This window comes from Lysobacter sp. P5_B9, from assembly GCF_054049835.1.
The window spans coordinates 333,538-384,130 of record NZ_JBFULP010000003.1 but is presented as its reverse complement, the minus strand read 5'-3'; the positions used below and the strand labels follow the sequence as shown (position 1 = coordinate 384,130).

The window sequence follows — 50,593 nt, the reverse complement described above, 5'->3', positions numbered from 1 at the left end:
GCACAAGTCACCTGCGCACACTGTCAAAGATCCTGGACTTCGGCCTCAGCGCCTCGTCCGTTCCCCGCTGCACCAAAGTGCCCGAGGGAGCCGCACATCATACAGCGAATTTCAGGGCCGTCAACACCTCACCGCGCCCTTTTTTACCGCCGTCCCCGCCCTCCGTTCTGTCCCTCAGGACGTCCCGATCAGCGGGGCGCGCATTGTGCACAGCCACACTCCGATTGGGAAGAGGGTTTTGCAAAAAAATTCCAGCGCGCTTGACGATGTGTCCGCCGTACCGGATGTTCGCCCTGTTTTTTCTAGGGGAATGCCGATGCGTTTGATCAAGACTGCTGTGCTGTTTTCCGGGCTGATGCTGGGTGGATGCGCGACCGGCAGCAATACGTGGGTGGAGCTGGGCGGACAGCGCTACCAGGTGGAAATCGCCGACGACGATGCCGAGCGCGCGCGTGGGCTGATGTTCCGCGACGAAATGGCCGCCGATCACGGCATGCTGTTCATCCACGACGCCGAGGAGCCGCAGGCGTACTGGATGAAAAACACCCATATCCCGCTCGACATCCTCTATTTCGACAATGCGCGGCGCCTGGTGTCCCAGCAACGTGATGTCCCGCCCTGCGCCCTGGGTGACGGCTGCCCGCCCTATCCCAGCAACGCGCCGGCGCGGTTCGTGCTGGAACTCAACGCAGGTGAGGCGGCGCGTCTGAAGCTGGAAAACGGCGCCGAATTGGTCTTCAGCCCCGCCATTCCCCACTCCTGAGTGCCCCTGGATGCAAAAAGGGCCGCAATGCGGCCCTTGGCATGACTTTCGCGGATGCGGGTCAGATTTCCATCATCTCGAAATCGTCCTTGGTGACTCCGCAGTCCGGGCACGTCCAGGTATCGGGCACGTCTTCCCAGCGCGTACCCGGCGCGATGCCCTCTTCCGGCAGCCCCTTGGCCTCGTCATAGATGAATCCGCAGACGACGCACATCCAGGTGCGGTAAATGGTGGTCGTGGCGGCTTCACTCATGGATAAATATGGCTGGAATTTGCGGTGCGGGGGATGCATTTTGTCACGCCCGGACCGAGGATGCTCGCCGCCATGACCCCGCGCTGGCCGCCTCGCGGCCTGTATGCCATCACCCCCGATGAAGCCGATACCGCTCGATTGCTCGCGCGCGTCGAAACCGTGCTGCGCGCCGGCGCCACCTGGCTGCAATACCGCAACAAGCCCGCGAGCGAGGACCTGCGCGCCGAGCAGGCGCTTGCACTGCAGCCACTGTGCCGCAGCTTCGACGTCCCGCTGATCATCAACGACGACTGGGCCCTGGCGGCCGCGATCGGTGCCGCCGGAGCGCATCTGGGCGAAGACGACGGCGAAATCGCACTGGCGCGGCACGAACTCGGGCCCGAGGCCATCCTCGGCGCCTCCTGCTACGACGATGCCGGACTGGCCAGGCAGGCGGTCTTCGCCGGCGCCAGCTACGTGGCATTCGGGGCGTTCTTCCCTTCGCCTACCAAGCCTCACGCGCGCCGCGCGACCCTGGATCTGTTGCGAGCGGCCGCCGCCCTGGGCGTGCCGCGGGTGGCGATCGGCGGCATCACACCGGACAATGCACGTCCCCTGGTGGAAGCCGGCGCCGATCTACTCGCAGTGATCAGCGGCGTTTTCGACGCGCCCGATCCCGCGGCCGCCACCCGTGCCTACATTTCCTGCTTCGAAGAGCCCCGATGAAGAACGAACGGTCCCACTCCCTGTTCACCCGCGCGAAGGACCTGATTCCCGGCGGCGTCAATTCGCCCGTGCGCGCGTTCAAGTCGGTGGGCGGCGAACCCTTCTTCGCACAACGTGCGGAAGGCGCGCACCTGTTCGACGTCGACGGCAACCGCTACATCGACTACGTCGGTTCGTGGGGACCGATGATCGCCGGCCATGCACATCCGCAGGTGCTGGACGCCGTGGCGCGCACGATGCGCGACGGCCTCAGCTTCGGCGTTCCCAACGCACTGGAAGTGACGATGGCCGAGGCCATCACCTCAATCGTGCCCAGTTGCGAAATGGTACGCATGGTGAATTCCGGCACCGAAGCCACGCTCTCGGCAATCCGCGTGGCGCGCGGCGCGACGGGGCGCAACCGCATCGTCAAGTTCGAGGGCTGCTATCACGGCCACGGCGACAGTTTCCTGGTGAAGGCCGGCAGCGGGGTGATGACGCTGGGCCTGCCGAATTCGCCGGGCGTACCAGCGGCGCTGGCCGATCTCACCCTGACGCTGCCGTACAACGATTTCGATGCCGCCACGAAGCTTTTCGACGAAGCCGGCAGCGACATTGCCGGCCTGATCATCGAACCCATCGTCGGCAACGCCAACTGCATCCTGCCGCGTGCCGGCTACCTGCAGCACCTGCGCGAACTCTGCACGAGACATGGCGCGGTGCTGATCTTCGATGAGGTGATGACCGGCTTCCGCGTCGCGCTCGGCGGTGCCCAGGCGCTTTACGGCATCACCCCGGACCTGAGCACGTTCGGCAAGATCATCGGCGGCGGCATGCCGGTGGGTGCGTACGGTGGACGCCGCGACCTGATGGCGCAGGTCGCGCCCAGCGGCCCGATCTACCAGGCCGGCACGCTGAGTGGCAACCCGGTGGCGATGGCCGCGGGCCTGGCCACGCTGGACCTGATCCGCACACCCGGCTTCCACGCCGCGCTGGAGCGCAGCACACATGCGTTGTGCGACGGCCTCGAAGCCGCTGCGCGCGATGCCGGCATCGCCTTCACCACCACGCGGGTGCCCGGCATGTTCGGCCTGTATTTCCGGGAGGGCCCGGTGGAAACGTTCGAGGACGCCAAGGCCTCGGACACGGCACGCTTCAACCGGTTCTTCCACGCGATGCTGGAACGCGGTGTGTATCTGGCGCCGTCTGCCTTCGAAGCCGGCTTCGTCTCGAGCGCGCATGGCGAGACGGAAATCGCGCAGACCATCGCGGCCGCACGCGAGTCCTTCGCCATCATCCGCAACTGACCGCGGGGCTCGAGCCTCCGCAAAGAAGCCATCAAAAAAGCCCGGTTTCCCGGGCTTTTTTGTTCGGATCAAGCCTTGGCAAAGCTGGCAATCGCCGCGCGCAGGCGCGCAAGCCCTTCCGCGACATCCGCGTCGCCGATATTGAGCGCCGGCACGAAGCGCAGCACGTCCGGTCCGGCCTGCAGCGTGAGCAGGCCATGCTCGACGCAATGGTCGAGGATCTCGCCTGCCTTGCCGGCATGACGCTCGCGCAACTGCGCACCGAGCATCAGGCCGCGACCACGGACCTCGGAAAACATGCCGAATTCCGCATCAATGGCAGCCAACCCATCGCGGATCGCCTGCGATTGCTTCACGACGTTGGCCAGCAGCGCCGGCGACGTCAGTTCACGCAGCGCCGTACGCGCGACCGCCGTCGCCAGCGGATTGCCACCGAAGGTCGTGCCGTGCGCACCGAACTGCATCACGTCCGCCGCCTTGCCCCCGACGAGCATCGCGCCGATCGGGAAACCKCTGCCGAGCGCCTTCGCCAGCGTCACCACGTCGGGCGTGACGTCGTACGCGTGCGCGGCGAACAGCTGGCCGGTGCGGCCCATGCCGCATTGGATCTCGTCGAATACCAGCAACGCGTCGTGGCGATCGCACAGCGTACGCAGGCCGTGCAGGAATTCGGGCGTCGCCGGCGTCACGCCACCTTCGCCCTGCACCGGCTCGACCAGCACGGCGCAGACATCGCCCGTCGCCATCGCGGCCGCGGCGGCGTCCAGGTCGTTGAAGTCGCTGTAGCGGAAGCCCGGCGGCAGTGGTTCGTAGCCTTCGTGGTACTTCGGCTGCGCAGTCGCGGTGACGGCCGCAAGCGTGCGGCCATGGAAGCTGCCGCGGAAACTGAGGATCACGCGGCGCTCCGGTGGACGTCCCTGCGCGGTCGCCCACTTACGCACGAGCTTGATCGCACCTTCGTTCGCCTCGGCGCCGGAGTTGCAGAAGAACACCCGCTGGGCGAACCGCGAGGCGGCGACGAGTTCCTCCGCCAGCCGCAGTGGCGGTTCGCTGACGAACACGTTGCTGGTGTGCCACAGCTTGCCCGCCTGCTCGGTCAGCGCCGCGACCAGCGCCGGATGCGCATGCCCCAGCGCATTCACCGCGATGCCGGCGCCGAAGTCGACGTATTCGCGGCCGTCGCGATCCCACAGGCGCGAACCCTTGCCGTGATCCAGCACGATCCGGCGTGGGCGGTAGACGGGCAGGTAGTAGCGCTCGGACAGCGCGAAGAGTTCGGCGGAGGTGCTCATGGCGGTATGGAGGTGGAAGAACCGCCATTTTCGCGCATCCGCGCGCGCGCCGCTTAGCCGAAACAGTGGGGGACGGAACGACCGGTGCCGGCGGTCGGCACACGCCTTCCCGCGCGGCTTCGTCGCCTACCGCCGTCGAACCGCAGCGTGAAGGCCCTGCGATTACCGTGCAATCACCATTGCCCGATATTCGGCATCGATCGCCACGGCTCCTGCGGCGGCAGGTGGCCGTCCTGCAGCAGCTCGATCGAGATCAGGTCGGGCGAGCGCACGAACGCCATGTGGCCATCGCGTGGCGGGCGGTTGATGGTGTAGCCCATCGCCTGCAGGTGCGCGCACATGTCATAGATGTTGGCGACGCGGAAGGCGAGATGGCCGAAGTTGCGTGCGGAACCGTAGTCCTCGCTGGGCGAGCCGTCTTCGGGCGGCCAGTTGTAGGTCAGCTCGACTTCCGCATCGGGCGTGCCGGGCGCGGCGAGGAAGATCAGGGTGTACTTGCCTTCCGGGTAGTCGTTGCGTCGTTTCAGCACCAGGCCCAGCCCTTCGCAGAAGAAGCGCAGCGAAGCGTCGATGTCGCGGATGCGGATCATGCTGTGGAGGTATTTCATGGCAGCTCCCGTGCAGCGCACTCAATCGAGGAACAGATCCGGATACAGCGGTTGCGAAAGATCCACCGCGTAGCCCGACAGGTCGGTGACCCCGGCTTCGGCCAGCACTTCATCGTCGATCAGGAAGCGGCCACTGAAGCCTGCGGCAGGGCGCGTCAGGATCGCATGGGCGGCGTCGCCCATGATCGCGGGCGAACGACCATTGCCCGGACTCACCCCGGGAATCATGTTCAGCGCATCGGTGGCGATCAACGTGCGCGGCCACAGTGCGTTCACCGCCACGCCGCGCGGACCGAATTCGCCCGCCAGCCCGAGTGTGACGAAGCTCATGCCCATCTTCGCCAGCGTGTAGCCGGTATGCGGCGCCCACCATTTCGGGTCCAACGACGGCGGCGGACACAGCGTGAGGATGTGCGGATTCGCCGCCTGCAGCAGATGCGGCAGGCAGGCCTGCGCACACAGGTAGGTGCCGCGCGCGTTGACCTGCTGCATCAGGTCGAAGCGCTTCATCGGCGTGTCCAGGGTGCCGCGCAGGAAGATCGCACTGGCGTTGTTGACCAGGATGTCGATGCCGCCGAAGGCGTCGACCGTGGCGGCGACCGCCGCGCGCACCTCGTCCTCCTCGCGGATGTCGCACTTCAGCGCCAGCCCGTGCCCACCGGCCGCGTTCACCGCATCGGCCGCGGTATGGATGGTGCCGGGCAATTTCGGGTTGGGTACCGCCGATTTCGCGGCGATGGCGATGTTGGCGCCGTCACGCGCGGCACGCAGCGCGATGGCGAGGCCGATGCCGCGCGAGGCACCGGTGATGAACAAGGTTTTTCCTGCGAGCGATGTCATGGCTTGGGTCCCTGCCCTTCGTTGTCTTCCCACTTCAACACCTTGCGGGTGATGAAGCGATAGACCGGCTTGCCGGTGGCGAACCACGCCTCACGCAGCCACGAATGCCGCTTCAGGACCCGCCGCTCCACCGGCGTCAAGGCGTGCGGGCAATAGGTGCGTTTGTGCTTGAGCAGGTGGCGCAGGTCTTCGCGCGCGAGCAGCCGCATCCAGCGCGAACGCGGATGTCCGCGCGTGGCGAGCTGGAAGTCGATGATCGCGGGCGATCCGTCCGCCAGCACCAGCCAGTTGGCTTCCTTGGCGAGGTCGTTATGGGCCAGGCCGCGACGATGCAGCTGCTGCAGCAAGCGGCGCGCCTTGCGGAAATAGGCGAGATCGCCGTGCGGCGGGCGCTGGTACATCGCGCCGCCGTCGAGGTAGCTGCGATCGAGCTTGCGGCCGTCCCAGCGCAGCAGCTGCGGCGTTGCCGCGAGCCCCGAGACGCATTGCAACGCGTGCGCCTCGCGCCGCGCGAGCCACCACGCAGGCAGGCGCAACCACAGCGGGACGTGGCCCAGGTCGCGGCGCACGAACAGGCCGGCGTCATCACGCATGAGGGCGATGCGACCGAAACTGTCGGCCTTGAGGGCGGCTACTTCGCGTGAGGCGGATGACATGGCGGCAGTGTAAGGAAATCGCCGCAACCGGGCTCCTCCCATGGCCGCAGTGGTGACGAAGCGCGGCCTGCTGCTGCCATAATCCGGCCATGGAACCGACCTGGATCGACACCGCCAGCGCATGGATCAGCGCGCATGCATTGGCGGCAGGCGCGGTGATCTTCCTGATCGGGCTGTCCGAAGCGCTGATCTTCCTCGGATTCTTCGTGCCGGCACTGCCGCTGCTGTTCGCGGTGGGGGTGCTCATCGGTCTCGGCCACGTCAACGGCCCCTATGCGCTGGTGTGCTGCACGCTGGGCGCATTCTGCGGCGATGCGTCGAGTTACTGGGTGGGCCACCATTGGGGCCCCCAGTTGCGACGACTCTGGCCGTTCTCGCGCTACCCGCAGTGGCTCGATCGTGGCGAGGCGATGTTCCGCCGCAACAGCATCAAGAGCATCTTCTTCGCCCGCTTCGTCGGGGCCATGCGGCCCTTCGTGCCCGCGATCGCGGGCATGGCGCGAATGCCGCTGCGGCGTTACGCCCCGCCGAGTTTCATCGCATGCCTGGCGTGGTCCGCGCTCTACCTGGCCCCGGGCTGGCTGCTGGGCGCGTCCTACGACGCGATCGCGGCCGTCGCGGATCGCCTGGCGCTGGTCCTGGGCGGCCTGGTGGCCGCGGTGGCGCTGGCGTGGGTCGTCGTGCTGTACACGTGGCGATGGTTCGCCGGGCATGCAGACAACCTGCTGTCGCGCATGCTCATGTGGACGCGCCGGCATCCGCACCTGGGCCGTTATGCCGTCGCGCTGATCGATCCCAACCGCCCCGAGTCGCCCTCGCTGCTGATGTTGGCGGTGTGCCTGCTGGCGATCAGCTGGGCATGGTTCACCCTGCTGGCGTCGCTGCTGGCGAGCGGTGGTCCGTTGGCGCTGGACCACACCGTCCACGAATTCATGTGGAACCTGCGCAACCCGCTCGCCGACCACCTGATGGCGGGCCTGGCCAGCCTGGGCGACGTGCAGGTGCTCGGGCCTGCGGCGCTGGTGGCGCTGCTCTATCTGCTGTGGCGCAAGCGCTGGATGGCGGCGACGCACTGGATCGCGGCGATCGTGTTCGGGCTGGTCTTCACCCGCCTGCTGAAGGCGTTGATCGACATGCCGCGCCCGCCCACGGCGCCGGCCGGATTCGGCTTCCCGTCGGTCGCGGTGACGATGACGACGATCGTGTTCGGCTTCTTCGCCGTGCTGATCGCACGCGAACTGCCGGGACGCCAACGCGTCTGGCCGTACCTGCTCGCGGGCGTGGTGACGACGGTAATCGCGTTCGCCCGCCTCTATCTGGGTGCGCACTGGCCGAGCGACCTGATCGGCGGAACCCTGTTCGGCATCCTCTGGCTGCTGGTGCTGGGTCTTGCCTATCGCCGCCACGTTGCGCGTTCGTTCTGGATGCGTCCGCTGGCGTGGGCGTTCTACCTGGCGTTTGCCGCGGCGGCGCTGTGGCACGCGCCGCGCCACGCCGATCGCCTGCTGGCCCAGTTCACCGCCGCCGCACCGACGACAGCGCTCGCGGCGCAACGCTGGTGGGACACCGACTGGGCCACCTTGCCCGCACAGCGCAACGAACGCGACGAACGACGGCGCTGGGCGTTGGACGTGCAGGTCGCCGGTCCGCTGCAACCACTGCAGCAGCTGCTGGTGACGAAGGGTTGGCGCGTGCAGTCCCAGGCGAACTGGGTGACGACGCTGGGCCTGCTCGATGACGATACGCCCGCGCGCGAACACGTGGTCTTGCCGGCCACGCTGGAGGCGCGTCCGGAAGCCCTGCTGCTGCTGCGACCGGGCAAACAGGCGGATGAACTGATCGCCCTGCGCCTGTGGCCGGCGCCTGCGACCTTGAGCGACGGAACGCCGCTGTGGCTGGGCACGGCGCAGACCCTGCGTTACCAGCGGGCACTGAGTGCCGCGTCGCTCTGGCTGCCAGTGGCCGATGAGGGTTATGCGCATGCGCAGGTGCGCGAAGCGTTGCAATCCTTCCATCCGGCGGAGGCGGCACATCCGGACGGCGGTGGCCTGGTGTTACGGATGCGCTCGCGGTAGGGGGGCCGTTCCGCCCATTGGCGCAGGCGGAACGCCCGCTACGAAACCAGCGCCAGGATCCGATCCAGCCGCGCATGCGGGTCGTCGAGTTGCAGCAGTTCCTGCCGCTGCGCATCGTGCAGGGGCAGCAATTCCGCCAATCGCCAGCCGACCCAGGCGGCATCGTCGAACAAGGCGCGGTCCGCGCTCGCGTATTCGCTGCCGCTCTTCTCGATCAGGCTCTCCAGCAGCACGGACAGCAACCCATGCTCGGGCCGCACGGGCTCGGCGGCACCGGCCTCGCACCAGCGGACATCCGCGACCTGCAGGCCGTTGTCGCGCACGCGGGCGCGCTCGACATGGAAACGGCGGGCGCCACGCACGCGCAGGGTGAGCAGGCCATCGTCGCCCTGGCCAAAATCCTCGATCACCGCTTCGGTGCCGAACGCCGCCGCCGTGGCCGGAGCGCCGACCTCGTCGCCCTTGATGATCATGCAGACGCCGAAGCCACGGCCGCTGCGGCCGCAATCGCGGACCAGGTCCAGGTAGCGCGCTTCGAACACCCGCAGCCCCAGCGATGCGCCGGGCAGCAGCACGGTGTGCAGGGGAAACAGGCTGAGGCTTTCGTTGGCCATCGGCCGCAGTGTACCTGCGGCGATGGCGCCGTCAGCCGTGTAATGCGGCGAGGAAGCGGCGCGGCGCGCCGTCGAAGCCGCCGTTGGACATGAATACGACGTGGTCGCCCGCACGCACGCGCTCACGCAATGCGGCGATCAGGCGGTCGACGTCGGGCGCGGCGACGCCCTCACCGCGCAGGCCGGCCACGACCTTGCCCGCATCCCATGCGAGTTCGGGGCGATGCAGGAACACCACCGCATCGGCGAGGTCGAGCGACGGTGCCAGCGCCTCGGCATGCGCACCCAGGCGCATCGAGTTGCTGCGTGGCTCCATCGCCACGACTATTCGGGCACCGCCGACTTTCGCGCGCAGCCCCGCGAGCGTGGTCGCGATCGCGGTGGGATGGTGGGCGAAGTCGTCGTAGATGGTCACGCCCTGCGCCTCGCCTATGACTTCGAGGCGGCGCTTGACGCTGCGGAAGTCCGACAACGCGGACAACACCGTCTTCACGTCGACGCCGACGGCATTGGCGGCGGCGAGCGATGCCAGCGCGTTCATGACGTTGTGGCGGCCCAGCAACGGCCAGCGCACTTCGCCGATCTCGTGGCCGTTGTGGACGACGGCGAATGCGCTGCCGTCCTCATTGAGCATGCGCGCGGTCCAGTGGAACGAAGCCCGCGCGGTCGCGCCGTCGTCGGCGCGGTCGCCATGCGACAGGGAGCGCGACGCCTGCGGAATCAGACTGGCATCGAGGCCGAAGGTCTCCACCGGCGTCCAGCAACCCATCGCCAGCACTTCGGCGAGGTACTTGTCTTCGCCGTTGACGATCAGGCGGCCGCGACGCGGCACGGTGCGCACGAGGTGGTGGAACTGGCGCTGGATCGCGGCCACGTCCGGGAAGATGTCGGCGTGGTCGTACTCGAGGTTGTTGAGGATCGCGACCAGTGGCCGGTAGTGCACGAACTTGCTGCGCTTGTCGAAGAAGGCGGTGTCGTACTCGTCGGCTTCGACCACGAACTCGCGGCCCGAACCGCGGCGCGCGGAAACGCCGAAATCCTCGGCGACGCCACCGATCAGGAAGCCCGGCGCACGGCCCGCCGCTTCCAGCAGGTAGGTGAGGATCGTGGTGGTGGTGGTCTTGCCGTGCGTGCCGGCCACGGCCAGCGCGTCGCGGCCCGGCAGCACGTTCTCGGCGAGCCACTGCGCGCCCGAGTTGTACTTGCGGCCGTCGTCGAGCACCTGCTCCACCGCGCCGTTGCCGCGCGAGAGCGCGTTGCCGACCACGATCTCGTCGCAGTTGCCGGAAATATTCTCCGGTGCATAGCCCTGGCGCAGCGCGATGCCGAGCTCCTCCAGCTGCGTGGACATCGGCGGATAGATGTTCTGGTCGCTGCCTTCGACCTCGTGGCCGAGTTCGCGCGCGAGGGCGGCAACGCCGCCCATGAAGGTACCGGCGATGCCCAGAATATGGAGTTTCAAGATCAGTAACCTCTGCAAGATCGCGGGATTATCGAACAACACGACTCCCGCACGGCACCAACTCCCCTTCCCCCGCTGCGGGGGAAGGCAAGGGATGGGGGAGAGTGCCCGCAGCTCCTCATCGAGCCAGCCGCCCTGCCCTCACCCCAACCCTCTCACCCTTGGACACCCTTCGGGCGCCGCAAGCGGGAGAGGGAGTTAAAACATCATCCGATTTCGTGCGCCGGCACGATCGCCTCGATGATGCGGGCGAACACATCGTCCAGCGAACCCACGCCGTTGACCACGGTCAGCTGGCCCTGCTGGCGGTAGTAATCGATCACCGGTGCGGTCTGGTCGTTGTAGACCTGCAGGCGCGTGCGCACGGATTCCGGGCTGTCGTCGGCGCGACCCTCGGCCTTGGCACGGCCGGCGATGCGCTCGACCAGCAGGTCGGTCGGCACGTCCAGTTGCACGGCGTAGTCCATCGGCTGGCCGATGCGGACCAGCAGCTGGCCCATCGCATTGGCCTGGGCGAGGTTGCGCGGGTAACCATCGAGGATGAAACCGCCGTGGGTGTCGGGACGCGAGAAGCGGTCCTCGAGCATGCCCAGCAGGATCGCATCGCTGACCAGTTCGCCACGGGCCATGACTTCCTTGGCCTCGAGGCCGAGCTTGCTGCCGGCGGCCACCTCGGCGCGCAGCAGGTCGCCGGTGGAGATGTGCGGCACCTGCAGGTGGTCCTTGAGCCTTGCGGCCTGGGTGCCCTTGCCGGAACCGGGCGCACCGAGCAATACCAATCGCATCTACATCACTCCTGAAACAAAGGGGGAATTCTTTGAGAGAGGGTCGCTCACGAGGCGGCGCTACACTGCAGCAGCCGGGCCGTCGGGCGGACGCCGAAACAGGGTCACGAATCGGGTCAAATCGGGCGGCCAGCTTACCCCATCCTGCCTGGAGCATTGATTCCCATGGCCTCTGGAACCCTGCTGTACGCGCAGTCCGGCGGCGTCACCGCCGTCATCAACGCCACCGCCTCTGCCGTTATCCAGACGGCCCGTGCCCGCAAGGTGAAGGTCCTGGCGGCCCGCAACGGCATCCTCGGCGCCCTGCGCGAGGAACTGATCGATACCTCCAGGGAATCCGCGGCCGCGATCCGCGCCCTCGCCCATACCCCGGGGGGTGCCTTCGGGTCCTGCCGGGTCAAGCTGAAGTCGCTGGAACAGGACCGCGCGCGCTACGAGCGCCTGCTGGCCGTGCTCAAGGCGCACGACGTGCGCTGGTTTCTCTACAACGGTGGCAACGATTCGGCCGACACCGCCCTCAAGGTGTCGCAGCTGGCGGCCGAATTCGGCTACCCGCTGACCTGCGTGGGCGTGCCCAAGACCGTCGACAACGACCTCGCCGTCACCGACTGCTGCCCCGGCTTCGGTTCCGCCGCCAAGTACACCGCCGTGTCGGTGCGCGAGTGCGCGCTGGACGTCGCCGCCATGGCCGACACCTCGACCAAGGTCTTCGTTTACGAAGCCATGGGCCGCCACGCCGGCTGGCTCGCCGCGGCGGCAGGATTGGCCGGCGCCACGGCTGACGACGCACCGCACCTGATCCTGTTTCCGGAGCGTCCCTACGACGAGGCGAGCTTCTTCACCCGGGTGAAGGCGACGGTGGAGCGCGTCGGCTACTGCGTCGTGGTCGCCAGCGAAGGCATCCAGACCGCGGATGGCCGCTTCGTAGCGGATGCCGGCGCGGGCAAGGACTCGTTCGGGCATACCCAGCTCGGCGGCGTCGCCTCGTACCTTGCCGGCCGCGTGAAGGACTCGCTGGGCTACAAGGTGCACTGGACGCTGCCCGACTACCTGCAGCGTTCCGCGCGCCATCTTGCATCGAAGACGGACCTTGCCCAAGCGCAGGCCGTGGGCAAGGCCGCCGTGGAATTCGCCTTGAAGGGCATGAACGCGGTGATGCCGGTGGTCGTGCGCACGTCCGATGCACCGTACCGGTGGAAGGTCGAAGCGGCACCGCTGTCGAAGATCGCCAACCACGAGAAGAAGATGCCGGCGAACTTCATCCGCAAGGATGGCTATGGCATCACCGATGCCGCGCGACGTTATCTCGAACCGCTGATTCGCGGCGAGGCGCCGCCGCCGTATGGGCGCGATGGATTGCCGAAGTATGTTGCGATGAAAAACACGCTGCTGAAGCGGAGGCTTCTGGGGTTCGACGGCTGACTTCGTTTCCCCGCACGTCCCGCGCGCTTGGCAACGACGTAGCTGTTCGGTTACCGTCCGCGACGCCCGGCATGGGGAGCCGAATGAAGACATTTTCCTGGTTGCTGGTCGCATTGGCTGCGGCCGGACCGGCATGCGCGCAAACATCGACGCCTGAGGCATCGCCCGCAGGTGGTGCCGCAACGCCCATGCTTGTGCCCGGATCCGTCACTGCCGCCACGAGACCTGACGTCGTACCCGCGACCGTGGAGTGCTGCCGCGTTCCCGCCGGTGCGGCAATCGAGCTGGAAATCGCGCAGGCCCTGAGTTCTGCAACGCTGCAGCGCGGCGACAAGTTCGCCATCAGGGTGCATGCGCCGCTCGTCCATGCGGGCATCGTGGTCATTCCGGCCGGCACCGCGGGCACGGGCGAAATCATCCATGCCGACCGTTCGCATGGCGGCGGCAAGCCCGGCGAACTGCTGCTCGCGGCCCGTTATCTCGAACTCGATGGCGTGCAGCTACCACTGCGCGCGCTCAAGTTCGGTGGCCAGGGTCAGGACAAGTCCAAGGTCGCCCTCGGCGTGGCCATGGCCGTGGGCCCCCTGGCACATTTCATCCATGGCAAGGAAATCGAGATTCCCAGCGGAACGATCGTGACTGCGAAGCTGGCCCAGGATTTCCCGCTGCCTGCCTCAGCCTCCGATCAATCCAATCCATCGGCCTCAACTGCAACCCAACAGGAGTAATCCATGCGTTCCAAGCTGCATCGTTCCGCGTTCTGCGTCCTGCTCGCCATTTCGGGCACCGCTTTTGCACAGCAAGCCGCCGAAGCCACTGCCGCTCCCGCTGCGACTGAAGCAGCCACGCCCGCCGTTGCCTCGACCACGGCTCCGGCCGCAACCAACAGCAAGGTCGGAGCGCCGGAAGCGAACAGGGCGAAGATCGTGTTCTTCCGTCCGTCCAAGCTCGCCGGTGCAGCGATCGGTTTCAAGGTGCGCGAGGGCGAAACCGAACTGGGCAAGCTGCGCAGCGGAAAGTATTTCGTAGCCAACGTCGAGCCGGGCACGCATCAGTACACCGTGCACTCGGAAGCCAAGGATGTGCTGACGATGGAAGTCGAAGCGGGTGAAACCTATTACGTGCAGGGCACGATCACGATGGGCTTCATGGCAGGCCGCCCGAACCTGTCGCCGTCCGACCAGGCAACGTTCGACGGCATGGCCGACAAGCTCAAGCTCGCCGAGTGATTCGTTGTTCCTGAACCAGCAACAAGGGCCGCACAGCGGCCCTTGTTGTTTCCAGCCTGCTCAGCCGCCGCAGGCCTTGCCTTCCAGCTTCATCTCCGCTGCATACATCGGCACGTTCGGCATCCCCTTCTGTTTCGCCTGCTGCTGCGCGTCTTGCAGGTAGATGCGTGCGCGGCCCTGCGCATCGAGCTTGGGTGGCGCGACCTCGACCGGCTTGCGCCACACGCGCACGACCGCCAGTTGCGACGGACACGCCGCATTGGGCACGCGGATCTCGTCGTTGAATTTCCAGCCACTGGCTTCCGACGGCTTCGCCTTGGCGAAGTCGACAAAGCGCGCGCGCGGCTGGCACGTCGGCGAGCTCCTCACCGGTACGAAGCGGTAGGGCTGCGCGGCATCGCCGGTGAACATGCCTTCCAGCCGGGCGCAGGCCTCCGGGATGGAGCGGACGGTGTGCAGCGCGCCGACCGCCTGGGGCGTGCCGGTGGCGCGGGCGATTTCGGGTTTGCCTGCGGCCGACGCCGGAAAGGCGAAGGCGATCAGCAGGAGGGGCAGGACGCGCATGCGGCGGCTCCTTCGTGGCAACGAAACCGCAGGCTGGCATGCGCGGCCTGAACGCGTTTTGACGCCACCCCTGGCTGGGGCCGCGTACCCGCGTGATCGCGGTCACGGCCCGCGTCCGTTCCGCTTGGGGAAATGTGCCATAGTCGGGTCGTTGCCTTGTCCGGCGTGTTTTCCAGCCGCCCGCAAGCGCACGCGAACAACCTGTGGTTTTCCCAGAAATTCCTTTTATGTCCACTCGGGGGAGGGTTCATGCTGGAGCAGTACGGTTTGGCCTTGGCGCTGGTTTGCGCCGTCATCGCGATCCTGTACGGGATCGTTTCCGCGCGCTGGATCAGCGCACAACCCGCCGGCAACGAACGCATGCAACAGATCGCCGGCGCGATCCAGGAAGGCGCGCGCGCCTACCTCAATCGCCAGTACACGACGATCGCCATTGCCGGCGTCGTGCTGTTCGTGGTGATCGGTTTCGCTCTCAACTGGCAGACGGCGATCGGTTTCCTGATCGGCGCTGTGCTGTCGGGCGCGGCCGGCTACATCGGCATGAACGTGTCGGTACGCGCCAACGTGCGCACCGCCGAAGCCGCGCGCAGCGGCATCAGCAAGGCGATGGACGTCGCGTTCCGCGGCGGCGCCATCACCGGCATGCTCGTCGTCGGCCTTGGCCTGCTTGGGGTCGCCGGCTACTACGTCGTGCTCACCCATCACATGGGCGTGACCGGTGAGGCCGCGCTGCACGCGCTGGTCGGCCTCGCCTTCGGCGCCTCGCTGATCTCGATCTTCGCCCGCCTCGGCGGCGGCATCTTCACCAAGGGTGCGGACGTCGGCGCGGACCTGGTCGGCAAGGTCGAAGCGGGCATTCCCGAGGACGACCCGCGCAACCCCGCGGTGATCGCCGACAACGTCGGTGATAACGTCGGCGACTGCGCGGGCATGGCGGCCGACCTGTTCGAGACCTACGCGGTCACGATCATCGCGACGATGCTGCTGGGTGGGCTGATGGTCAGCGAAGCCGGCCACAATGCGGTGATGTATCCGCTGGTGCTGGGCGGCGTGTCGATCATCGCTTCGATCATCGGCGCCTTCTTCGTCAAGGTGAAGCCCGGCGGCTCGATCATGGGCGCCCTGTACAAGGGCGTCATCGTGTCGGCGGTGCTGGCCGCGATCGCGTTCTTCCCGATCACCGAGCAGCTGATGGCGGACTCGAGCTACGGCGCGATGAACCTGTACTGGTGCGCGCTGATCGGGCTGGTGCTGACCGGCGCGATCGTGTGGATCACCGAGTACTACACCGGCACGCAGTTCAAGCCGGTGCAGCACATCGCGCAGGCATCTACCACCGGCCATGGCACCAACATCATCGCCGGCCTGGGCGTATCGATGAAGGCGACGGCGCTGCCGGTCGTGGTGATCTGCGCCGCGATCTGGGGTGCGCATGCGCTCGGTGGCCTGTACGGCATCGCGATCGCCGCGACCTCGATGCTGTCGATGGCGGGCATGATCGTCGCGCTCGACGCCTACGGTCCGATCACCGACAACGCCGGTGGCATCGCCGAGATGGCGGAACTGCCGCCGGAAGTGCGCAGCATCACCGACCCGCTCGACGCCGTCGGCAACACCACCAAGGCGGTGACCAAGGGTTACGCGATCGGCTCGGCGGCACTGGCGGCACTGGTGCTGTTCGCCGATTACACCCACAACCTGGGTCAGCATTTCGGCGGCGCAACGCTTGCTTTCGACCTGTCCAACCACTACGTGATCATCGGCCTGCTCATCGGCGGCCTGATCCCGTACCTGTTCGGCGCGATGGCGATGGAAGCGGTGGGTCGCGCAGCCGGTGCGGTGGTGGAGGAAGTTCGCCGCCAGTTCCGCGACATCCCCGGCATCATGCAGGGCACCGGCAAGCCGGATTACTCGCGCGCTGTGGACATGCTGACCAAGTCGGCGATCAAGGAAATGATCGTGCCCTCGCTGCTACCCGTTCTGGTCCCGGTGGTAGTGGTGTTCGGGTTCAAGTGGCTTGGCGGTGCTGAGGCGGGTGCGCAGGCGCTCGGCGGCGTGCTGATCGGCACGATTGTCACCGGCCTGTTCGTGGCGATCTCGATGACCACCGGTGGTGGCGCATGGGACAACGCCAAGAAGTACATCGAGGACGGCCACCACGGCGGCAAGGGTTCCGAGGCGCACAAGGCCGCGGTGACCGGCGACACCGTCGGCGATCCCTACAAGGACACGGCCGGCCCCGCGGTGAACCCACTGATCAAGATCATCAATATCGTGGCGCTGCTGCTGGTGCCCCTTCTCTAAGTAACGCTGTCGCGCGCAGCGCGACGATCACTCCCCCTCTCCCGCGCGCGGGAGAGGGCAAGGGGTGAGGGACGGCCAGATCGCGGCCTTCCGAACAAACTCAACGGCGGCCTCCGGGCCGCCGTTTTTTTGCAGCGACGTGCCGGGCGACCCCTGCCCACCCCTACTTCGACGCCAGCACATCGATCCGGTCGATCTGGGGTGCGGTCGCGAGCAGGCGATCGGCATTGGCCATGAGCGCCTTGGCGATCCCGCCCTCGAGATGGGCCTGGCGCCCGGCCTCGCCGTCGAAGGTATCGAAGATGCCGAAAGTCGAAGGTCCCAGCTGGAACGCGTACCAGGTACGCGTCGCCGGTTCCGCCTGCGCCAAGGGCAGCGCCCCCGCCAACAGCGCCTCGAGTTCCGCTTCCTTGCCGGGCTTGGCTTCCAGCCGGGCGAGCAGACCGTACCGGACCATGGCAGATCCTCCATTGGCGGGGTTTGCGAACGTAGCAGGCGGCACGTTCACAGCCGATCAGGCCGATTGGGTGCCTGCGCCCCACTCCGGCAGCGGGTAAAATGCGCGCCCTCCCCTTCCCCCCAACCGCGGCCCTCCCGGCTGCGGCCCAGCACGTCGGAGCAATCGCAATGGGCCTGGACCTCGTCCCCACCGGCAAGAACCCGCCGGACGAAATCAACGTCATCATCGAAATCCCCAAGGACGCCGAGCCGGTCAAGTACGAGGTCGACAAGGCTTCGGGCGCGATCTTCGTCGATCGCATCCTGTCCACGCCGATGCGCTACCCGTGCAACTACGGCTACGTCCCGCACACGCTGTGCGGCGATGGCGACCCGGCCGACGTGCTGGTGATCCTGCCGCTGCCGCTGGTCCCCGGTTCGGTGATCCGCTGCGTGCCGGTGGGCGTGCTGAAGATGACCGACGAGGCCGGCAGCGACGAAAAGCTGATCGCAGTGCCGGTGCCGAAGATCTTCGGCGGCTACGCCCACATCACCGACATCGCCCAGGTGTCGCAGCACTGGCTCGATCGCATCGGCCACTTCTTCGAGCACTACAAGGACCTGGAGAAGGGCAAGTGGGTGAAGCTGGACGGTTTCGGCGACGCCGTCGAAGCCAAGGCCATCCTACTCGATGCCATCAAGCGTTACGAGGACAGCGCGGACAAGCCGAATTTCTGACCGTGTCCGTTCGCCTATGAAAAAGGCCGCCGATAGGCGGCCTTTTTCATGCCGGGCCCCAGGGTGCTGCCGGCCTCAGGCGTAGTCGCCGGGGTCGCGCTGGCGGATGGCGTCCTTGGTGCCGGCCTGCACCGCTGAGCGGCCGATCATCACCTGCATGGCGCCGTACCAATTGAGTTCGTTCTTCAGGCGGATCGGCTCGGCCAGCGGGCGCGCCTCGGCGATGTAGTTCGCCAGCAGGCGGCGGAACTCGTCGCGCCCGGCGGGCGCATCGCCGTATTCGAACCACAGCCCCTGCCACGCGCGGGTGAAGCGCTGGGTCAGCGCGCGCAGGCGCTGCAGGCTGGGGTGCGGCTCCACGTCCGCGAACAGCAGGGCGAAGTGGCTCTTGAGTTCCCACGGACTCATCACCGTCGGAACGTTCACGGTTTCGCAGGCGAACCCGGCGACCTGTCCGGCCACCGGCGCGAGCTGGCGCGGCGTCCATCCCGCGCGCGGCCCATCATGCGGGCGGCCTTGGTCGACCAGGTCCCAGAAGCCCGCGCCGCCCACGGTGTCGAGCACCAGGTGCACGCGCGACTGGGTGGCATCGTTGACCACGCAGTGCTGCCGCCAGGTATCGAAGATCCAGCACTCGCCGGGCGCCATGTTGATGGTCTCGCCACCGCATTCGAAGCGCACGGTGGGCTGGGTCACGATGGGTACGTGTACGCGCACGCGTTCGGCCCAGTAATAGCCCTGGTCGGCGTGACGCTTCACTTCCGCCTGTCCGGCCAGGCGCATCAGCCGGCTGCGTCCCACGGTGGCGCCGATGCTCGCGAATACCTGGCTCAGGTAGGGACAACGCTGCAGGTACTCGGTGGCGCGCATGGTGCCGGCGTAGCTCTCGTTGTCCGGATCGCCGTCGATGGCGACCAGCGGCAGCATCGAGTTGCCGGGAAATCCCTGCGGGTGCGGGCGCCAGCTCGATTCCTCGATGGCGTTGACCTCCGCTGCAAGCGTCGCGGCATCGAACAGGAGCGGCAACTGGATGAAGGGAAGCGGCAACTTCATGCACGAACCTCGACGGGGACGATCACCATCCTAACGGCCGCCATGCTAACGCCTCAACGCGAGTCGGCACGCAGGATCGACAGTCCGATCAGGCGCGAGACGACCACCGCGATGTAACCGATGCCGGCGAGCTGCTCCAGCATCGTCAGCACGCGCACGGCGGAACCGAGCGGCAGGATGTCGCCGAGGCCGGTAGCGGACAGGTTGGTGAAGCTGAAGAACAGCAGCTCCAGCCACGTGCGCGGGCGCTCCGGCATCACCGCTCCGGTGAAGCTGCCCGGGTACCACGCCTGGCAGATCAGGTAGAGGTAGGCGAAGCCCCACGCCAGCAGGGTGAAGGTGGCACCCGCGGCGAACAATTCGTCGGTGGTCACGCGGTGGTCGCTGAGCATGTAGGCGATGAGGCTCGCGGCCACGTAGAAGTACAGCAGCGCTTCCAGCGCCGATGACCACAGCAGCAGGTTCACGCTGTCCGACGTCACCGACAGGATCGACAGCACGAACGCGGGAATCGCGATCAGCCACGCGATCCAGTTGACCGCCGGGGTGCGGTTGACCACCCACACCGCCAGCAGCAGCACCATCGCGCCGAAGGCGGAAAAGACGACACGCCCCCCGGTGCTGTCGTCGAGCAGGGGAAAGATCACCAGGCTCAGCAGCTGCGCGGCCAGCAGGAAGGCCGACGGGTGGCGGCGCACGAGGACGCGCCAACCCGGTTCGTGGTCACGGACATCGTTCATGGCGTGCGAGTGTGCCCCACTCGCCGCCGCGCCGCATCCACAAAAAACTACGGCCCCTTGCGGGGCCGTAGCGGTGCAACTCAGCGATCCGGCAAGGATCAGAAGCGCTGCTGGTACTTCACGTAGATCGTGCGGCCGATATCGAAGCCACCGTAGTACGGGAAGTTGCTGCTCGGCTGGGTGAACATCGTCGGGCCGAGGTGGTCGCCGACGTTATTGGCACCCACCGCGACAGTCGCTTCCCACGGCAGCTTGGCGTAGACCTGCACGTCGTGGAAGGTGTTGGAACCCAGACGATTGATCGCGTCATCAACGCCGTTGGCGATGCGGTCCGGATCGTTGCACGGACGGTTCGGCACGCAGCTCTCATAGAGGCCGGAGTAGTAGCGCGCCGTCCAGTTGGCGCCCCAGATACCCTTGGTCCAGTTCACGCCGAAGTTCGAACGCAGGCGGAACACGCCGCCGGTGCCGACCTGGCCGACCATGATGTCGTTGCCATCCTCATCCTGGGTCAGGGTGTCGTACTTGCTGGTGTACGAGTTGTCCCAGTTGATCGCGAACTTGCCGAACGAGGTTTCCGGCAGCTTGTAGGAAACGTTCAGGTCCCAGCCTTCCGTTTCCAGCGCACCGAGATTGGCCAGGCCGAAGAACATGCCGGTGATGTGGCCGTCGGCGGCGCGGGTGACGTTGTTGATGCCGTTGCAGCGCTCGGCATTACCCAGCACGTAGCAGTCACGCAGGATCCTGTCCGGGCTGTCCTGGATGATCGCGTTGGTGAGCTCGTAGTTGTACCAGTCGAGCTCGATGTCCAGGCCTTCGACCCACTTCGGGCTCCACACGATACCGGCGGTCTTGGTGGTGGCCGTTTCCGGGGTAAGGGTCGGGTTGGAACCGCTGGTGAACTGGTCCGGGGTCTGGCACGGATAGCCGGTGCAGGGCACCAGGCCCTGGCCGAGCTGCACGTAACCCAGCGGCACGCCGGCCGCGTTACACGCCGCGTTGCCGTTGGACTGGTTGTCGATCACGTTGCCATTGCGGTCCTTCAGCACGCCGCACGGGTCGGTGTACGACTCGAAGCTGCCATTCAGGCCGCCGTAGAGGTCGCTGATCGACGGCGCGCGGAAACCCTCGGCATAGGTGCCGCGGACCAGCAGGCCGTCCATCGGACGCCAGCGCAGCGAGAACTTGCTGTTGAGGGTGTCACCGAAGTTCGAGTAGTCCGAGTAGCGCGTCGCGACGTTGAAGCTCAGTTCCTTCGCGAACGGCATGTCGGCCAGGACCGGGATTTCCAGCTCGCCGTAGATTTCGTCCAGCGAGTAGGCGCCCGAGGTCGTGGTGGCCGGCAGGCCCGTGCTCGTACCCGCCTGGCGGAACGCGTCGGGGACGAAGCGGCCGTCTTCGGAACGGTGCTCGACACCCACGGCCAGGCCCAGGTCACCGGCCGGCAGCGTGAACGGCGAGCCCGACAGGTTGGCGCTGTAGGTCTTGGAGTTGGTGCGGCCGGTGTCGGTGTACTGCGGGAACAGGAACGCGATCAGGTCCGGGTTGCCGCTGAGCGAGCCGGCCTGGGTGTCGCCGAACGGCGCCATCGGGTTCCACGGCACGCATTGGCTGGCGGCGTTGGTGCCATAGGGGATCGGAGCCGCGGCGCTGCCGCATTCGACGCGACCGGTGGCCGGGTTGAACCACGACGGGCCCAGCGCCTTCGCGGTGGCCAGGAGGCTGGCATCGCCGTGGCCGCTCTTGACGTTGTCGTTGCGGTTGAGGTTGGCGCTGACGTCCCAGTCCCAGTACTTCTCGCCGACCTGGAAGGTACCTTCGAAGCCCGACGCGACGCGGAACGTCTCGAGGTTGCTCTCCGTGGTGCGCGGCACTTCCCACAGGCGGCGGCGGAAGGTCAGGGCCGTGCCCGGGGTCGGGTTGAAGTAGCTGTTGGCCGACAGCGGGGTGCCGAACGCAGCCGACTGGTACGGGTAACCGGCGATCTGCTGGTCGGTGGTGCGCTTGTTGTACTGCAGGTCGGTCTTGAAGCGGATGTTGTCGGTGATGTCGACCGAGCCGCTCACGAACATCGAGCGGCGCTCGATGCCAGTCTGCACGAACATCTCTTCGTTCGAGTTCGCGTACTGCGACGGGACAATCGGGGTGTAGTTGGCGATGTTGCGCGGGTCGGTACCCGGGGTCAGGGTGCAGAAGACGCGCGCGCCACCCGGGCCGCACGGCAGCAGCGCCGAGCCGTTCTGGCTGATCGGGCTCCAGCCCGAGAACGGGTAGTCATCGGCGTAGTTTTCGCCGACGTTGCCGTACGAACTGAACGGACGGTCCTTGGCGAAGACCGGCTCTTCCTTGGTGTACTCGAAGCTGACCGTCAGGCTGGAGCGCTCGCCCTGGTTGCCGATGGTGAAGTCGTAGGACTGCTTGTCGCCATCGCCCTGGCTGTACTGGCCGAGGTAGGCATTGGCTTCGACGCCGTCGAAGTTGCTGCGGGTGATCACGTTGACCACGCCGGCGATGGCGTCCGAACCGTACAGGGACGAACCGCCGTCCTTCAGCACTTCGATGCGCTCGACCGCCGAAACCGGGATCTGGCTGAGGTCCTGCAGGCCGCTGGTCGAGATGCCCAGGCGATGGCCGTTGACCAGGACCAGGGTGCGCTCGGCGCCGAGGTTGCGGATGTCGATGTAGTAACCACCGACGTCTTCACCGGAGGCCAGGGCCTGCGCACGCGAGATCGCCGGCGAGCCGGCCGAGGTCAGGTTCTGCAGGATGTCGGCAACCGACGTGAAACCCTGCTGCTGGATCTGCTGGCGGGTGATCTGGATGACCGGCTGGGCGGTTTCGAGGTCGGACTGGCGGATGCGCGAGCCGGTCACCTCGATGCGATCGAGGGTCGTGGCTTGTTCGGCCGGGGCGGCGGGGGCTTCCTGCGCGCCGGCGAATGCCGGGGCCAGGGCAAGCGCGATGCTGACGGGCAAAAGGCCGCGCTGCATCGCGATGTGGCGATGGGTCATCTGTTCTCTCTCCGGATGATCGTTGTGTGTTGCTATCGTTATTGGTGCGTTACAGGCTCGTTAAGAGCGCCCCGGCAACTTACGTCCCTGTGCGGAGAGAAGCTTTGCGATGCGCGATGGGTGTGTTTGCCGCATTTGGCGGAGATGGCATTTCGCTGACGGCGCGCACGCCCTGGCGATAGCGCGAGGCGGACACGCCAAAACGCGCGCGGAACGCCCGCGCGAAGCTGCAGCAGTTGTCGAAGCCGCACGCCGCGGCGACCTCACCGATCATCATCGACGTGCCCTGCAGCAGGTCGGCCGCGCGTTCGACGCGCAGGCGCGCGGCGGCGGCCTGCGGGCTCTCGTCGTAGAGCGAGAGGAAGGTCTTGGAGAAGTACCAGCTGGAGAAGCTGGTGAGCTCGGCCAGTTCGCTGATGCGGACGATGCGGTCGCTGTTGCCTTCCAGGAACAGGCGCGCGCGCTGCAGGCGACCGAAGACCTGGCGCTTGCGGTTGCGCGACCGGCCCGGGCAGCGCGGCACCCGCTCGGCGAGCTCGTGCTGCACGCCGACCAGGTGCAGGAGCAACGGGCGCAGCTGCGCGATGTCGGCCATCGGGCCCCGGGTGGCGGTGTCGCGCCACAGGCGCAGGGCGATGCGGGCGTCGTGGGTGCTGAGGCGGCCGCGGCCGGCGTAGAGGGCGCCGTCTGAGAGGCGGCCCAGGGCGCGCAGCACGTCGGAGCCCAGGCTCAGGCCGATGCACAGCCCATGGCGGTCACTCTGGACCAGCGGGCGCGAATCCTTTTCCAGCGCGATCCACTCGCCGCGCTGCAGCTGGAAGCGGCCTTCCCGGGCCTCGACCCAGGAGCTGCCCCGGATCTGGACCCAGACCGAGAAGCCACCGTTCTCAAGCTGGACGCTGCCCAGGCGGGTCACGCCGATGCAGCCTGCCTGGCCGGCGTCGGCCATGTCAGGTTGCAGGATCTGGCCGCGGTCGGCCCACTGTGTCGATTCCACTTATCCACCTACTCTGTGCAAGAACAGGTGTGTGGATTTGCCCGACACGGGCGCAGGCTTCAGGAAAATTGGCGGAGAGTTGTGCGAAATCCTGCCGAAAGCCGTTCCGAAAGACTTCCGATGCGTCTTTTCCCTTGCAACTCAGCCACTTGGATCACTGCGAACCGATCGGCTCCGGCGGCATCGACATCGGCATGAAACCGATGTCGCCACCATCCCACAGGGAAAGGGTGACGTAGATCACGTCGCCGCGCGGCGACAGACTGAAGCCGCTCGGGCCGCTGCGGCGGTTGCGGTCCACGCACAACGGCGGCGCGGCATCGCCCAGGCGGCGCAGGGCCGACGCGCAATCGGACGTGCGCACGAAGTAATAGACATCGCCCTGCCCGGACACGGACCACAGCCGGTAGCTGGAGACTTCCGGTACGGCAGCATCGATCTGGCGGACGCTCGCCGCCGATAGCGCCAGGTCGGCCTGCCACAGGCCCGGCTGGCCGGGTCGCGTGAACAGCACCCGCTGGTGCGCCGGGTCGACACGGGCGACGGCGATGTCCTCGATCGACGCCAGCGAGCGCCAGGGCGCCGTCCGCCGGTCGTACAACTGCAGGCGCAGGCGCCCCTCCTCGCCACCGGCGATTACCAGCAGGCGATCGCCGTCGCCGGGGACATACAGCGCCTGGACCACGTCCGCGACCGGATTGGGCAGGCGCACGACCTGCGCGCTGGCGGGCACCACCTCATACAACCCGAACCCGGCGTCGCCGCTGCCGACCACCAGCAGGCGCCGGCTGTCGGGCGACCAGTCGGGCGGATGCCAGGACTCCGGGCGCAATCCTTCGATCAGGCGCAGCGATTCCGGCCGGGCCAGGTCGGCCCACCACAGGGCAAACGTGCCGGAGCGGTCCGAGGTGAATACCAGTTGGCGGTCGTCCGGCGCGATGACCGGCAGGCGATCACGGCCCGAGGATGGAAACAGGCGCTCCGGGGGACGGCGGCCGCCGAGGGCCATGCGGTGGATGCCGAAGTAACTGCGCGCTTCGGTGAAGGCCATCGAGGGCACGTGTGCCGCGACCGTGGGCTCGAGCGCATCGGCGATGCCCATGTCGTGCACCAGTCCGCTGCGCAGGTCGAGTTCCATCAGCCGGCTTTCGCTGCCGCTCCAACGCGCCAGGACGATGCTGCGGCCGTCGGGCATCCAGTCCCATCCGCGGATATCGCCATGCAGGCGCGTCAGGCGACGGGGTGGACCGCCCGTACTTGGAATCCGGTAGAGATCGCCCACCGGCGAGTTGCGGACAAAGACGATCCAGCGGCCATCGGGCGAATAGCGCGGTGCGAAATCCACGTCGAGGGCGGTGGCGCCGTAATCCAGCAGGCGCCACTCGCCGCTGGCGAGGTCGAGCAGGCGCAGCCCGGCGCCGCCGGTCGGGGTGCCGCGACTGCCGAATACCAGGCCGCGTCCGTCGAAGGTCCAGTCGAAGCTCGGCGGGTTGCGCGGATCGCAGCTGCCCACGCTGCGTTCGGCACCGCCGTTCGACGGCACCACCATGACCCGGCAGTCCTCACCATCGCCACCATCACCATCGCGCACGCGCAGGAACGCGATCTCGCGCCCGCTCGGCGACCAGGTCGGCGCGCGGTCCGAGGTATCTCCCTCGGGATGGCTCAGCTGCCGCGGCGTACTCGGGTCGGTGGTCTGCAGCATGATCGCCGTGCGGCGATGCCCGGCGGGTACCGCGACGTACGCGACAAGGGCGGCATCGGGCGAGAGCGCGGGGCTGCTCTCGATGCCCGGCACCGACGTGATGAGCCGGTAACTGGTGGTCGCCGGAACGCGCGCGCCGGTCTGCGCCCGCGGCGCTCCCCCATCACCCGGCGGCGCCTCGCGCCGCAGCGACCAGGCCAGCACCAGCACGAACACCAGCGCGGCCGCACCCAGCGCGATGGCGATCGCGCCCCATCCGCCGCGGATATCGGTCGGCGTCGCGGCGTAGTTCGGCCATTGCCTGGGTGCCTCCGGCGCTGGCGCGGCGGCGGATTCGGCACTGGGCGCCGCGGATGCGGCGAGCCATTCCACCGGCGCCAGCAGGCGATATCCGTACTTCGCGATGGTCTCGATGTAGCGCGGATTGCCGCGCTCGTCGTCGAACGCCTTGCGCAACTGGGTGATGGCCTGCGTCACCACGTCGTCGCTCGGCATGGTCCCGGCCCACACCTGCGCGAGCAGCGCATCGCGGCTGACGACGCGGCCACCCTGCTCGATCAGCGCCGCCAGCACGGCGATCGCCTTGGGGGTCACGCGCCGGGGCCGGCGCGCGCCGGGGGCATGGATTTCCCGCAACGGCATGTCGACCGTGCAGTCGCCCACGCGCAGGCGTGCGGACGGCAGCGGCGATGGGGGCAGTGAAGAGATCGACATGAATCCTGAAGATGATGCGGAGGTGCGCGCGTGGCCGCCAGTGCGGTCAATGGAACCGACAGATGCCGCAAACGGGGTTGCCAGCCACGGAAATGCGTGTTGGCAGGACAGATTCTAGAGTCTGCGGGTTACCCGGCCGTTGCCCGCGCTGAATGCAGAGCCCCGCGAGTCCCGGTGCACCCCCTGACGCCGGTTGTCCGGCGTCACTCTCCCCTCACAGTCTTTTTGCGCCGGAGTGGTCCCGCTCCGGCGTTTTTTTGGCTGCGGAGCACGACACTCCTCAGGCCTTGCGGTAAACCTCGGCGCCCTGCGCCAGGAATTCCTTCGACTTCTCGGCCATGCCTTCCTCGAGCGCCGCGGTTTCGTCGACGCCATGTTCGGCGGCGTAGTCGCGCACGTCCTGGGTGATCTTCATCGAGCAGAAGTGCGGGCCGCACATCGAGCAGAAATGCGCGACCTTGTGCGCATCCTTCGGCAGCGTCTCGTCGTGGAATTCGCGGGCGCGTTCCGGGTCGAGGCCGAGGTTGAACTGGTCTTCCCAGCGGAACTCGAAGCGCGCCTTGCTCAGCGCGTTGTCACGCGCCTGCGCACCGGGGTGGCCCTTGGCGAGGTCGGCCGCATGCGCGGCGATCTTGTACGCCATCAGCCCTTCGCGCACGTCGTGCTTGTTGGGCAGGCCCAGGTGTTCCTTGGGCGTCACGTAGCAGAGCATCGCCGTGCCGAACCAGCCGATCATCGCAGCGCCGATCGCCGAGGTGATGTGGTCGTAGCCCGGTGCGATATCGGTGGTCAGCGGACCGAGCGTGTAGAACGGCGCCTCGCCGCACTCGCGCAGCTGCTTGTCCATGTTCTCCTTGATCAGCTGCATCGGCACGTGGCCGGGGCCTTCGATCATGGTCTGGACGTCGTGTTTCCACGCGACCCGGGTGAGTTCGCCCAGCGTTTCGAGTTCACCGAACTGCGCGGCGTCGTTGGCGTCGGCGATCGAACCAGGACGCAGGCCATCACCCAGCGAGAAGGCCACGTCGTAGGCCTTCATGATGTCGCAGATGTCCTCGAAGTGGGTGTAGAGGAAATTTTCCTTGTGGTGGGCCAGGCACCACTTCGCCAGGATCGAACCGCCGCGCGAGACAATGCCGGTGACGCGCTTGGCGGTCAGCGGCACGTAACGCAGCAACACGCCGGCGTGGATGGTGAAGTAGTCCACGCCCTGCTCGGCCTGTTCGATCAGGGTGTCACGGAAGATTTCCCACGTCAGCTCTTCCGCGCGGCCATCGACCTTCTCCAGCGCCTGGTAGATCGRCACCGTGCCGATCGGCACCGGCGAGTTGCGGATGATCCATTCGCGGGTTTCGTGGATGTGCTTGCCGGTGGACAGGTCCATCACCGTGTCGGCGCCCCAGCGGATCGCCCACACCAGCTTCTCCACTTCCTCGGCGATGCCGGACGACACTGCGGAGTTGCCGATGTTCGCGTTGACCTTGGTCAGGAAGTTGCGGCCGATGATCATCGGCTCGCTCTCGGGATGGTTGATGTTGTTCGGGATGATGGCGCGGCCGCGCGCGACTTCGTCGCGCACGAACTCCGGCGTGATCAGTTTCTGGATGTTGGCGCCGAAGGCTTCGCCCGGATGCTGGCGCAGCAGGTGCGCCTCACGGATCGACTCGATGCGCTGATTCTCGCGGATGGCGATGTATTCCATTTCCGGGGTGACGATGCCGCGCCTGGCGTAGTGCATCTGCGAGACGTTGGCACCGGCGATGGCACGGCGCGGCTGCGGGCGCTGGCCAAAGCGCACCGCATCCAGCTTCGGGTCGTGCTCGCGCGCGCGGCCGAATTCGGACGAGAGGCCATCGAGCAGCTCGGTATCGCCACGCTCGCCGATCCATTGCGCGCGCAGCGGCGCCAGGCCGCTGGCGAGGTCGATGCTCGCCTGCGGGTCCGTATACGGACCGGAGCAGTCGTAAATCGAGAATGGCGCGTTGTCCTCGCCGCCGAACATCGTCGGCGTCTTCGTCAGCGCGACCTCGCGCATCGGCACGCGGATGTCGGGGCGCGAGCCTTCGACGTGGATCTTGCGCGAGCCGGGAATCGGGCGGGTGACGTCGGCCGACAGTTGCTCGGCCTGCTGGAGGAGTTCAGTGGGAACCGCGTTCATCTGTTTCGTCCATTGTTCGTGGGAGCGGTGGCGCGAGAGAGCGACCTTGATTGCCGGATTTCGTCAGCGCTGCGGCGCGCTCGACATCATGGCAAGGGAAGATCATTCGCGGCGCGGCGCGGACGAAGCGGCGGCGCTCGGATCGTGACGGAATCGTGACGGATCCGGCGAAGCTCCCTACGGCGGTGCGATCCGCATCAGGTTCGAAGGGTGTGTCTCAACCGGCCACGGCCAGTACCCCCGCTTCGGGGGATATTAGAGCACACGCGATTTTCCCTAGCCTGCGGGTATGAACAGCCCCTCGTATCCCCCGCTTTCGTTTTCGATGGATGACATCGTTGTCGCCCGCCTGAACCGCCCACCGGGACGGCGCCAGCGCATCGCCAACCAGGTACTGGCCCGCCTCGGCACGGGATTGCGCGTGGCGGCGCGTCCGTACAGTTGGGGCTACGGCAATGTCGAGTCGCGCGTGAATGTGTTCCATCTCGCCAGCCAGACCTGTGCCTACGACGTCCCGGGCGATCTGGTCGAGGTCGGATGCGCGCTCGGCGGCTCCTCGGTCGTGATCCAGTCGGTACTGTCGGCCGGCGGGGAAACCGGCAAGTCCTTCCATGTCTACGACAGCTTCGAAGGGCTGCCCGAGCCCAGCGCTACCGACGCCGCCGACAGCGTCTACCGCAAGGGCGACATGGCCGCGCCCCTCGAACGGTTCGAAGCGAGCTTCCGCCACATCGGCCTGCCGTCGCTGCCGGTCATCCACCGCGGCTGGTTCGACGACACCATTCCGGCGCAATTGCCCGACCGGATCAGCTTTGCCCTGATCGATTGCGACCTGTACACCTCGACCGCGCACGTGCTTCCGCACGTTTATTCGCGAATGTCGCCGGGGGCGATTGCCATGTTCGGCGTGTACTACGACCCCGCCGTGTATCCGTGCGAAGGAATCCAGGACACCTACGCCTCGCCGGGCGTGAAGCGGGCGACCGACGAGTTCTTCGCCGACAAGCCCGAGCGGGTCTCGGTCCTGTACGCGAACGAATACTCCAACGGGTACTTCCGCAAGGTCTGACCCGGTTTCGGCCAGGGGTTCCAGCAGACAGCAGTGCCGCGACAGGTTTTGCCCGGGCGGGGCGACTGCGCGCGCGAAAGAACCGGTTGCCGCACGCAAGGTTATTTGACACGCCCTGACACCAGCCGCTATCACTGCCCCATGCATCGTCTTTCCACGCGCTTCCGCCCGATCCGCAGCCACGCTGCGGTCGACGCGCGCGCGACCGCCACTGCCCGCACTACCATCACCGTGACCCGATGGTGGATGCGGCTGGGCATTGTGGACTGAGATTCCAACCCCCGCCCCGCATCCGGACCGGATGCGGGGGCACCCGTCCGGCGGCTGCGGGGCTTATCAGGAGCCCTCGCATGCCCTTCGATCCTCCTCCCTCGCCGCTGGCGAAGCCGGACGCCCACCCGCAGGCCGGCGCCGCGTTGTGCCACGCGCACAAATTCGGTGGCAGCAGCCTCGCCACCGCCGAACGATTCCGGCAGGTCGCAACGCTGCTGCGCAGAACGGGTACACCGCGCATCGTGGTGGTCTCGGCCATGCAGGGCGTCACCGATGCACTGACCACGCTGGCACAGTCCGCACTGGCCAGGCAGCGCTGGCATGACGATTTCAGGGCGTTGCGCGATCGTCACATCGCAGTCGCAGGCGAACTCGACGCGGAGGGCGCGCACGCACTGGTCGCATGGTTCGAAACGGAATTCGCCGCATTGCAGGCCTCTCTGGCCACGCCCTCGCGCCGGCCGGAATGGTTCGCGACGCTCCAGGGCGCGGGCGAGGTCTGGTCTGCGCGCATGCTGCTGGCGACGCTCGATGGCGCCGCCGCCGGCTGGGCAGTGCTGGATGCGCGCGAGGTGCTCGCGGTCCATCCCGGCGAACTCGGCGTCGGCGTCGACTGGCCGCGCAGTCGCGCCCGCCTGGCCACATGGCGTGCGGCGAACCGGGAGGCGAACGTCATCGTCACCGGCTTCATCGCCCGCGGCAGCGACGGCGCGGTGACGACGTTGGGCCGCAACGGCAGCGACTACTCGGCGGCGATCTTCGCGGTGCTGTGCAATGCCAGCGAACTGACCATCTGGACCGACGTCGATGGCGTGCTCAGCGCCGATCCGCGCTTGGTGCCGGACGCGGTGTGCCTGGAGTCGATGTCGTACGCCGAGGCCTGCGAACTGGCCTACTTCGGCGCCAGGGTGCTGCATCCGCAGACCATGGCGCCGGCGATGCAGGCAGGCCTGCCGATCCGCATCCGCAACACGCTGCGCCCGCAGGCGCCCGGCACGCTGATCACCGCCGATTCGGCGCCCGCCGCCTCGCCAGTGAAGGGACTCAGCCTGGTTTCCGACATGGCGCTGCTCGAACTCACCGGTGCGGGCCTGATTGGCGTGCCTGGCACGGCCGAGCGCATGTTCGCCGCGCTGCATGCGGCCAGCGTGTCGGTGACGATGATCTCGCAGGGCTCCTCCGAACATTCCATCTGTTGCGTGCTGCGTGCCGACCAGGCCGAGCGCGGCCGCATGGCCGTGCAGGCGGCATTCCGCGATGCCATCGCCGATGGCCAGGTCGAAGGCGTGCGCGTCACACCCGGCATCGCGGTGCTTGCGGCCGTGGGCGATGGCATGGTCGGCACGACGGGCGTGTCCGCGCGCCTGTTCAATGGCCTGGCCCAGGCGCGCGTCAACATCCGCGCGATCGCGCAGGGCGCGAGCGAACGCAACGTCTCGGTCGCGATATCCGCCGAGGACGCCACGCGCGGATTGCGCGCGGCGCACGCCGCGTTCTGGCTGTCGCCGCAGACGCTGTCGGTGGGCGTGATCGGCCCGGGCAATGTCGGCCGCGCCCTGCTGGCACAGCTGGCGCAGGCCGCGTCGCGCTACAGCGGCGCCGGTGCCATTCCGATGGAAGCGAGGCCGACGGAAGCGAGGCACGCAGGCGCGAGCGGCCTGGACCTGCGCCTGCGCGCGATTGCCAACAGCCGGCGCATGCACCTGGCGCCACGCAGACTCGATCCTTCGGAGGCCGTTACGGCATTGGATGAAGGCGAAGCGCTCGACTTCGTCCGTTTTGCCGCGCACGTACGCGCCGAGCACCTGCCGCACGCCATGATCGTCGACTGCAGCGGCAGCGATGCGGTCGCCGCGCATTACGCCGAGTGGCTCGCGGCCGGCATCCACGTGGTGACGCCCAACAAGCATGCCGGCGCCGGCCCGCTGGAGCGCTATCGCGCGATCCGCGCCGCGACCCGGCACGGCGGCCACTTCCGCTACGAAGCCACCGTCGGCGCCGGCCTGCCGGTGATCCAGACCCTGCGCAACCAGCTCGACACCGGCGACGAACTCACCGAAGTCGAAGGCGTGTTTTCCGGCACGCTGGCCTGGCTGTTCAATCGTTTCGACGGCAGCGTGCCGTTCTCGCGGCTGGTCGCCGAGGCGCGCGAACTGGGTTACACCGAACCCGATCCGCGCGACGATCTCGGCGGAGTCGACGTGGCGCGCAAGCTGGTGATCCTGGCACGCGAAGCCGGACGCGAGCTGTCGCTGGAAGACGTGGAGATCGAAAGCCTGGTGCCACCGGCGCTGCGCGAGGTGGGCCGCGAGGAATTCCTGTCGCGATTGCAGGAACTCGATGCGCCGCTGCAGGCACGGCTGGAAGCGGCGCGGCGCGAAGGCCGCGCGCTCTGCTATCTCGCACGACTGGACAGCGAAGGCCGTGCGCGCGTCGGCCTGGTCTCGCCCGAGCCGGACCACCCCAGCCTGCACAGCCAGCTCACCGACAACCTGGTCCAGTTCCGGACCCGCCGTTACGCCTGCAATCCGCTGGTGGTGCAGGGACCGGGCGCGGGCCCCGACGTGACGGCGGCGGGCGTGTTCGGCGATATCCTCGCCATCGCGCAGGCGCTGGGGGCGCGGCCATGAGCGTTGTCCCCGTCGCCGCATCCCCCTTCCGCCCTCTGTCCCCCTCCATGACCGCAACCAAAGCCACGGCCTTCGCCCCCGCCAGCGTCGGCAACATCGGCGTCGGCTTCGACCTGCTCGGCCACTCCATCGCCGGGCCGGGCGACCGCGCGCAGGTCACGCGCATCGCCGAACCGGTCGTGCGCATCAGCGCGATCGAAGGCGACGTCGACGGGGTCGCGCGGCTGCCGCTCGATGCACCGCTGAACACCGCGGGCCGCGCGCTGATCGAGTTGCGCGAACGCCACGGCATCGCGCACGGCTTCGAACTGCGCCTGCACAAGGGCATTCCGCTCGGCTCGGGCCTGGGTGGCTCCGCCGCGTCGTGCGTGGCGGCGCTGGTGGCGGCGAATGCGCTGCTGGACATGCCACTGGAACGCGAGGACCTCTACCCGCTCGCCCTGGCTGGCGAGGCCGTCGCGAGCGGCAGCACACACGGCGACAACGTCGCGCCGATGTTGTTCGGAGGTGTCGTGCTGGCGACATCGACACGGGCGATCCGCCTGCCCGCACCCGAGTTGTACTGCGCCGCCGTGCATCCGCACTTCGTGCTGGAAACGCGACATGCACGCGCCGCGCTCGTGGAGCCGTATGCGATCGGCGACTTCGTACGGCAGAGCGAGCACCTGGCGTTGTTCCTCACCGGCCTGGCGCGCGCCGACCTGTCGCTGATCGCCGAGGGCCTGCGCGACGTGCTGGTCGAGCCACGCCGCGCCGCATTGATTCCGGGCTTCGCGGAAGTGAAGGCAGCGGCGCTGGCGCACGGTGCGCTCGGCGCAAGCATCTCCGGCGCGGGACCCACGGTGTTCGGCTGGTTTGCCAGCGCGGACGAGGCCTCATGGGCGGCGCATGCGATGCAGGTCGCCTTCGCCGGCGCCGGTCTGGAGAGCGATGTCTACGTTTCGCCGGTGAACGGGCCGCGCGCCGAGCTTGTCGCATGAGGTTTGTCAGCACGCGCGGCGGCGTCGAGTCGACGCCGCTGGATGTCGCGCTGGCCGCGGGGCTGGCGCCCGACGGCGGGCTCTACGTGCCCGAATCGGTGCCGCATGCGGACTTGGATCGCGCTGGCGCCACCCTGGCGCAGACGGCCCACGCGGTGCTCGCCCCGTACTTCCTGCAATCGGACCTGCGCGAGGCGCTGCCGGCACTGTGCGACGCCGCCTTCGCCTGGCCCGCGCCGCTGCACGCACTGGCGTCGTCTCCGGATGATCACGTCCTCGAGCTGTTCCATGGCCCCACCGCCGCGTTCAAGGATTACGCCGCGCGCTTCCTCGCCGAATCACTGGCGCGCCTGCGCGATCCCACCGCGCCGCCCACGACCATTCTCGTCGCCACCTCGGGCGATACCGGTGCCGCGGTCGGCGCCGCATTCCACCGCCGCCCCGGTTTCAACGTGGTGATCCTGTACCCCGACGGCCGCGTCGCGCCGCGCCAGGCACACGGCCTGGAATGTTTCGGCGACAACGTGCGCACCTTCCGCGTCGCCGGCAATTTCGACGACTGCCAGCGCTTGGCGAAGCAGGCGCTCAGCGACGAGTCGCTGCGCGCGCGCCTCCCGCTGAGCTCGGCCAACAGCATCAGCCTCGGCCGCCTGCTGCCGCAGATGGCCTACTACGCGCATGCCGCGCTGGCATTCCGGGCCGGACATGGCGTGCCGCTGAATTTCATCGTGCCCACCGGCAACCTCGGCAACGCGCTGGCGTGCTGGCTGGCGCGGTGCATGGGCCTGCCGATCGGCGACATCGTGCTGGCGAGCAATGCCAACGACGCGCTACCGCGCTACTTCGCCGGAGGCGACTACGCCCCGCGCGCGAGCATTGCCACGCTGGCGAATGCGATGGATGTAGGCGCGCCGAGCAATTTCGAGCGCCTGCGCTCCTGGCATCGCGACGATGCGAAACTCCGCGGCGCCATGCGTGCCTTCAGCGTGGACGACGACGCCATCCGCGACACCATCCATGAGGCGCCGCAACGCCACGGCGTGGTGCCGTGCCCGCATACCGCCGTCGGCCTGTGCGTGCTTGAACGCCTGCGCGAAGCCGCCGATACGCGCCCCTGGGCCGTGGTCGCGACCGCGCATCCGGCAAAGTTCGACAGCATCGTCGAACCGCTGGTCGGGCATGCGGTGGAACTGCCACCCGCGCTGGCGGCGTGGCTGGCGCGGCCGGCGCAGGGGCGTCCGTTGGCAGCCGATTACGACGCGCTGCGCGCGGAGCTGCTGGGCTGAGACGAACGCGCCGTTGCGTTGTCGGCAGCGAAGAAGGTGCGGCGAGCCATCCGAAAGTCTGGGAGGGGGAGAGAGCCTCCGGATGGCCCGCCGCAAAAGACGTCAGCCGCCGCCTGCTTCTGGGGCGTGCTGCAGCGCGTTGTTCTGACCCGCGGCTCGAGTCTCATCGCGGCGCACCCGGAACCACGCCGCGTACAGCGCGGGCAGGAACAGCAGCGTCAGCACCGTGGCCACGATCAGGCCACCCATGATCGCCACCGCCATCGGTCCGAAGAAGGCGCTGCGCGTGAGCGGAATCATCGCCAGCACCGCGGCGAGCGCGGTCAGCACGATCGGGCGGAAGCGGCGCACGGTCGCCTCGATGATCGAGTTCCAGCGATCGTTGCCGGCGGCGATGTCGTGCTCGATCTGGTCGACCAGGATCAGCGAGTTGCGCATGATCATGCCGGCGAGCGCGATCGTGCCGAGCATGGCGACGAAGCCGAACGGCACGCGGAACACCAGCAGGAACAACGTCACGCCGATCAGCCCCAGCGGCGCGGTCAGCAGCACCAGCGCGGTGCGCGCGAAGCTGCGCAGCTGCAGCATCAGGAGCGTCACCACCACCAGCAGGAACAGCGGCATGCCGGCGTTGATCGAGTTCTGTCCGCGCGCGGAATCCTCGACCGCGCCGCCGGTCTGCAGCAGGTACCCCTCTGGCAGCTGGCCGCGGATGCCTTCCAGCGTCGGCAGGATCTGCGCGACCACGGTCGGCGCGGTCAGCGTGTTGCGGATGTCGGCGCGCACGGTCACCGTCGGCAAGCGGTCGCGGTGCCAGATCACGCCGTCCTCGAATACGTATTCGAGCTTGGCGATCTGCGACAGCGGCACCGGCCCGTTCGCGGTCGGCACGGCGAGGCTGCCGAGCAGGTCCAGGCGCGCGCGTTCCTCGGCGGGCCCGCGCATCAGCATCTCGACCAGCTCGTTGCCTTCGCGGTAGGTGCTGACGTGCAGGCCGGACAGCGAACCCGACAGGAAGCGCGCCACTTCCGCCGAGCTCACGCCCAGCGCACGCGCGCGGTCCTGGTCGATCACCAGCTTCACCACCTTGCTGGGCTCGTCCCAGTCGAGGTTGACGTTGGCGACGTTCGGGTTCTCGCGCACCTTCGCTTCGACCTGCTTCGCCAGCGCGCGCACCCGGTCGATGTGTTCGCCGGACACGCGGAACTGCACCGGGTAACCCACCGGCGGCCCGTTCTCCAGGCGTGTCACGCGCAGCTGCAGTTCGGGGAACTGCGGGGCGACGTCGTTGATCAGCCAGTGGCGCAGTTCCTCGCGCGCCTGAGTGTCCTTGGCGCGCACCACGAACTGGGTGAAGTTGGCCTGCGGCAGCTGCTGGTCGAGCGGCAGGTAGAAGCGCGGCGAACCGGTGCCGACGTAGGCCACGTAATTGTCGATGCCTGCGCGCTTCTTCAGCAGCGCCTCCAGCTTCTTCGCCTGCGTCTCGGTCGAGCGCAGGGAGACGCCTTCGGCCAGTTCCATGTCGACCATCAGTTCGACGCGGGTGGAATCGGGGAAGAACTGCTGCGGCACGAAACGGAACATCGCCACCGACAGCACGAACGCGCCCGCGGTCAGGCCGATCACCAGCCAGCGGCGGCGCAGGCAGGCGTCGAGCAGGTTGCGGAAGGCGACATGGAACTTCGACGCGTACGGATCATGCGTTTCACTCCCTCCCCCGCTTGCGGGGGAGGGTTGGGGTGGGGGTAAGCCGGCATCCGCAGCCCCCATCCCAGCCTGCTTGCGGGGGAAGGGGCTTAGAGCCCGCAGCCGCTGCCAGAACGATGGTTTGGCATGGGCGTTGTGGAGATCGGGCAGCATGCGGTCGCCCAGATACGGAATGAACAGCACCGCGGCGATCCACGACACCAGCAGCGCGATCGTCACCACCTGGAACAGCGAGCGCGTGTACTCGCCCGTGCTCGATGCCGCCGTCGCGATCGGCAGGAAGCCGGCCGCCGTCACCAGCGTGCCGGTGAGCATCGGGAACGCGGTGGTCTCGTAGGCGAAGCTCGCGGCCTTGAGGCGCGAGAAGCCCTGCTCCATCTTGATCGCCATCATCTCCACGGCAATGATCGCGTCGTCGACCAGCAGGCCCAGCGCCAGCACCAGCGCACCCAGCGAGATCTTGTGCAGGCCGATGCCGAAGTAGTGCATCACCGCGAAGGTCATCGCCAGCACCAGCGGAATGCTGACCGCCACCACCATGCCGGTGCGGAAGCCGAGCGAGAAGAAGCTCACCAGCAACACGATCGCCACGGCTTCGGCCAGCACGCGCACGAACTCACCGACCGATTCGTGCACGGCCGCGGGCTGGTCGGAGACCTTGCGCAGCTCCATGCCGGCCGGCAGCGACTGCTGCAGGCGCTTGAACTCGCTTTCCAGGGTCTTGCCGAGCTTGAGGATGTCGCCGCCGTCCTTCATCGCCACGGCGATGCCGATGGCATCCTCGCCCATGAAACGCATGCGCGGCGCGGCGGGGTCACTGAAGCCGCGCGTCACCGTCGCCACGTCGGCGAGGCGGATCGTGCGGCCGCCAGTGCGGATCGGGAAGTCGCGGATCTGCTCCACCGACTTGAAGGCACCGGTGATGCGCAGCTGCACGCGCTCGGTCGGCGTCTCGAAGAAGCCCGCCGGCACCACCGCGTTCTGCTGCTCCAGTGCGCTTTTCACGGCATCGAGCGGAATGCCCAGCGTGGCCAGCTTGGTGTTGCTGACCTCGATCCAGATCTTCTCGTCCTGCAGCCCGACCAGCTCGATCTTGCCCGCGTCGGGTACGCGCTGCAGTTCCAGTTGCACGCGCTCGGCGTAGTCCTTGAGCACGGCGTAGTCGAAGCCCTTGCCGGTCAAGGCGTAGATGTTGCCGAAGGTGTCGCCGAATTCGTCGTTGAAGAACGGGCCGACGGTGCCTTCCGGCAGCGTCGGGCGGATGTCGCCGACTTTCTTGCGCACCTGGTACCAGACATCCGGAATGTCCTTCGAATGCAGCGAATCGCGCGCGACGAAAATCACCTGCGATTCGCCCGGGCGCGAGTACGAGCGGATGAACTCGTACTTGCCGGTCTGCATCAGCTGCTTCTCGATGCGCTCGGTGACTTCACGCGAGACCTCGTCTGCGGTCGCGCCCGGCCACAGCGTGCGCACCACCATCGCCTTGAAGGTGAAAGGCGGATCCTCGGACTGGCCCAGGTGGCGGTACGACCAGGCGCCGATCAGCGCCAGCAGCAACATCGCGTAGACGACGAGAGTGCGGTTGTTGAGCGCCCACTCGGACAGGTTGAAACGACGCATAGTCAGCGTTCCATTGTTTGGAAGTTCCTTCTCCCCGCGCGGCGGGGAGAAGGTCGAAGCGAGCGACAGCTCGCTGAGGAACGGGCGGATGAGGGGCTGCTTTTCCTGTTGCGCCTGGGCGCTCCCCTCATCCCGGCCTTCTCCCCGCACGCGGGGAGAAGGAGGAGTAGATCAACGGGCCGTCAGGGCTACCGGCTTCGTGGCGGCCATGGCGATGGGGCGGTTCTCGCGATCCACCGGCGCGACCACCTGGCCTTCGCGCAGCAAGTGGCCACCGGCGGTGACGATCCAGGCGCCGGGATTCACGCCGGACAGCACGGGTGCAGTGGCTTCGCCGAAGGCACCCAGTTGCACCGGCGCGAGACGCAGCCTGCTGGTGGCCGGATCGACCACCCAGACCGCGGTGGCGTCGCCGGTACCGCGCTGGATCGCCGACAGCGGCACGGTGAGCGCGGCTCGCGTCCCGCCGTCCTGCACGTACACGCGGGCGCTCTGGCCGAGGTCGACCGCCTTGGCCGCCTCGCCGGTGAGTTCGACGCGCGTGGCATAGGTGCGCGCCTGCGGATCGGCGGCCGGGGCGATTTCGCGGATCGTGCCCGGCAGGCGCTGGCCCGGCGCGCTCCACAGTTCGACCGCTACCGGCTGGCCGACGCGGAACTCGCGAATGCGGCTTTCCGGCAGGGCGATGGCGACTTCGCGGCCGCCGTCGGCGGCGATGGTGAAAACGGTCTGTCCGGCACCGACGACCTGCCCGGCCTCGGCGGCACGGCTGGCGATCATGCCGTCATGCGGTGCGCGCAGCTGCGTATAGGCCGACTGGTTGCGGGCCACATCGAGGTTCGCGCGCGCGGCATTGGCCTGGCCCTGCGCCGCGGTGGCGGCGGCGTTCTGCGCGTCCAGCGCCGAGCGACTGACCAGCTGCTGGCCGGCGAGCTTGGCGTAGCGGGCCTGATCGGCACGGGCACGGGCGAGTTCAGCCTCGGCGGCAGTCAGCTGCGCCTGCGCGGCGCGCGCCTGCGCGGCGAGGTCGCCGGCATCCAGCACGGCGAGCACGTCGCCCTGGCGCACGTGCGCGCCGACATCGACATCGCGCCGCACCAGCTTGCCGGAGACGCGGAAGGACAGCGGGCTCTCCTCGCGGGCCCGGATTTCGCCGGCATAGGCGGTGAGCGCGGCTTCGGCGCCGCCACCGGGATGCATTACCAGCACCGGCCGCGGCGCCTCGGTCGTGGCGGCCTCGCTGTTGCAGCCCGCCAGGGCGACCGCCGCGGCCAGGACCGCAAGACCGCCAAAAACGTGGGGGAATTTGCTACTCATGGCGCCAGCCCTCATCCGGGAGAATTAGTGAACTAGCCGGTACTGTATATTTATAAAACCCGTTAGTCTAGTATCTAACCCCATGAAGTCCGCGCCCTCGAAACCCCCGCCCCCCAAACCCAGCAGCCCCGGCCGGCCCAAGGACCTGGGCAAGCGCGCCGCCATCCTCGAGGCGGCCAAACGCATGTTCACGGGGCACGGCTTCGAGCGCGTGAGCATGGATCAGATCGCCGCCGAGGCCGGCGTCTCCAAGCTCACCGTCTACAGCCACTTCGGCGACAAGGAGACGCTGTTCTCCGCCGCCATCACCGCCAAGTGCGAGGAGCAACTGGCCAATGGCCTGTTCGCAGTCGACCCGGATTCCTCGCTGCGCGATCAACTGCTGGGCATCGGCCGCGCCTTCCTCACCCTGATCAACAGCGAGGAATCGCTCGCCATCCTCCGCGTCGTGGCCACGCAGCCGCCGCCGACCAAGCTCGGCCAGCTGTTCTGGGACGCGGGGCCGCGCCTGGTGCAGGAGGCCCTGGCCTCCTTCCTTCGGGACGAGATCGCCGCGGGTGCGCTGGATATCCCGGACGTGCAGCGCGCCGCCTCGCAATTCCTGTGCATGCTCAAGGGCGAGATGCACATGCTCCTGCTGTGCGGCTGCATCGAGCAGGTCGACCCGGCCGAAGCGGAGGCGCACGTGCAGGCGACCGTCGACATGTTCCTGCGCGCCTACCAGGCCACGCCGGCACGCAAGCGCTGAGCCGCTCTGGTTACTTCAGTCTTGGTTACTTCTGGCACTAAGGCGGAAATCGGCCCGGCAGCGATCCTTTCCGCGGCGATGGGCAAGGCCAGTCGTTAGAATTGGCACCCCGCCGTCCCCTACAGAATCCCCGAGATGAGCACGATCGATTTCGCCAAGGCCCGTGAACTGATGGTCGAACAGCAGGTTCGCCCCTGGGACGTGCTCGACCCGCGCGTGCTCGACGTCCTCGCCACGCTGCCGCGCGAAGGCTTCGTGCCCGCCGCGCACCGCACCCTGGCCTACACCGACCTCGCCCTGCCCTTGGGCCACGGCGAAGTGATGATGAAGCCGGTGGTCGAAGGCCGCGCCCTGCAGGCGCTGGCACTCGCGCCGGGCGACGATGTCCTGGAAATCGGCACCGGCAGCGGCTTCCTCGCCGCGTGCCTGGGCCAGTTGGCGCGCGAGGTGGTCAGCCTCGAACGCCACGCCGATCTCGCCGACGCCGCGCGCGCCAACCTGGCCGCACGGGGCATCGGCAATGTCAACGTGATCACCGCCGATGCGTTCTCGTGGGAAAGCAGCCGCCGTTTCGCCGCGATCTGCGTGACGGCCGCCGTGGCCACGATCCCGACGCGCTTCATCGAATGGCTGCAACCGGATGGCCGCATGTTCATCGTGCGCGGCCGGTCGCCGGCGATGGAAGCAGTCCTGCTGCGCAACCAGTCGGGCTCGCCGCGCATCGAATCCCTGTTCGAGACCGATCTCCCCTACCTCGCCGGCGCTGCGCCGGCGCCCACGTTCGAGCTGTAACGAGTCGTATAAAACTAAGGACCCTGCATGAGCCGTCATCCGCTTGTTCTCGCACTAGCTGCTGTCATCAGCACCTCGGCCCTGCTGCCCGCCGCAGCCCACGCCGAAGACCTGTTGCAGACCTATGAACTGGCGCGCGCAGGCGATCCGCAGTTCTCCGGTGCCGAATCCACCCGCCTCGCCATCCGTGAAGGTTCGGTGCAGGCCCGCTCCGCGCTGCTGCCTCAGATCGGCGCGAATGCGACCATGAACCGGAATCGCAGCACCAATCCCGGCGAAAGCACGATCGATCCGGATAACGATCCGACCACCCCGAACGACATCTTCATCAGCCGCAGCAAGTCGGAAACCACGACCCGGGACCTGAGCGTCAACCTGCGCCAGATGGTCTATGACCACAGCAACTTCACCCGTCTCAAGAGCGCCAACGCCCTGACCGAAGCGGCCGATTACCAGCTCGACTCAGCCGCCGACGCCCTGATCACCCGCACCTCGGACGCCTATTTCCAGGTCCTGGTGCAGCTGGAATCACTCGCTGCCGCCGAGGCCGCCGAAACCGCGCTGAAGAAGCAGTTCGATTTCGCCTCCAAGCGCCTCGAGGTCGGCCTGGCGCCGATCACCGACGTGCATGAAGCCCGCGCCCAGTACGACAGCGCGCGCGCCAACACCATCCTGGTCCGCAACGCGGTCGAGGATTCCTACCAGGCGCTGCGCGAACTCACCGGCCAGCCGGTGACGAACCTGAAGGGCCTGCCGGAAGACTTCAAGCCGACCCTGCCGGAGTCCACCGGCATCGACCAATGGGTGGATTCCGCCGCCACGAACAACCCGGCACTGAAGGCCAAGGAACTGCAATTGCAGTCGGCCGAAGCCGACGTGGGCACCGCACGCGCGGGGCACTACCCGACGCTGTACCTCAACGGCGGCTACGGCGACACCAAGACCTGGGGCGACAACACCTTCAGCAGCACCGGCGGCCCGTTCTCGTCCGACATCGACAACCACAACTATGGTCCGTTCATCGGCGTGACCCTGTCGGTGCCGATCTACACCGGCGGCTTCACCCAGTCCACCGTGCGCGAGGCGCTCGCGCGCCGCGACGTCACCGAAGACGAGCTGACCCAGCAGAAGCGCGCGCTCGACCGCAATACCCGCAATGCCTACCAGACCCTGGTCGCCGGTATCAGCGAAGTGGAAGCCCGCCGCCTGGCGCTGGTTTCCGCCCGTGCCGCCTACGACGCCTCGCAGGTCGGCCTGGAAGTCGGCACCCGCACGGTGCTGGACGTGTTGACCAACCAGCAGAACCTGTTCCGCGCCCAGCTGGCCTATGCGCAGACCCGCTACAACTTCCTGCAGGCCCGCCTCCTGCTCGAGCAGGCCGCCGGCACGCTGGACGTGGATGACATGAAGGAGATCAACGCATTGCTGACGGCGGATACCGAGGCCAAGCTGCAGACGCCGTTGCAGTAAAGCGCGGCGGAAGCGATGCAACGAAGGCGGCCGATGGCCGCCTTCTTTTTTTGCTGGTGGCCGCGGCGCCGGCCGTCGCCTCAACCGCGCGGGCGCAGTACCGGCTCGAGCAGGGCCAGGGTGCGCGCCACCGCACCGCGTCCGGTTTCGATCAGCGTGTGCCCGGCCTGGACCATGCGCGCCCGCGCCTGCGGATCCCCGAGCAGGGCGGCGACATCGCGACCGACGGCCTCCGCATCGGCGCCGATCTCCAGCGCGCCTGCCTGCTCGAGTCGGTGCGCGATCTCGGCGAAGTTGTGCAGGTGCGGACCGGTCACGATCGCGGTCCCCGTCGCCGCCGGCTCGAGCAGGTTGTGGCCGCCGATGGCCTGCAGGCTGCCGCCGACGAAGGCGACATCGGCGCAGGCGTAGAAATTCACCAGCTCGCCCAGTGTGTCGACCACGAACGCCGCGTCATCGCGTTGCGGCCAGCCGCCACGCGTCCGGGTGGAAACCCGCCAGCCCGCACTGCGCGCCTGTTCGGCCACCGCGCGGAAGCGTTCGGGATGCCGCGGCGCCCACAACAGCAGCAGGTCGGGGAATGCCGCGCGCAGGCGGCGGTGGATCGCGATGACGTCGGCCTCCTCGTCCTCGTGCGTACTCGCCGCGATCCATACCGGCCGGCCCGGGACGTGCGCGCGGAACTCCGTGGCGAACTGCGCGACGCTGTCGGGCACGTTGACGTCGTACTTGAGGTTGCCCACTTCCAGCGCCTGCTCCTCGCGCGCGCCCAGGCGCACGAAACGCAGCGCGTCGGCATGCGATTGCGCCGCGACCGTATGCACGGTGCGCAACGCGCGTCCCACCAGTGGCGCCAGCACTTGATAGCCATGCAGCGAACGCGCCGACAGGCGCGCATTGAGGATGTAGCTGGGAATCCCGCGATCGCGGCAGCCGAACAGCAGGTTCGGCCACAACTCGGTCTCCATGATCAGCGCCGCGATGGGACGGTAGTGGCCGAGGAAGCGCCCGACCGCACCGGGCAGGTCATAGGGCAGGTAGACATGCTCCACCTCGCCCTTCCACAGCGCGCGCACGCGCTCGGACCCGGTCGGCGTGATCGTGGTGACCAGCAGGCGCAGGTCGGGATAGGTGCGACGCAGCGCCTGCACCAGCGGCAACGCGGCATTCACCTCGCCCACCGACACCGCGTGCACCCACAGCGTGCGCGGATGCATCGGATCGTGGTTGTAGACCGCGTAGCGCTCCGCCCAGCGTTGCAGGTAGGCAGGCTGGCGGAAGCCGCGCCAGATCAGGTGATAGATGGTGACGGGAGCAATCAGGTACAGGGCCGCCGAATACAGGACGCGCAGGAGGCGCTCGACGAGATCAGGCTTCGTTACTGGCGGCATCGGCGAAGGATAACGAAGTTGCCACCACCCTCGCTGGCCTGATGCTTCCACGGCGTCGTTAGAATCGCCCCATGTCCGAAGCGCATCCGCCCACCCCCATCGCCAGCCCCACCGATCCCGGCACGCCCCCGCGCGGCCCGCGGCACTGGCCGATGTGGCTCGCCTACGCCGCGATGTGGAGCGCCGCGCGATTGCCGTGGCCGCTGCAGCGCGCACTGGGCCGCGTGGCGGGATGGCTGGCGCGGATGCTGATCCCCACGCGCCGCCGTGCCGCGCGCATCAACATCGCGCTGTGTTTTCCCGAACTGGACGAAGCCGCGCGCGAACGCCTGCTGCGCGCGCACTTCCGCGACGTTGGCATCGGCCTGTTCGAATTCGCGCGGGCATGGTGGGGTTCGGCGGAACCCATGCGCCGCACCGTCACCATCGAAGGACTGGAGCACGTGCGCACGCTGCAGGCGCAAAAGCGCGGCGTCCTGTTCGTCTCCGGCCACTTCATGACCCTGGAACTGTGCGGACGCCTGATGTGCGACCACATCCCGCTCGCCGGCATGTACCGCCGCCTGCGCAGCCCGGTGCTGGAGTGGGCGGTCAAGCGCGGCCGGCTGCGCTATGCCTGTGCGATGTACAGCAACGACGAGATCCGCCCGGCGATGCGCCACCTCAAGCAGGGCGGCTTCCTCTGGTACGCGCCGGACCAGGACATGCGCGGCAAGGACACCGTGTTCGCGCCGTTCTTCGGCGTACCGGCGGCGACGATCACCGCCACGCACCAGTTCGCACGCCTGAGCGGTTGTGCGGTGATCCCGTTCTTCCATCGCCGCGAAGGCGCGGATTACGTGTTGCGCGTGGGCGCACCGCTGGCGGATTTTCCCTCCAGCGACGCCACCGCCGACAGCGCCCGCGTCAATGCCAGCATCGAAGCGATGGTGCGCGAGGCGCCGAGCCAGTACCTGTGGATCCACCGCCGCTTCAAGCGGCGACCGGCCGGCATGGTGTCGCCGTACAAGGCGCAGCGGGCGACTACCTAGCGATCGCCGCGCCGCGCACGCCGCGCGAGAGCAGGCTGCCGGCGTACAACGCCGCCAGCAGCAGCGTCAGCCCGCCCCAGAACGTCGAGTAGAACGCCAGGTGGGTGTTGAACGGGAATACCGTCGCGGCCAGCGCGAGCATGGCCGGACGGGCATCCTCGCGCGCGGCCTCGTCGGCGAAGCGCCATGCCCGCCACGCCAGGGCGACGCCCGACAGCCACAGCAGCAGGCCGATGCCGCCGGTCTCGCTGAGGATCTCGAGCACGATCTGGTGCGCGTGCAGCGCGGGGCCGCTGCCCCAGGCCGGCGGCTGCGATGGATCGGGATCGCAGGCGGGGAAGGCTTCGCGAAAACCGCGCGCGCCCACGCCGTTGACCGGATGTTCGCGCGCCATGCACAGCGCCGCGCCCCAGATCCGACCACGGCCCGACAGCGCGCTGTCGACACCGGTGTCATCCGCGGTCAACGCATGCGTGGTGCGGTGCATGCGTTCGCGTACCTGCGGCACGGTCGCCGTCATCACCGCCATCGAGATCGCACCGAAGGCGAACACGCCGAGCAGTCGCTTCCATCCGAGCAGGCCCCAGCCCGACAGCAGCAGCACCACGGCGAAGGTGATCCACGATGCGCGCGAACCGGCCAGCAGCAGCACCAGGCCGATCGTGGCGGCGGCGACCAGCCAGCCCGGCGCGTGGAAGCGGCGAGCCGCGGCGTACAGCGCGAACGGCGACATGCTCGCCAGCACCTGGCCGAGCTTCAGGTTGCACGGCCCCAGCACGCCGCTGAGGCGGTCGGCCGCGGCGACTTCCGCGCTCGTGCACATCGGATGGTGGCTGATGACCTGCTTGATCGAGTCGATGCCGAAGAACAGCGGGCTGGTACCCGTGAACGCCTGCACCAGCGCATCCAGCGTCCAAACGCCGACGATGACGGCCAGCCCGGTGAAGGTGACGCGACGTCCGCGCGGACCGGCCACCGCGGAGGCGACCAGCCACAGGAACGGCAGGTAGCGCAGGTCTTCGGCGGTCTGCGCGAACGAGTGCGCTCGATCGATGCTGTCGATGGCGGACACCAGTTCCGGCACCCAGTAGGCGCAGAACAGCACGCTCGTGAGCGCCCAGGCATGGTTGCTCAGCAGTTGCGCGCCGCCACGGAAGCGCGACACCACCAGCTTGAAGATCGCCGCCAGGGCGCCCAGCACGAGCACCGCTTCGGCATAGCCCGGCGCCGGCCACAGGGCGACATAGGTGAGGATCCAGGCGGGTGCCCAGCGCCAGCCACCCTCCTGGTCGCCATGGATGGCGGCAGCGGCTTCAGCCACAGAGTTCGGTGTAGACGGCAAGCGTGGACTCCTGCATCGCGCGCAGCGTGTGCGGAATGGTAGCCGGAGGCGACGGCGGCTGCGCCAGCAGGTCGCGTGCGGCCTGCAACAGTGCGTCGGCATCGAAAGGTGCGACCCCGCCGCGTGGTTGCAACTGTGCGAGCAGTTCGCCCACGCCGCCATGGGCCCAGCCGAGCACGGGACGCCCCACGGACAGCGCCTCGACGACGGTGCGGCCGAAGGATTCGGGTTTGCGCGAGAGTTGCAGCACCAGGTCGCTGGCCGCGTACGCGCGCGCGATCTCGTGGGTGGGCGGCGTGAAGGCGATCGCCTCGGCGACGCCGAGCGCAGCGGCTTCGCGTTCGAGCTCGGCGATGTAGGCCTCGCGCCCGGCCTCGCGCGCGCCCGGCAGCCACAGCGTGGCCGCGCTGCCCGCACCGCGCAGCCCCGCCAGCAGCCTGAGCGCATCGGCGTGGCCCTTGAGGCGTGTGCCGCGTCCGGGCAGCAGCAGCAACGCCCCCCCCGCCGCCGCCAGGACCGGATGCTGCGTCGCCGCCCACGCCCGCGCGGCGGCATCCGGATACGGCGCGCGCGGGAACATCGCCGTGTCGATGCCACGGGGAATCACGCGCAGCCTGGCCGCGTCGGTCGTCGGGTAATGCTGCAGCACGTATCCGCGCACGGTGTCGGACACGCAGATCACGCGCTCGCCGCGCGTCATCACCGCGCTGTAGCGCGAGGGCGAATTGAGTCCGTGCACGGTGGTGACGAAGCGCGGCCGGTTGCGCATGCCGCGCAAGGCGAACACCGCCAGCCATGCCGGCAGGCGCGAACGCGCGTGCACAAGGTCGACGCGTTCGTGCGCGAACAAGGCGCGCAGCGCGCGGACATGGCGCAGGGTCAGCAGCGACTTGCGGCCGATGTCCAGGATGATGTGTTCGGCGCCCAAGGCCTGCAATGCCGGCACCAGCCGACCGCCGGCGGAGACGACGATGGCGCGATGGCCGGCACGCACCAGGGCCTCGGCGATCTCGAGCGTGGAACGTTCGACCCCGCCGGATTCCAGCGCGGGCAGCAGCTGCACAACTGTCAGGCGGCGCAAGGAGGCGCGCTCAAGCCACGAGCCGTGACCACGGACGCATCATCGCGGGCTGTCTCGCTGCCAGCCGCTTCTCTCTCACCGCGGGCCGTCTTCGAGCACGAAGAGCGAGCCGCAGTACGGGCACTGGCATTCGCCTTCGGCTTCGATCGGCAGGTACACGCGCGGATGCGAGTTCCACAGCGCCATCGACGGCAGCGGGCAGCTCAGCGGCAGGTCGGCGCGGGTGACGACGTAGCGCTTCTCGGCATTGGCCTGGGTCGGATGAATCGGGGCGGCAGTCATGGCGTGCGACTTCGTGAAGCGTGGGGGCGCATTGTAGGCCGCGCCGCGCCGCGGGGAAATCAACCCGCGGCACCGCCAGATGCGCCGCAGCGCGTGGTAAGAACTACGCGCAGCCGCCTACGGCAGGTCGAACAGCAGCACTTCGCTGGCCTCCATGGCCGTTAGCTGCAGGGTGCCGCTTTCCTCGGCCAGGCCGATGGCATCGCCGGCCGCGAGCTTTCTCCCCGCCGCTTCGACGGCGCCGCGCACGACCTGCAGCCAGTAACGGCGCTGCGGATCCAACGATTGACCGATCCCGGCGCCTGTTTCCAACCGCGTGAGGTACAGCCGCGCGTCCTGGCGGATGGCGAGGCTGCCACCGGCGCCGTCGGGCGAGGCCAGCAACGCCCAGCGTCCGCGGGATTCGTCGCCTGCCGCCACCCGTTGCCCATAGGCCGGCCGCGCGTTTAGGCGGTCGGGCTGGATCCAGATCTGCAGGAAGTGCACGGGCTCGGCATCGCTGGCGTTGTATTCGCTGTGCTCGATGCCATGGCCGGCGCTCATCCACTGCAACTCGCCTGCGCGGATCACGCCGCCACCGCCGCTGTCATCGCGATGCGCCAGCGCGCCCTCGAGCACGTAGCTGAGGATTTCCATGTTGGCGTGGCGATGCGGGGGGAAGCCCGCACCGGCGGCGACGCGATCGTCGTTGATCACCCGCAGCGGACCGAAACCCATCCACGCGGGGTCGTAGTAGCTCGCGAAGGAGAACGTGTGCCGGCTGGCAAGCCAGTCGGCACCCCCACGGCCACGCGCATCGGCGGGACGCTCGATGATCATCGCGGCTTATTTCTTGCTCGCGTCCGGCTTCGGCACCATCGCTTCGGTGGTGATGCGGATGGTGATGTCGTCACTGACGTTGGGGACGAACTTGGCGATGCCGAATTCGCTGCGCTTGATCGTGGTGCTGGCGTCGAAGCCGATGGCCGCACGCTTGCCCAGCGGATGCTCGCCGGACTTGTTCAGGGTCACCTCGAGCACCGCCGGCTTGGTCACGCCGTGCACGGTGAGGTCGCCGATCACGCGCAGCTTGTTGTCGCCGGCGGGTTCGGTCTTGGTGCTGGCGAAGGTGATGACCGGGTACGTCGCGGCGTCGAAGAAATCGCCGCTGCGCAGATGCTCGTCCAGATCCGGCACGCCGGTGTCGAGGCCGGTCAGCGGGATGGTGACCTTGACCGACGACTGGCCGACATGGGCGGCGTCGTAGACGATCACGCCATCGACCTCGCCGAAGCGCGCGGTCGGGTGCGAGAAGCCGAAGTGGGTCCAGCCCGCGATGACGTTGGTGTGGTTGGGATCGATCTTGTACGACACCGGGGCAGCGAAGGCGTTGCCGGCCAGGGTATTACCGGCCAGGAACAGCGCGACGGCGAGGGTCAGGGGTCTGAACATGGTGGACTCCGAGGGAACGTGGTGATGAAGGGAGGCGCGCGACGCGCCGGAAAGATTCGCGGAATCAGACGATGCGCGCGGCCTCGTCGAAGGCGAGGCGGGGCGAACGCGGGAACAGCTTTTGTGCATCGCCATGACCGAGGTTGACGAGGAAGTTCGATTTCCATGGCGTGCCGGCAAAGAACGCCGCGTCGACCTTGGCATTGTCGAAGCCCGACATCGGCCCGCAATCCAGGCCCAGCGCGCGTGCGGCCAGGAGCAGGTAGGCACCCTGCAGGCTGCCGTTGCGCAGGCAGATGGTCTCGATCGCGGCTGCGGGCTTGCTGTCGAACCAGCTCCTGGCGTCGGTGTGCGGGAACAGGTACGGCATCTTCTCGAAGAAGGTCGTGTCGTAGGCGACGATCACCGTCACCGGCGCGGCCATGGTCTTGGCGTAATTGCCTTCGTCCAGCGCCGGACCAAGCTTGGCCTTGGCCTCCGCCGACTTCACGAACACAAAGCGCGCCGGGGAGGAATTGGCCGTGGTCGGCCCCCACTTGAGCAGCTCGTAAAGCTGGTGCAGCAACTCGTCGCTGACCTCACCGCCGATCTCGTTGTGGGTGCGGGCGGTGCGGAACAACTGGTCCAGCGCGTCGGCCGGCAAGGCGGAATGCATCAATCGATCTCCAGAACACAGGAATACAGGTACAGCGGGCGCATGGGCGCGGTGCCGTCGCGGCCAAGGCGGGGAAGTGTAGAGTCTGGCGCGTGAAACCACAGGCGGCGACGCCGGAACGGACCTATTCCCCGATGCAACAACCCCCCGATGCCTGGACGCTCAGCGATGGCCATGCCGGCAATGTGCGGCAGGCGCAGGCCCTGGTCGCGGCGTTGGGCACGGTATCGCCGCAGGAGTGGACGCTGCAGGCGCGCGCACCCTGGCGCTGGCTGTCGCCGCGGCGGCTGCCGGCGGCGCGCAACGCCTTCGGCGCTGCCTTCGCACGCGCGCTGGCGGCGCCGCCACACCTCGCCATCGGCTGCGGACGCCAGGCCGCCCTGGCGACGCGGCTGCTGCGCGAACGCGGCACACGCGCGGTGCAGATCCTCGATCCGCGCATCGATCCGCGGCATTGGGACGTGGTCATCGCCCCCGAACACGATGGCCTTGGCGGCGACAACGTCATCACCCTGCTCGGCAGCCTGCATCCGGTCGACGACCTGTGGCTGGCGGCATCGCGCCAGCAATTCGCCGCGTTCGCCCAGTTGCCGCAACCGCGCACGGCGGTGCTGCTCGGCGGGACGAGCGCGCATGGCAGCGTCGACCTCGAGGCGCTGGCGCATCGGCTCGACGCACTGGCGGCCCACGTTGCACGCGAAGGCGGCAGCGTGCTGGCGACCGCGTCGCGACGCACGCCCGCGCCGGCACGGGCGCTGCTGCGGGAAAAGCTGGGGACACTCGCCGGTGTCACGTGGTGCGACGCGGGCGATGGCCCCAATCCGTATGCGGGGTTGCTGGGCTGGGCGGATCGCATCGTCTGCACCGCCGACTCGGTGAACATGCTGTCGGAAGCGGCCGCGACCAATGCACCGGTGTTCGTGTCCGGCCACGACGCGATCAGCGGGCGGCCACGCCGCTTCGTCGACAGCCTGATCGCACGCGGCCGCATCCGCGCCCTGGACGAGTCGTTGGTTCCCTTTGCGGTGACCCCGCTGCGCGAGACCGCGCGCGTCGCGGCGGAAGTCCGCACC

44 protein-coding genes and 1 riboswitch (1 of these 45 cut by a window edge) are annotated in these 50,593 nt (G+C 68.0%); of the genes, 19 read left to right on the top strand and 25 right to left on the bottom strand.

Features of this window, described 5'->3' with window-relative positions; translation table 11 throughout:
• Nucleotides 1-316: 316 nt before the first annotated feature.
• Entirely contained in the window at nucleotides 317-763 is a 447-nt protein-coding gene (locus ACXJJ9_RS09445) for a DUF192 domain-containing protein (protein WP_457096933.1), read from the top strand.
• Between the two features lie 61 nt (nucleotides 764-824).
• Here the strand turns inward: ACXJJ9_RS09445 and ACXJJ9_RS09440 are convergent, their stop codons facing one another.
• The gene (locus tag ACXJJ9_RS09440; RefSeq protein WP_457096932.1) at nucleotides 825-1,055 is read right to left on the bottom strand and encodes a rubredoxin; all 231 of its coding nucleotides are present in this window, start codon (nucleotides 1,053-1,055) and stop codon (nucleotides 825-827) included.
• A gap of 33 nt (nucleotides 1,056-1,088) precedes the next feature.
• On the opposite strand from ACXJJ9_RS09440, the gene thiE reads away from it, so the two are divergent.
• Both thiE and hemL read left to right on the top strand, forming a co-directional pair.
• Nucleotides 1,089-1,721, top strand: a complete 633-nt coding sequence (gene thiE, locus ACXJJ9_RS09435) for a thiamine phosphate synthase (RefSeq protein ID WP_457096931.1) — start codon at nucleotides 1,089-1,091, stop codon at nucleotides 1,719-1,721.
• A complete protein-coding gene (hemL, locus tag ACXJJ9_RS09430; protein ID WP_457096930.1) occupies nucleotides 1,718-3,007 on the top strand; it encodes a glutamate-1-semialdehyde 2,1-aminomutase in 1,290 nt (429 codons plus the stop codon). Before thiE ends, hemL begins: the two co-directional genes overlap by 4 nt.
• A gap of 68 nt (nucleotides 3,008-3,075) precedes the next feature.
• Here the strand turns inward: hemL and ACXJJ9_RS09425 are convergent, their stop codons facing one another.
• The 4 genes from ACXJJ9_RS09425 to ACXJJ9_RS09410 all read right to left on the bottom strand — a co-directional run bounded on the left by ACXJJ9_RS09425 (nucleotide 3,076) and on the right by ACXJJ9_RS09410 (nucleotide 6,403).
• On the bottom strand, nucleotides 3,076-4,299 hold the full coding sequence (locus ACXJJ9_RS09425) for an acetylornithine/succinyldiaminopimelate transaminase (RefSeq protein WP_457096929.1): 1,224 nt from the start codon (nucleotides 4,297-4,299) through the stop codon (nucleotides 3,076-3,078).
• Nucleotides 4,300-4,472: 173 nt separating this feature from the next.
• The gene (locus ACXJJ9_RS09420; RefSeq protein WP_457096928.1) at nucleotides 4,473-4,907 is read right to left on the bottom strand and encodes a VOC family protein; all 435 of its coding nucleotides are present in this window, start codon (nucleotides 4,905-4,907) and stop codon (nucleotides 4,473-4,475) included.
• Between the two features lie 21 nt (nucleotides 4,908-4,928).
• Nucleotides 4,929-5,747: an SDR family oxidoreductase gene (locus ACXJJ9_RS09415; protein WP_457096927.1), complete on the bottom strand. Its 819-nt coding sequence runs from the start codon at nucleotides 5,745-5,747 to the stop codon at nucleotides 4,929-4,931.
• On the bottom strand, nucleotides 5,744-6,403 hold the full coding sequence (locus ACXJJ9_RS09410) for a serine/threonine protein kinase (RefSeq protein WP_457096926.1): 660 nt from the start codon (nucleotides 6,401-6,403) through the stop codon (nucleotides 5,744-5,746). Before ACXJJ9_RS09410 ends, ACXJJ9_RS09415 begins: the two co-directional genes overlap by 4 nt.
• A gap of 89 nt (nucleotides 6,404-6,492) precedes the next feature.
• Between ACXJJ9_RS09410 and ACXJJ9_RS09405 the strand changes: the two genes are divergently transcribed.
• The gene (locus tag ACXJJ9_RS09405; protein WP_457096925.1) at nucleotides 6,493-8,478 is read left to right on the top strand and encodes a bifunctional DedA family/phosphatase PAP2 family protein; all 1,986 of its coding nucleotides are present in this window, start codon (nucleotides 6,493-6,495) and stop codon (nucleotides 8,476-8,478) included.
• Between the two features lie 38 nt (nucleotides 8,479-8,516).
• Here ACXJJ9_RS09405 and ACXJJ9_RS09400 read toward each other — a convergent pair whose 3' ends face one another.
• From ACXJJ9_RS09400 to ACXJJ9_RS09390, 3 genes are all read right to left on the bottom strand, one after another.
• Nucleotides 8,517-9,092 carry an LON peptidase substrate-binding domain-containing protein gene (locus tag ACXJJ9_RS09400; RefSeq protein ID WP_457096924.1) on the bottom strand — a complete coding sequence of 192 codons (576 nt, stop codon included), beginning with the start codon at nucleotides 9,090-9,092 and terminating at the stop codon, nucleotides 8,517-8,519.
• Nucleotides 9,093-9,123: 31 nt separating this feature from the next.
• A complete protein-coding gene (locus tag ACXJJ9_RS09395) occupies nucleotides 9,124-10,557 on the bottom strand; it encodes a Mur ligase family protein (RefSeq protein ID WP_457096947.1) in 1,434 nt (477 codons plus the stop codon).
• Nucleotides 10,558-10,760: 203 nt separating this feature from the next.
• A complete protein-coding gene (locus tag ACXJJ9_RS09390; protein ID WP_457096923.1) occupies nucleotides 10,761-11,339 on the bottom strand; it encodes an adenylate kinase in 579 nt (192 codons plus the stop codon).
• 165 nt (nucleotides 11,340-11,504) lie between these two features.
• Between ACXJJ9_RS09390 and ACXJJ9_RS09385 the strand changes: the two genes are divergently transcribed.
• The 3 genes from ACXJJ9_RS09385 (at nucleotide 11,505) to ACXJJ9_RS09375 (ending at nucleotide 13,990) form a co-directional block, all read left to right on the top strand.
• Nucleotides 11,505-12,761 (top strand): 6-phosphofructokinase, encoded by a 1,257-nt coding sequence (locus tag ACXJJ9_RS09385; protein WP_457096922.1) that lies wholly within the window; start codon nucleotides 11,505-11,507, stop codon nucleotides 12,759-12,761.
• Nucleotides 12,762-12,844: 83 nt separating this feature from the next.
• Entirely contained in the window at nucleotides 12,845-13,489 is a 645-nt protein-coding gene (locus ACXJJ9_RS09380) for a hypothetical protein (RefSeq protein WP_457096921.1), read from the top strand.
• A 3-nt stretch (nucleotides 13,490-13,492) separates the two neighbouring features.
• Entirely contained in the window at nucleotides 13,493-13,990 is a 498-nt protein-coding gene (locus ACXJJ9_RS09375; RefSeq protein WP_457096920.1) for a DUF2846 domain-containing protein, read from the top strand.
• Between the two features lie 60 nt (nucleotides 13,991-14,050).
• On the opposite strand, the gene ACXJJ9_RS09370 is transcribed toward ACXJJ9_RS09375, so the two are convergent.
• A complete protein-coding gene (locus ACXJJ9_RS09370; protein ID WP_457096919.1) occupies nucleotides 14,051-14,554 on the bottom strand; it encodes a hypothetical protein in 504 nt (167 codons plus the stop codon).
• A gap of 249 nt (nucleotides 14,555-14,803) precedes the next feature.
• Between ACXJJ9_RS09370 and ACXJJ9_RS09365 the strand changes: the two genes are divergently transcribed.
• On the top strand, nucleotides 14,804-16,858 hold the full coding sequence (locus tag ACXJJ9_RS09365; RefSeq protein WP_457096918.1) for a sodium-translocating pyrophosphatase: 2,055 nt from the start codon (nucleotides 14,804-14,806) through the stop codon (nucleotides 16,856-16,858).
• A 163-nt stretch (nucleotides 16,859-17,021) separates the two neighbouring features.
• Here the strand turns inward: ACXJJ9_RS09365 and ACXJJ9_RS09360 are convergent, their stop codons facing one another.
• Nucleotides 17,022-17,315, bottom strand: a complete 294-nt coding sequence (locus ACXJJ9_RS09360) for a putative quinol monooxygenase (protein ID WP_457096917.1) — start codon at nucleotides 17,313-17,315, stop codon at nucleotides 17,022-17,024.
• Nucleotides 17,316-17,485: 170 nt separating this feature from the next.
• Between ACXJJ9_RS09360 and ppa the strand changes: the two genes are divergently transcribed.
• On the top strand, nucleotides 17,486-18,034 hold the full coding sequence (gene ppa, locus ACXJJ9_RS09355) for an inorganic diphosphatase (protein WP_457096916.1): 549 nt from the start codon (nucleotides 17,486-17,488) through the stop codon (nucleotides 18,032-18,034).
• A gap of 75 nt (nucleotides 18,035-18,109) precedes the next feature.
• Here ppa and ACXJJ9_RS09350 read toward each other — a convergent pair whose 3' ends face one another.
• From ACXJJ9_RS09350 to thiC, 6 genes are all read right to left on the bottom strand, one after another.
• Complete coding sequence (locus ACXJJ9_RS09350) at nucleotides 18,110-19,087, bottom strand: aspartyl/asparaginyl beta-hydroxylase domain-containing protein (RefSeq protein ID WP_457096915.1); 978 nt, start codon at nucleotides 19,085-19,087, stop codon at nucleotides 18,110-18,112.
• Nucleotides 19,088-19,140: 53 nt separating this feature from the next.
• Entirely contained in the window at nucleotides 19,141-19,827 is a 687-nt protein-coding gene (locus tag ACXJJ9_RS09345; protein ID WP_457096914.1) for an ion channel, read from the bottom strand.
• Nucleotides 19,828-19,925: 98 nt separating this feature from the next.
• Entirely contained in the window at nucleotides 19,926-22,838 is a 2,913-nt protein-coding gene (locus ACXJJ9_RS09340; RefSeq protein ID WP_457096913.1) for a TonB-dependent receptor plug domain-containing protein, read from the bottom strand.
• A gap of 79 nt (nucleotides 22,839-22,917) precedes the next feature.
• A complete protein-coding gene (locus ACXJJ9_RS09335; RefSeq protein WP_457096912.1) occupies nucleotides 22,918-23,835 on the bottom strand; it encodes a helix-turn-helix domain-containing protein in 918 nt (305 codons plus the stop codon).
• A gap of 154 nt (nucleotides 23,836-23,989) precedes the next feature.
• On the bottom strand, nucleotides 23,990-26,254 hold the full coding sequence (locus ACXJJ9_RS09330; protein ID WP_457096911.1) for a winged helix-turn-helix domain-containing protein: 2,265 nt from the start codon (nucleotides 26,252-26,254) through the stop codon (nucleotides 23,990-23,992).
• Nucleotides 26,255-26,534: 280 nt separating this feature from the next.
• A complete protein-coding gene (thiC, locus tag ACXJJ9_RS09325) occupies nucleotides 26,535-28,412 on the bottom strand; it encodes a phosphomethylpyrimidine synthase ThiC (RefSeq protein ID WP_457096910.1) in 1,878 nt (625 codons plus the stop codon).
• 157 nt (nucleotides 28,413-28,569) lie between these two features.
• Nucleotides 28,570-28,664: riboswitch (TPP riboswitch) on the bottom strand.
• A 37-nt stretch (nucleotides 28,665-28,701) separates the two neighbouring features.
• Here thiC and ACXJJ9_RS09320 point away from each other — a divergent pair.
• The 5 genes from ACXJJ9_RS09320 to thrC all read left to right on the top strand — a co-directional run bounded on the left by ACXJJ9_RS09320 (nucleotide 28,702) and on the right by thrC (nucleotide 34,650).
• A complete protein-coding gene (locus ACXJJ9_RS09320) occupies nucleotides 28,702-29,481 on the top strand; it encodes a TylF/MycF/NovP-related O-methyltransferase (RefSeq protein WP_457096909.1) in 780 nt (259 codons plus the stop codon).
• A gap of 141 nt (nucleotides 29,482-29,622) precedes the next feature.
• Nucleotides 29,623-29,751: a hypothetical protein gene (locus ACXJJ9_RS09315; protein ID WP_457096908.1), complete on the top strand. Its 129-nt coding sequence runs from the start codon at nucleotides 29,623-29,625 to the stop codon at nucleotides 29,749-29,751.
• A gap of 80 nt (nucleotides 29,752-29,831) precedes the next feature.
• Nucleotides 29,832-32,384 (top strand): bifunctional aspartate kinase/homoserine dehydrogenase I, encoded by a 2,553-nt coding sequence (gene thrA, locus ACXJJ9_RS09310; RefSeq protein ID WP_457096907.1) that lies wholly within the window; start codon nucleotides 29,832-29,834, stop codon nucleotides 32,382-32,384.
• A 47-nt stretch (nucleotides 32,385-32,431) separates the two neighbouring features.
• Nucleotides 32,432-33,364: a homoserine kinase gene (locus tag ACXJJ9_RS09305; protein ID WP_457096906.1), complete on the top strand. Its 933-nt coding sequence runs from the start codon at nucleotides 32,432-32,434 to the stop codon at nucleotides 33,362-33,364.
• On the top strand, nucleotides 33,361-34,650 hold the full coding sequence (gene thrC / locus ACXJJ9_RS09300) for a threonine synthase (protein ID WP_457096905.1): 1,290 nt from the start codon (nucleotides 33,361-33,363) through the stop codon (nucleotides 34,648-34,650). Before ACXJJ9_RS09305 ends, thrC begins: the two co-directional genes overlap by 4 nt.
• A 102-nt stretch (nucleotides 34,651-34,752) precedes the next feature.
• Here the strand turns inward: thrC and ACXJJ9_RS09295 are convergent, their stop codons facing one another.
• Nucleotides 34,753-37,980, bottom strand: coding sequence for an efflux RND transporter permease subunit (locus tag ACXJJ9_RS09295; RefSeq protein WP_457096904.1), 3,228 nt, complete (start codon nucleotides 37,978-37,980; stop codon nucleotides 34,753-34,755).
• Between the two features lie 171 nt (nucleotides 37,981-38,151).
• Nucleotides 38,152-39,297: an efflux RND transporter periplasmic adaptor subunit gene (locus tag ACXJJ9_RS09290; RefSeq protein ID WP_457096903.1), complete on the bottom strand. Its 1,146-nt coding sequence runs from the start codon at nucleotides 39,295-39,297 to the stop codon at nucleotides 38,152-38,154.
• Between the two features lie 82 nt (nucleotides 39,298-39,379).
• On the opposite strand from ACXJJ9_RS09290, the gene ACXJJ9_RS09285 reads away from it, so the two are divergent.
• From ACXJJ9_RS09285 to ACXJJ9_RS09275, 3 genes are all read left to right on the top strand, one after another.
• Nucleotides 39,380-40,045: a TetR/AcrR family transcriptional regulator gene (locus tag ACXJJ9_RS09285; protein ID WP_457096902.1), complete on the top strand. Its 666-nt coding sequence runs from the start codon at nucleotides 39,380-39,382 to the stop codon at nucleotides 40,043-40,045.
• Between the two features lie 135 nt (nucleotides 40,046-40,180).
• Nucleotides 40,181-40,837, top strand: coding sequence for a protein-L-isoaspartate O-methyltransferase family protein (locus tag ACXJJ9_RS09280; protein ID WP_457096901.1), 657 nt, complete (start codon nucleotides 40,181-40,183; stop codon nucleotides 40,835-40,837).
• A gap of 27 nt (nucleotides 40,838-40,864) precedes the next feature.
• The gene (locus tag ACXJJ9_RS09275; protein WP_457096900.1) at nucleotides 40,865-42,307 is read left to right on the top strand and encodes a TolC family outer membrane protein; all 1,443 of its coding nucleotides are present in this window, start codon (nucleotides 40,865-40,867) and stop codon (nucleotides 42,305-42,307) included.
• Nucleotides 42,308-42,387: 80 nt separating this feature from the next.
• Here the strand turns inward: ACXJJ9_RS09275 and waaA are convergent, their stop codons facing one another.
• Nucleotides 42,388-43,698, bottom strand: coding sequence for a lipid IV(A) 3-deoxy-D-manno-octulosonic acid transferase (waaA, locus tag ACXJJ9_RS09270; protein WP_457096899.1), 1,311 nt, complete (start codon nucleotides 43,696-43,698; stop codon nucleotides 42,388-42,390).
• 71 nt (nucleotides 43,699-43,769) lie between these two features.
• On the opposite strand from waaA, the gene lpxL reads away from it, so the two are divergent.
• The gene (lpxL, locus tag ACXJJ9_RS09265; protein ID WP_457096898.1) at nucleotides 43,770-44,729 is read left to right on the top strand and encodes an LpxL/LpxP family Kdo(2)-lipid IV(A) lauroyl/palmitoleoyl acyltransferase; all 960 of its coding nucleotides are present in this window, start codon (nucleotides 43,770-43,772) and stop codon (nucleotides 44,727-44,729) included.
• Here the strand turns inward: lpxL and ACXJJ9_RS09260 are convergent.
• The 6 genes from ACXJJ9_RS09260 to ACXJJ9_RS09235 form a co-directional block, all read right to left on the bottom strand.
• Complete coding sequence (locus ACXJJ9_RS09260) at nucleotides 44,722-46,050, bottom strand: O-antigen ligase family protein (protein WP_457096897.1); 1,329 nt, start codon at nucleotides 46,048-46,050, stop codon at nucleotides 44,722-44,724. The two genes, lpxL and ACXJJ9_RS09260, sit on opposite strands and share 8 nt — an antisense overlap.
• Entirely contained in the window at nucleotides 46,043-47,152 is a 1,110-nt protein-coding gene (locus ACXJJ9_RS09255) for a glycosyltransferase (RefSeq protein ID WP_457096896.1), read from the bottom strand. The genes ACXJJ9_RS09260 and ACXJJ9_RS09255 overlap by 8 nt, the downstream gene beginning before the upstream one ends.
• 75 nt (nucleotides 47,153-47,227) lie before the next feature.
• On the bottom strand, nucleotides 47,228-47,434 hold the full coding sequence (locus ACXJJ9_RS09250; RefSeq protein WP_457096895.1) for a zinc-finger domain-containing protein: 207 nt from the start codon (nucleotides 47,432-47,434) through the stop codon (nucleotides 47,228-47,230).
• 117 nt (nucleotides 47,435-47,551) lie between these two features.
• Nucleotides 47,552-48,253 carry a pirin family protein gene (locus ACXJJ9_RS09245; RefSeq protein ID WP_457096894.1) on the bottom strand — a complete coding sequence of 234 codons (702 nt, stop codon included), beginning with the start codon at nucleotides 48,251-48,253 and terminating at the stop codon, nucleotides 47,552-47,554.
• A 6-nt stretch (nucleotides 48,254-48,259) separates the two neighbouring features.
• The gene (locus ACXJJ9_RS09240) at nucleotides 48,260-48,865 is read right to left on the bottom strand and encodes a YceI family protein (RefSeq protein ID WP_457096893.1); all 606 of its coding nucleotides are present in this window, start codon (nucleotides 48,863-48,865) and stop codon (nucleotides 48,260-48,262) included.
• Between the two features lie 64 nt (nucleotides 48,866-48,929).
• Nucleotides 48,930-49,520, bottom strand: coding sequence for a malonic semialdehyde reductase (locus ACXJJ9_RS09235; protein WP_457096892.1), 591 nt, complete (start codon nucleotides 49,518-49,520; stop codon nucleotides 48,930-48,932).
• 134 nt (nucleotides 49,521-49,654) lie between these two features.
• On the opposite strand from ACXJJ9_RS09235, the gene ACXJJ9_RS09230 reads away from it, so the two are divergent.
• A protein-coding gene (locus ACXJJ9_RS09230) for a mitochondrial fission ELM1 family protein (protein ID WP_457096891.1) crosses the window boundary here: on the top strand, nucleotides 49,655-50,593 show its 5' portion. The gene runs 15 nt beyond the window's last position; 939 of the gene's 954 nt are visible here — the first part of the coding sequence; the start codon lies at nucleotides 49,655-49,657; its stop codon lies off the right edge, out of view.

Excerpts from the sequence above, each read along its gene's own strand:
- ACXJJ9_RS09405 (WP_457096925.1), top strand. The coding sequence starts at position 6,493 with ATGGAACCGACCTGGATCGACACCGCCAGCGCATGGATCAGCGCGCAT.
- ACXJJ9_RS09415 (WP_457096927.1), bottom strand. The coding sequence starts at position 5,747 with ATGACATCGCTCGCAGGAAAAACCTTGTTCATCACCGGTGCCTCGCGC.
- ACXJJ9_RS09360 (WP_457096917.1), bottom strand. The coding sequence starts at position 17,315 with ATGGTCCGGTACGGTCTGCTCGCCCGGCTGGAAGCCAAGCCCGGCAAG.
- ACXJJ9_RS09275 (WP_457096900.1), top strand. The coding sequence starts at position 40,865 with ATGAGCCGTCATCCGCTTGTTCTCGCACTAGCTGCTGTCATCAGCACC.
- ACXJJ9_RS09240 (WP_457096893.1), bottom strand. The coding sequence starts at position 48,865 with ATGTTCAGACCCCTGACCCTCGCCGTCGCGCTGTTCCTGGCCGGTAAT.
- ACXJJ9_RS09445 (WP_457096933.1), top strand. The coding sequence starts at position 317 with ATGCGTTTGATCAAGACTGCTGTGCTGTTTTCCGGGCTGATGCTGGGT.
- thiE (WP_457096931.1), top strand. The coding sequence starts at position 1,089 with ATGACCCCGCGCTGGCCGCCTCGCGGCCTGTATGCCATCACCCCCGAT.
- ACXJJ9_RS09245 (WP_457096894.1), bottom strand. The coding sequence starts at position 48,253 with ATGATCATCGAGCGTCCCGCCGATGCGCGTGGCCGTGGGGGTGCCGAC.
- ACXJJ9_RS09320 (WP_457096909.1), top strand. The coding sequence starts at position 28,702 with ATGAACAGCCCCTCGTATCCCCCGCTTTCGTTTTCGATGGATGACATC.
- ACXJJ9_RS09295 (WP_457096904.1), bottom strand. The coding sequence starts at position 37,980 with ATGCGTCGTTTCAACCTGTCCGAGTGGGCGCTCAACAACCGCACTCTC.
- ACXJJ9_RS09350 (WP_457096915.1), bottom strand. The coding sequence starts at position 19,087 with ATGAAGTTGCCGCTTCCCTTCATCCAGTTGCCGCTCCTGTTCGATGCC.
- ACXJJ9_RS09385 (WP_457096922.1), top strand. The coding sequence starts at position 11,505 with ATGGCCTCTGGAACCCTGCTGTACGCGCAGTCCGGCGGCGTCACCGCC.
- ACXJJ9_RS09330 (WP_457096911.1), bottom strand. The coding sequence starts at position 26,254 with ATGTCGATCTCTTCACTGCCCCCATCGCCGCTGCCGTCCGCACGCCTG.
- waaA (WP_457096899.1), bottom strand. The coding sequence starts at position 43,698 with ATGCCGCCAGTAACGAAGCCTGATCTCGTCGAGCGCCTCCTGCGCGTC.
- ACXJJ9_RS09235 (WP_457096892.1), bottom strand. The coding sequence starts at position 49,520 with ATGCATTCCGCCTTGCCGGCCGACGCGCTGGACCAGTTGTTCCGCACC.
- ACXJJ9_RS09390 (WP_457096923.1), bottom strand. The coding sequence starts at position 11,339 with ATGCGATTGGTATTGCTCGGTGCGCCCGGTTCCGGCAAGGGCACCCAG.
- ACXJJ9_RS09365 (WP_457096918.1), top strand. The coding sequence starts at position 14,804 with ATGCTGGAGCAGTACGGTTTGGCCTTGGCGCTGGTTTGCGCCGTCATC.
- ACXJJ9_RS09440 (WP_457096932.1), bottom strand. The coding sequence starts at position 1,055 with ATGCATCCCCCGCACCGCAAATTCCAGCCATATTTATCCATGAGTGAA.
- thrC (WP_457096905.1), top strand. The coding sequence starts at position 33,361 with ATGAGGTTTGTCAGCACGCGCGGCGGCGTCGAGTCGACGCCGCTGGAT.
- ACXJJ9_RS09305 (WP_457096906.1), top strand. The coding sequence starts at position 32,432 with ATGACCGCAACCAAAGCCACGGCCTTCGCCCCCGCCAGCGTCGGCAAC.
- ACXJJ9_RS09345 (WP_457096914.1), bottom strand. The coding sequence starts at position 19,827 with ATGAACGATGTCCGTGACCACGAACCGGGTTGGCGCGTCCTCGTGCGC.
- ACXJJ9_RS09400 (WP_457096924.1), bottom strand. The coding sequence starts at position 9,092 with ATGGCCAACGAAAGCCTCAGCCTGTTTCCCCTGCACACCGTGCTGCTG.
- ppa (WP_457096916.1), top strand. The coding sequence starts at position 17,486 with ATGGGCCTGGACCTCGTCCCCACCGGCAAGAACCCGCCGGACGAAATC.
- ACXJJ9_RS09285 (WP_457096902.1), top strand. The coding sequence starts at position 39,380 with ATGAAGTCCGCGCCCTCGAAACCCCCGCCCCCCAAACCCAGCAGCCCC.
- ACXJJ9_RS09410 (WP_457096926.1), bottom strand. The coding sequence starts at position 6,403 with ATGTCATCCGCCTCACGCGAAGTAGCCGCCCTCAAGGCCGACAGTTTC.
- ACXJJ9_RS09315 (WP_457096908.1), top strand. The coding sequence starts at position 29,623 with ATGCATCGTCTTTCCACGCGCTTCCGCCCGATCCGCAGCCACGCTGCG.
- ACXJJ9_RS09420 (WP_457096928.1), bottom strand. The coding sequence starts at position 4,907 with ATGAAATACCTCCACAGCATGATCCGCATCCGCGACATCGACGCTTCG.
- ACXJJ9_RS09340 (WP_457096913.1), bottom strand. The coding sequence starts at position 22,838 with ATGACCCATCGCCACATCGCGATGCAGCGCGGCCTTTTGCCCGTCAGC.
- ACXJJ9_RS09375 (WP_457096920.1), top strand. The coding sequence starts at position 13,493 with ATGCGTTCCAAGCTGCATCGTTCCGCGTTCTGCGTCCTGCTCGCCATT.
- thrA (WP_457096907.1), top strand. The coding sequence starts at position 29,832 with ATGCCCTTCGATCCTCCTCCCTCGCCGCTGGCGAAGCCGGACGCCCAC.
- hemL (WP_457096930.1), top strand. The coding sequence starts at position 1,718 with ATGAAGAACGAACGGTCCCACTCCCTGTTCACCCGCGCGAAGGACCTG.
- ACXJJ9_RS09250 (WP_457096895.1), bottom strand. The coding sequence starts at position 47,434 with ATGACTGCCGCCCCGATTCATCCGACCCAGGCCAATGCCGAGAAGCGC.
- ACXJJ9_RS09280 (WP_457096901.1), top strand. The coding sequence starts at position 40,181 with ATGAGCACGATCGATTTCGCCAAGGCCCGTGAACTGATGGTCGAACAG.
- ACXJJ9_RS09290 (WP_457096903.1), bottom strand. The coding sequence starts at position 39,297 with ATGAGTAGCAAATTCCCCCACGTTTTTGGCGGTCTTGCGGTCCTGGCC.
- ACXJJ9_RS09370 (WP_457096919.1), bottom strand. The coding sequence starts at position 14,554 with ATGCGCGTCCTGCCCCTCCTGCTGATCGCCTTCGCCTTTCCGGCGTCG.
- ACXJJ9_RS09380 (WP_457096921.1), top strand. The coding sequence starts at position 12,845 with ATGAAGACATTTTCCTGGTTGCTGGTCGCATTGGCTGCGGCCGGACCG.
- lpxL (WP_457096898.1), top strand. The coding sequence starts at position 43,770 with ATGTCCGAAGCGCATCCGCCCACCCCCATCGCCAGCCCCACCGATCCC.